At 64.3% G+C, this 57,208-nt stretch carries 50 protein-coding genes and 1 tRNA gene (2 of these 51 running past the window's edge); 21 read left to right on the top strand and 30 right to left on the bottom strand.

Features of this window, described 5'->3' with window-relative positions:
- Positions 1-536, top strand: partial view of an aminoglycoside 3-N-acetyltransferase gene (aac(3), locus tag BSY18_RS06975; protein ID WP_069050104.1) — the 3' portion only. 280 nt of this gene lie to the left of the window's left edge; only the last 536 of its 816 coding nucleotides appear in the window; its start codon lies off the left edge, out of view; it ends in the stop codon at positions 534-536.
- Between the two features lie 48 nt (positions 537-584).
- On the opposite strand, the gene BSY18_RS06970 is transcribed toward aac(3), so the two are convergent.
- The 6 genes from BSY18_RS06970 to BSY18_RS06945 form a co-directional block, all read right to left on the bottom strand.
- Positions 585-2,486: a PhoX family protein gene (locus BSY18_RS06970; protein ID WP_069050103.1), complete on the bottom strand. Its 1,902-nt coding sequence runs from the start codon at positions 2,484-2,486 to the stop codon at positions 585-587.
- 133 nt (positions 2,487-2,619) lie between these two features.
- A complete protein-coding gene (locus BSY18_RS06965) occupies positions 2,620-3,501 on the bottom strand; it encodes a hypothetical protein (protein WP_150126228.1) in 882 nt (293 codons plus the stop codon).
- Between the two features lie 5 nt (positions 3,502-3,506).
- Complete coding sequence (gene pth / locus BSY18_RS06960; RefSeq protein WP_069050101.1) at positions 3,507-4,076, bottom strand: aminoacyl-tRNA hydrolase; 570 nt, start codon at positions 4,074-4,076, stop codon at positions 3,507-3,509.
- Positions 4,077-4,197: 121 nt separating this feature from the next.
- Positions 4,198-4,809, bottom strand: a complete 612-nt coding sequence (locus BSY18_RS06955) for a 50S ribosomal protein L25/general stress protein Ctc (RefSeq protein ID WP_150126227.1) — start codon at positions 4,807-4,809, stop codon at positions 4,198-4,200.
- A 140-nt stretch (positions 4,810-4,949) separates the two neighbouring features.
- Positions 4,950-5,855 (bottom strand): TraB/GumN family protein, encoded by a 906-nt coding sequence (locus BSY18_RS06950; RefSeq protein ID WP_083231353.1) that lies wholly within the window; start codon positions 5,853-5,855, stop codon positions 4,950-4,952.
- Between the two features lie 50 nt (positions 5,856-5,905).
- Positions 5,906-8,242, bottom strand: a complete 2,337-nt coding sequence (locus tag BSY18_RS06945) for a patatin-like protein (RefSeq protein ID WP_069050099.1) — start codon at positions 8,240-8,242, stop codon at positions 5,906-5,908.
- 132 nt (positions 8,243-8,374) lie between these two features.
- Here BSY18_RS06945 and radA point away from each other — a divergent pair, with 132 nt between their 5' ends.
- The 6 genes from radA to secA all read left to right on the top strand — a co-directional run bounded on the left by radA (position 8,375) and on the right by secA (position 15,760).
- A complete protein-coding gene (gene radA, locus BSY18_RS06940) occupies positions 8,375-9,754 on the top strand; it encodes a DNA repair protein RadA (protein ID WP_069051763.1) in 1,380 nt (459 codons plus the stop codon).
- Positions 9,755-9,765: 11 nt separating this feature from the next.
- Positions 9,766-10,269: a CvpA family protein gene (locus BSY18_RS06935; RefSeq protein ID WP_069050098.1), complete on the top strand. Its 504-nt coding sequence runs from the start codon at positions 9,766-9,768 to the stop codon at positions 10,267-10,269.
- Between the two features lie 20 nt (positions 10,270-10,289).
- Complete coding sequence (locus BSY18_RS06930; RefSeq protein ID WP_069050097.1) at positions 10,290-10,742, top strand: iron-sulfur cluster assembly scaffold protein; 453 nt, start codon at positions 10,290-10,292, stop codon at positions 10,740-10,742.
- On the top strand, positions 10,742-12,511 hold the full coding sequence (locus BSY18_RS06925) for a monovalent cation:proton antiporter-2 (CPA2) family protein (RefSeq protein ID WP_054135386.1): 1,770 nt from the start codon (positions 10,742-10,744) through the stop codon (positions 12,509-12,511). The genes BSY18_RS06930 and BSY18_RS06925 overlap by 1 nt, the downstream gene beginning before the upstream one ends.
- Positions 12,512-12,601: 90 nt before the next feature.
- Positions 12,602-12,880, top strand: a complete 279-nt coding sequence (locus BSY18_RS06920) for a hypothetical protein (protein WP_069050096.1) — start codon at positions 12,602-12,604, stop codon at positions 12,878-12,880.
- Between the two features lie 156 nt (positions 12,881-13,036).
- Positions 13,037-15,760 (top strand): preprotein translocase subunit SecA, encoded by a 2,724-nt coding sequence (gene secA, locus BSY18_RS06915; RefSeq protein ID WP_069050095.1) that lies wholly within the window; start codon positions 13,037-13,039, stop codon positions 15,758-15,760.
- 282 nt (positions 15,761-16,042) lie between these two features.
- On the opposite strand, the gene BSY18_RS06910 is transcribed toward secA, so the two are convergent.
- Both BSY18_RS06910 and BSY18_RS06905 read right to left on the bottom strand, forming a co-directional pair.
- Positions 16,043-16,117, bottom strand: a tRNA-Asn gene (locus BSY18_RS06910).
- A gap of 93 nt (positions 16,118-16,210) precedes the next feature.
- Positions 16,211-17,014: an NAD kinase gene (locus BSY18_RS06905; RefSeq protein ID WP_236823467.1), complete on the bottom strand. Its 804-nt coding sequence runs from the start codon at positions 17,012-17,014 to the stop codon at positions 16,211-16,213.
- 172 nt (positions 17,015-17,186) lie between these two features.
- Between BSY18_RS06905 and BSY18_RS06900 the strand changes: the two genes are divergently transcribed.
- Positions 17,187-18,761, top strand: coding sequence for a GGDEF domain-containing phosphodiesterase (locus BSY18_RS06900; RefSeq protein ID WP_083231351.1), 1,575 nt, complete (start codon positions 17,187-17,189; stop codon positions 18,759-18,761).
- Positions 18,762-18,869: 108 nt separating this feature from the next.
- Here the strand turns inward: BSY18_RS06900 and mfd are convergent, their stop codons facing one another.
- Together mfd and BSY18_RS06890 are read right to left on the bottom strand one after the other, a co-directional pair.
- A complete protein-coding gene (gene mfd / locus BSY18_RS06895; RefSeq protein ID WP_069050094.1) occupies positions 18,870-22,367 on the bottom strand; it encodes a transcription-repair coupling factor in 3,498 nt (1,165 codons plus the stop codon).
- 27 nt (positions 22,368-22,394) lie between these two features.
- Positions 22,395-22,661 (bottom strand): FAD assembly factor SdhE, encoded by a 267-nt coding sequence (locus BSY18_RS06890; protein WP_054135381.1) that lies wholly within the window; start codon positions 22,659-22,661, stop codon positions 22,395-22,397.
- 113 nt (positions 22,662-22,774) lie between these two features.
- On the opposite strand from BSY18_RS06890, the gene recG reads away from it, so the two are divergent.
- Complete coding sequence (gene recG / locus BSY18_RS06885) at positions 22,775-24,832, top strand: ATP-dependent DNA helicase RecG (protein WP_069051761.1); 2,058 nt, start codon at positions 22,775-22,777, stop codon at positions 24,830-24,832.
- 44 nt (positions 24,833-24,876) lie between these two features.
- Here recG and BSY18_RS06880 read toward each other — a convergent pair whose 3' ends face one another.
- The 4 genes from BSY18_RS06880 to BSY18_RS06865 form a co-directional block, all read right to left on the bottom strand.
- Complete coding sequence (locus BSY18_RS06880; protein WP_054135379.1) at positions 24,877-25,215, bottom strand: PilZ domain-containing protein; 339 nt, start codon at positions 25,213-25,215, stop codon at positions 24,877-24,879.
- 107 nt (positions 25,216-25,322) lie between these two features.
- The gene (tyrS, locus tag BSY18_RS06875) at positions 25,323-26,546 is read right to left on the bottom strand and encodes a tyrosine--tRNA ligase (RefSeq protein WP_069050093.1); all 1,224 of its coding nucleotides are present in this window, start codon (positions 26,544-26,546) and stop codon (positions 25,323-25,325) included.
- Between the two features lie 68 nt (positions 26,547-26,614).
- Entirely contained in the window at positions 26,615-27,583 is a 969-nt protein-coding gene (gene dmeF, locus BSY18_RS06870; protein WP_069050092.1) for a CDF family Co(II)/Ni(II) efflux transporter DmeF, read from the bottom strand.
- 112 nt (positions 27,584-27,695) lie between these two features.
- Positions 27,696-28,613, bottom strand: coding sequence for a hypothetical protein (locus BSY18_RS06865; protein WP_069050091.1), 918 nt, complete (start codon positions 28,611-28,613; stop codon positions 27,696-27,698).
- Between the two features lie 88 nt (positions 28,614-28,701).
- On the opposite strand from BSY18_RS06865, the gene BSY18_RS06860 reads away from it, so the two are divergent.
- Positions 28,702-29,391: a histidine phosphatase family protein gene (locus BSY18_RS06860; protein WP_054135375.1), complete on the top strand. Its 690-nt coding sequence runs from the start codon at positions 28,702-28,704 to the stop codon at positions 29,389-29,391.
- Between the two features lie 3 nt (positions 29,392-29,394).
- On the opposite strand, the gene BSY18_RS06855 is transcribed toward BSY18_RS06860, so the two are convergent.
- The 4 genes from BSY18_RS06855 to BSY18_RS06840 all read right to left on the bottom strand — a co-directional run bounded on the left by BSY18_RS06855 (position 29,395) and on the right by BSY18_RS06840 (position 33,132).
- Entirely contained in the window at positions 29,395-30,207 is an 813-nt protein-coding gene (locus BSY18_RS06855) for a DUF1295 domain-containing protein (protein ID WP_335617682.1), read from the bottom strand.
- The gene (locus BSY18_RS06850; RefSeq protein WP_069050090.1) at positions 30,204-30,836 is read right to left on the bottom strand and encodes a lysophospholipid acyltransferase family protein; all 633 of its coding nucleotides are present in this window, start codon (positions 30,834-30,836) and stop codon (positions 30,204-30,206) included. Before BSY18_RS06850 ends, BSY18_RS06855 begins: the two co-directional genes overlap by 4 nt.
- 124 nt (positions 30,837-30,960) lie before the next feature.
- Positions 30,961-31,305, bottom strand: a complete 345-nt coding sequence (locus BSY18_RS06845; RefSeq protein WP_069050089.1) for a DUF167 domain-containing protein — start codon at positions 31,303-31,305, stop codon at positions 30,961-30,963.
- A gap of 6 nt (positions 31,306-31,311) precedes the next feature.
- Positions 31,312-33,132 (bottom strand): DUF885 domain-containing protein, encoded by a 1,821-nt coding sequence (locus tag BSY18_RS06840; RefSeq protein ID WP_069050088.1) that lies wholly within the window; start codon positions 33,130-33,132, stop codon positions 31,312-31,314.
- Positions 33,133-33,422: 290 nt separating this feature from the next.
- Here BSY18_RS06840 and BSY18_RS06835 point away from each other — a divergent pair, with 290 nt between their 5' ends.
- A complete protein-coding gene (locus BSY18_RS06835; RefSeq protein ID WP_054135371.1) occupies positions 33,423-33,830 on the top strand; it encodes a response regulator in 408 nt (135 codons plus the stop codon).
- A gap of 18 nt (positions 33,831-33,848) precedes the next feature.
- Here the strand turns inward: BSY18_RS06835 and BSY18_RS06830 are convergent, their stop codons facing one another.
- Both BSY18_RS06830 and BSY18_RS06825 read right to left on the bottom strand, forming a co-directional pair.
- A complete protein-coding gene (locus BSY18_RS06830) occupies positions 33,849-34,952 on the bottom strand; it encodes a sensor histidine kinase (RefSeq protein WP_069050087.1) in 1,104 nt (367 codons plus the stop codon).
- 54 nt (positions 34,953-35,006) lie between these two features.
- Complete coding sequence (locus BSY18_RS06825; protein WP_171900187.1) at positions 35,007-35,744, bottom strand: Crp/Fnr family transcriptional regulator; 738 nt, start codon at positions 35,742-35,744, stop codon at positions 35,007-35,009.
- A gap of 273 nt (positions 35,745-36,017) precedes the next feature.
- Between BSY18_RS06825 and BSY18_RS06820 the strand changes: the two genes are divergently transcribed.
- Positions 36,018-37,781, top strand: a complete 1,764-nt coding sequence (locus BSY18_RS06820; protein ID WP_069050086.1) for a class I adenylate-forming enzyme family protein — start codon at positions 36,018-36,020, stop codon at positions 37,779-37,781.
- Between the two features lie 82 nt (positions 37,782-37,863).
- Here BSY18_RS06820 and BSY18_RS06815 read toward each other — a convergent pair whose 3' ends face one another.
- Both BSY18_RS06815 and BSY18_RS06810 read right to left on the bottom strand, forming a co-directional pair.
- Entirely contained in the window at positions 37,864-38,649 is a 786-nt protein-coding gene (locus BSY18_RS06815) for a SapC family protein (protein ID WP_054135367.1), read from the bottom strand.
- Between the two features lie 90 nt (positions 38,650-38,739).
- The gene (locus tag BSY18_RS06810) at positions 38,740-40,176 is read right to left on the bottom strand and encodes an FAD-binding oxidoreductase (RefSeq protein WP_069050085.1); all 1,437 of its coding nucleotides are present in this window, start codon (positions 40,174-40,176) and stop codon (positions 38,740-38,742) included.
- A gap of 210 nt (positions 40,177-40,386) precedes the next feature.
- Here BSY18_RS06810 and BSY18_RS06805 point away from each other — a divergent pair, with 210 nt between their 5' ends.
- Together BSY18_RS06805 and BSY18_RS06800 are read left to right on the top strand one after the other, a co-directional pair.
- Positions 40,387-40,920: a hypothetical protein gene (locus tag BSY18_RS06805; protein ID WP_069050084.1), complete on the top strand. Its 534-nt coding sequence runs from the start codon at positions 40,387-40,389 to the stop codon at positions 40,918-40,920.
- Positions 40,921-41,053: 133 nt separating this feature from the next.
- A complete protein-coding gene (locus BSY18_RS06800; RefSeq protein WP_069050083.1) occupies positions 41,054-42,541 on the top strand; it encodes a DEAD/DEAH box helicase in 1,488 nt (495 codons plus the stop codon).
- A gap of 216 nt (positions 42,542-42,757) precedes the next feature.
- On the opposite strand, the gene BSY18_RS06795 is transcribed toward BSY18_RS06800, so the two are convergent.
- A complete protein-coding gene (locus BSY18_RS06795; protein WP_069050082.1) occupies positions 42,758-44,908 on the bottom strand; it encodes a TonB-dependent receptor in 2,151 nt (716 codons plus the stop codon).
- A gap of 260 nt (positions 44,909-45,168) precedes the next feature.
- On the opposite strand from BSY18_RS06795, the gene acs reads away from it, so the two are divergent.
- Both acs and BSY18_RS06785 read left to right on the top strand, forming a co-directional pair.
- Positions 45,169-47,127, top strand: a complete 1,959-nt coding sequence (acs, locus tag BSY18_RS06790; protein ID WP_069050081.1) for an acetate--CoA ligase — start codon at positions 45,169-45,171, stop codon at positions 47,125-47,127.
- 104 nt (positions 47,128-47,231) lie between these two features.
- Positions 47,232-47,453: a hypothetical protein gene (locus BSY18_RS06785; RefSeq protein ID WP_054135361.1), complete on the top strand. Its 222-nt coding sequence runs from the start codon at positions 47,232-47,234 to the stop codon at positions 47,451-47,453.
- 9 nt (positions 47,454-47,462) lie between these two features.
- Here the strand turns inward: BSY18_RS06785 and BSY18_RS06780 are convergent, their stop codons facing one another.
- Positions 47,463-48,221 (bottom strand): prepilin peptidase, encoded by a 759-nt coding sequence (locus BSY18_RS06780; RefSeq protein WP_171900186.1) that lies wholly within the window; start codon positions 48,219-48,221, stop codon positions 47,463-47,465.
- 164 nt (positions 48,222-48,385) lie between these two features.
- On the opposite strand from BSY18_RS06780, the gene BSY18_RS06775 reads away from it, so the two are divergent.
- Positions 48,386-49,582, top strand: coding sequence for an acetyl-CoA C-acyltransferase (locus BSY18_RS06775; RefSeq protein WP_069050080.1), 1,197 nt, complete (start codon positions 48,386-48,388; stop codon positions 49,580-49,582).
- Between the two features lie 122 nt (positions 49,583-49,704).
- On the opposite strand, the gene panB is transcribed toward BSY18_RS06775, so the two are convergent.
- Entirely contained in the window at positions 49,705-50,577 is an 873-nt protein-coding gene (panB, locus tag BSY18_RS06770; protein ID WP_069050079.1) for a 3-methyl-2-oxobutanoate hydroxymethyltransferase, read from the bottom strand.
- 132 nt (positions 50,578-50,709) lie between these two features.
- Here panB and BSY18_RS06765 point away from each other — a divergent pair, with 132 nt between their 5' ends.
- Positions 50,710-51,804 carry an endonuclease/exonuclease/phosphatase family protein gene (locus BSY18_RS06765; protein ID WP_083231348.1) on the top strand — a complete coding sequence of 365 codons (1,095 nt, stop codon included), beginning with the start codon at positions 50,710-50,712 and terminating at the stop codon, positions 51,802-51,804.
- Between the two features lie 12 nt (positions 51,805-51,816).
- On the opposite strand, the gene BSY18_RS06760 is transcribed toward BSY18_RS06765, so the two are convergent.
- The 3 genes from BSY18_RS06760 to BSY18_RS06750 all read right to left on the bottom strand — a co-directional run bounded on the left by BSY18_RS06760 (position 51,817) and on the right by BSY18_RS06750 (position 53,563).
- A complete protein-coding gene (locus tag BSY18_RS06760) occupies positions 51,817-52,809 on the bottom strand; it encodes a glycerophosphodiester phosphodiesterase (protein ID WP_216094728.1) in 993 nt (330 codons plus the stop codon).
- A gap of 17 nt (positions 52,810-52,826) precedes the next feature.
- Positions 52,827-53,111, bottom strand: coding sequence for a DUF427 domain-containing protein (locus tag BSY18_RS06755; RefSeq protein ID WP_069050077.1), 285 nt, complete (start codon positions 53,109-53,111; stop codon positions 52,827-52,829).
- A gap of 101 nt (positions 53,112-53,212) precedes the next feature.
- Positions 53,213-53,563: an ArsC family reductase gene (locus BSY18_RS06750; RefSeq protein ID WP_069050076.1), complete on the bottom strand. Its 351-nt coding sequence runs from the start codon at positions 53,561-53,563 to the stop codon at positions 53,213-53,215.
- Between the two features lie 205 nt (positions 53,564-53,768).
- Between BSY18_RS06750 and BSY18_RS06745 the strand changes: the two genes are divergently transcribed.
- The 3 genes from BSY18_RS06745 (at position 53,769) to BSY18_RS06735 (ending at position 55,578) form a co-directional block, all read left to right on the top strand.
- Complete coding sequence (locus BSY18_RS06745; protein WP_069050075.1) at positions 53,769-54,005, top strand: hypothetical protein; 237 nt, start codon at positions 53,769-53,771, stop codon at positions 54,003-54,005.
- Between the two features lie 26 nt (positions 54,006-54,031).
- Positions 54,032-54,382 (top strand): hypothetical protein, encoded by a 351-nt coding sequence (locus BSY18_RS06740; protein ID WP_150126226.1) that lies wholly within the window; start codon positions 54,032-54,034, stop codon positions 54,380-54,382.
- A 254-nt stretch (positions 54,383-54,636) separates the two neighbouring features.
- Entirely contained in the window at positions 54,637-55,578 is a 942-nt protein-coding gene (locus tag BSY18_RS06735) for a hypothetical protein (RefSeq protein ID WP_069050074.1), read from the top strand.
- A gap of 146 nt (positions 55,579-55,724) precedes the next feature.
- Here BSY18_RS06735 and BSY18_RS06730 read toward each other — a convergent pair whose 3' ends face one another.
- Together BSY18_RS06730 and BSY18_RS06725 are read right to left on the bottom strand one after the other, a co-directional pair.
- Positions 55,725-56,801 carry an energy transducer TonB gene (locus BSY18_RS06730; RefSeq protein WP_069050073.1) on the bottom strand — a complete coding sequence of 359 codons (1,077 nt, stop codon included), beginning with the start codon at positions 56,799-56,801 and terminating at the stop codon, positions 55,725-55,727.
- 66 nt (positions 56,802-56,867) lie between these two features.
- Positions 56,868-57,208, bottom strand: partial view of a S10 family peptidase gene (locus tag BSY18_RS06725; RefSeq protein ID WP_069051757.1) — the end only. It continues 1,183 nt past the right edge of the window; 341 of the gene's 1,524 nt are visible here — the last part of the coding sequence; the start codon falls outside the window, past its right edge — the gene reads right to left on this strand; the stop codon is at positions 56,868-56,870.

The raw sequence follows: 57,208 nt of genomic DNA, 5'->3' as shown, positions 1-57,208 counted from the left end.
CGCGCGCGATCCGCGACAATGGCGCATTTCCAGAATTCCTGCGCACCACGCCCGGCGCGCTTCGTAGCGCCAGTCCCGGCCCGTCGATGACCGCGCTGGGGGCGAAGGCGCGCTGGCTGATCGATCCGCACCCGATCGATTATGGCTATGGCTCCGGCACCCCGCTTGCCAGGCTAGTCGAAGCGCGCGGCAAGGTGATGATGATCGGCGCGCCCTGGGAGACAATGACGCTGCTCCACCATGCCGAGCATCTGGCCAGCATTCCGGGCAAGCGAATTGTGCGCTGGGATGTGCCCTTTGCCAATCCCGATGGCGGGACGATCTGGCGCAGAGTCGAGGAGTTCGACACCGGAAATCCCGTGGTGGATGGGCTCGATGACGACTATTTCGAGGAAGTTGTCCGCGACTTTGTCGCTGCGGGCGGCGGATGGCAGGGACAAATCGGTGCCGCGGCCGCCTTGCTGGTCGATGCTCCAGCCATACTGGGTTTTGCGGTAGGCTGGCTTGAATCGCGATTTGGCAGGACGACGCGTTAGCGCCGCGATCCCGCCGCCGAACGATGCCGGCGACGGGATCTGCATGCTTCAATTGCCCACGGGCTGCTTGTCCGTGCGCGTCACAACAATGGTCGAGGACCGCGGCTTTTCACCATTGACCGGCCAGTTACCGGTAGGGTGCTGGATGTTGATGAAGAAGTCGGTGAGGCCGGGCGTATAGGCAATCCCGGTGATTTCGCAGCCGAGCGGCCCAACCAGGAACCGTTTCGACTGTTTCGTTTTCTGATCGACATGGAACATCGCGTTATGACCGAAGGCCTGGTCGATGGTCACGCCCGTGACCCCCGACGTCCCCGGGACCGAGTGATCGGTCTGCACCCACATGCGACCCTGCGGGTCGATGCGGATGCCATCTGGGCTGGAGAAGGTGTCGCCGTTGATGTTGCCGGTGAGGTTCGCGCCGCCAGAGGCCAGCGCGGGATCCCCTGCGAGCAGGAACAGCTCCCAGGTGAACGACCCAGCCAGCGGCGAGTCGCCCGATTCGCGCATCTTCAGAATGTGCCCGTGGCGGTTGGTGACGCGCGGATTGGTGGCATCGGTGACCCGGCGACCCGAGTTGTTTGTCAGCGCAACGAAAATGGCGGTGTTGTCGGGGGCGACGGTGATCCATTCGGGTCGATCCATCACCGTTCCACCGGCAACACGCGCCGCCGACTTTGTGTTGATCAGGACATCGGCCTGGTTACGGAAATCGACGACGGTGGGCGTGGGCGGGGTCGTGCTCTGGCTGATGTTGCCCGGATCACGCGCGCCGACAACGAGGCCATTCTGGCCCTGCTGGAGCAGGCGCCATTCGCCGGTGCCGTCTGCATTGAATCGCGCGACAAAGAGCTGACCGACATCGAGCATATCGATGTTCGCTGCGCGGCTGGTCGCGCTGAACGCCCGATCGCAGACGAACTTGTAGATGCAGCCCGGCGTCGCATCATCGCCCATGTAGAAGGCGACGCGGCGATCGGCGTTGGCCATGAACGCGGTGTTCTCGTGGTCGAATCGGCCCATTGCGGTGCGCTTGGTCGGCGGCGCAAGCTCCAGGAACGGGTCGATCTCGACCACCCAACCATAATTTTCCGCAGGCTGGCTGGGGTCGATGTAGTTGTCGGTGGTTTCCTCGCAGGTGAGGTAGGTGTTCCACGGGGTCCGACCACTGGCGCAGTTGTTCAGCGTTCCCTTGATATTGGTGCTGAGCAGACCGGCAGCAGGACCGCCCGCGCGATAGTTGGAATTGCCACTGTAGCGCTTGTTGAACCGCGAATTGGCCACCACGGACCATTTGCCGTCTGCTCCGCGCTGGATTTCCACCACACCCACGCCGACCGCTGACAGCGCGAGCTGGCGCTGCGTGGCTGTGGCCGCTGCCGGATTCGCCTGGACCGCGGTAGCTTCGGCATCGCTCATTAGGATGTTGAAATCAGGATATTCGAAGTTCACCGCGAGCAAGCCTGCGGTGTTGGGATCGACACTGGGAATTGCGAACAGCTCCATGCCGTCATGGTTGCCGCCTGCCCAGTTTTCCGCCTGGCCCGGTGTCGGGAAGGATCCGTTGAAGGCCGCCCCTCCGGGCACGATCAGATCACCGGCCTTGAGCAGGACGTTGACCTCATAGCGGGTGGGGACGGTCACCCGGTCGTTCTGGTTGGCCGGCACCGAATTGAAGCTGATCGAGAAGCTGGGGGCCGGGGCCGGGGTGGGAGCAGGCGTCGGCGCCGGACCGGCGGTGGGCGGCAGCGTTACCGGGTTCCCCGCAGCGCCATTGTCGCCGCCGCAATTGGCCACCATCGGTGCGAGGACAAGACCCATCAGGCCGTTGGTGAGGATCCGGCGGCGCGAGGGATTGGCAGCGACGATCGCTTCCAGGCTGTTCGATGGATCGAAACCAAGGGTGTCGGTGCGATAAGGCGCGCGCGCGGCGTCGGTCAGGTGTGACAAGGCAATTCCCCCGAGAATCAGTCAGATGCTGCCGCGATCAACCCCGTGCTGTCCCGGCGCTCGGCGGTGATGCCTGTTTCTCAAGCGATCATGATGGCAGATCGATGACGGATTGGCGCGCACTAGATGACAGTTACGCGTCACGGTCCCTGAACAACCCGTCTGGCCCGGGAGAAACGCTCCCGCCGCCTTGCGCCAACAGTGCAACGCCAATCCACAAACCGAGCGGAAAGCTCATGCCGGCGCCCACCAATGGCACGGGGAACCAGCCAAATGCAGGGGCGATGCTGATTGCTGCACCATAAAGCGCAAGCGCGCGGGACGCACGACCACCCGAGCCAAGCCTCCAGAGGATCACGGGCAGCGTCGACAGCGCAGCAACGGCCAGTGCCGCGAGCGCCGGGTGCACGGACAGCGCCAACGACACGATCTGCTCGACCTCGAGTACTGGCATCAGCGGATCGGGGCTCAAGGTCGCAATGATAGCAAGCGCAATCAAGACCACGGCCTGAACCGCTATGCTGGGCGCGCGATCAGGCAGCAACCAGGCGAGGCAAGCGAAGGCAAATCCGCAGGCCTGTGACGCATCGGGCTGAAGCGCCAGAATGGCCGCGACACCCAGGGCGACCGCCTGGGCCAGCCGGGCGCTCTGTCCCATCCGCGCGAGCGCGACGATCACTGCGGGCAGAGCCACGGCTGCGGCATTGACGAACACCGGCCCGATGGCGAGCCAGCGATGGACACCCAGCTGATCGGGCCCCGCAAGGGTCGCAGCGACCGTCACCGCGCCGCCGATGGCAATCACCGGCCATGCCATGCCGCGCGGTCTTGCCTTGACGATACCATATGCCAGCAGCGCGCCGACACCCCAGGCTGCAAGCGTCAGCGACCAGCGGATGGCTGGTATTCCATTGAAGACCATCGTTGCTGCACCGCTGAGCACGGCGACAAGCGATGCGATGGCATAGGCGAGCAGCAGCCAGGTGCCGGAGTTGTTCGAGCGACGATTCGCCATCGCGGTCATTCCTGCAGCCGCAGCGCCACGTCGTTCATGAAGCGTGCGTCGTCGTCCTTCGCCAGCCATGCAGCTTCGGCGGCGATGGCGCCGAGCATGTCGGTGAGATCGTCGAGTTCGGTCTTGTGATAGTTGCCCAGCACGTGGCGGGTGACCCGGTCCTTGTTGCCGGGATGGCCGATGCCGATGCGCACGCGGCGGAATTCGGGGCCGATATGCTGTTCGGTCGAGCGCAGGCCGTTGTGCCCGGCGGTGCCTCCGCCGCGCTTGACCTTCACCTTGAACGGCGCGAGGTCGAGCTCGTCGTGAAAAACGGTGACGGCTTCAGGCTCGAGCTTGAAGAAGCGCATCGCCTCTCCCACAGCCTGGCCGGACTTGTTCATGAAGGTTGCGGGCTTGAGCAGCAGCAGCTTTTCGCTGCCCAGCCTGCCTTCCATGGCCCAGCCCTGGAAGCGGCGCTTGGGGGGCTCGAAGCCGTGGACATCGGCAATGGTATCGAGCGCCATGAAGCCGACATTGTGCCGGTGCATCGCATATTCCGCGCCGGGATTGCCAAGGCCGACCCAGATTTGCATGCTGAAAAACTCTCTCTTCCCTTAAGGGGAGAGGGTCGGGGAGAGGGGCCTATGCGCCACCCTCCCCACACTCCCCTCTCCCAACCCTCTCCCACGAGGGGGAGAGGGCCAGCAAGAAGAATTACTCGCCAGCTTCGTCGGCAGCTTCGCCGTCGCTCGACTTGAGCGCCGAGGGAGCGACGATCGTAGCGATGGTGAAGTCGCGGTCGGTGATCGCCGATTCGCTGCCCTTGGGCAGGGTCACGGCCGAGATGTGGATCGAATCGCCGATTTCGGTTCCGGTCACGTCGACTTCGATCTCATCGGGGATCTTGGTTGCATCGCAGACCAGTTCCAGCTCGTGACGCACGACGTTGAGAACGCCGCCACGCTTCAGACCGGGCGAAGCTTCTTCGTTGACGAAAACGACAGGGACCGAGACCTCGACGGTCGAGCCCTTGGCGATACGCAGGAAATCGACGTGAAGCGGACGATCCGACACGGGGTGGAAAGCCACGTCCTTGGGAAGCGTGACAACCGACTTGCCGTCGATTTCGACTTCAACGATCGAGTTCATGAAATGGCCGGTGCCGAGCAGCTTGTTCAGCTCGCGCTCTGCGATATGAATCGCTTCCGGTTCTTTCTTGTCGCCATAAATAACGGCGGGTACACGGCCTTCGCGGCGGAGTGCACGGGAGGCTCCCTTGCCTGCCCGATCACGCAGCTGGGCCGACAGGGTAAGCGTATCGCTCATAAACTGTCTCCAGAGTTTTTGGTGGTCGTTCAATCCCCGCGCCACGCCTCCAGGGATGACCATGGCGTCGGAGAAGGCGGGCCTATAGGGGGACAAGGCCCGAAAAGCAAGCGTCGTGGCGGCCAGCGCAGGTCGGGCGGCTATTGCAGCCGGGTGACGGTGTAGCCGCGCGCTTCCAGCAGCGTCTGCACGCTGTCTTCGCCCGCCAGATGCGCAGCCCCGACCGCGACGAACGGTCGCGCGCCAAGCTTGAGCATGTCGGTGATCTGGTTCGCCCAGTCGCGGTTACGGCGGACAAGAATCTGCTCGCGGACTTGCGGGCGCTGCAGCAGACCGCGGTTGGCGGCCTGCTCAAGCCTCGCGACATCGCCGGTCAGCCATCCGGTCACCATGTCGCGATAGGCTGCAGGCGCATTGTCGGCATCGGCGATGACGCTGGCCAGCATCGCGCGCTGGTCGGCCTCGGGCAGCTGGTCGAAATAGGTGAACTGGCGCGCGGCGGTCTCCAGCCCGATCACCGCCTTGTCGCGGTTGCGATAGCGTTTGGCGAGCACCCGCTCGACCCCGGCTTCGCGCACCATGTCCAGATTGGCGGTGGCAGCGCCTGCCAGCGTGATCGCGGCGGCCCAGCTTTCCAGCGTCTCGAACTTGGCGGGATTGACCCGGCCCTTGTCACGCAGCTTTTCCCCCGCTGCGCGCAGATCGACCGGCAACCGCTCGGCGAGTGGCGGTTGGTTGGGACTGTTGCCCAATGCCTGGAAGGTCCTGGTGATCTCAGCCGAATCTTCCAGTCCCACGACTTCGAGTACCAACCTGTCGCTGGCGTCCATCGCGGTCTTCATCTTCGGGGTGATCCATTTGATGTTCGCAGGGAGCGCATGGATGCCGCCGAACAGCCAGGCTTCTCCGCCAGGCCCCTTGACGTGCCACAGCGCGGGCGCGCCCTTTTTGGGGCCATCCCATGCGGCCATCGAGGGAAAGGCGCTGCACGCCTGGGCCAGCAGCAGCAACGGCAGGATCAGCCAGCGCGATACGATACGGTTCATCGCCCCTAATTAGGGATGGCAGTCGGCAAAGGGAACAGGCCGCGCGCGCATCAACCAGCGAACCGCGCTTCGATCTCGCTGCGGATGCCCGGTACCAGCCCGGGATCGGTGGTGAGCAGTGTCGCTTCCTCGTCGCAGATCGCCAGAAACGCGCGGCGCTTGAAATCTGCAAGAACGGCATCGGGCAGGGCGCTGCCGGGCGGAAGCGCGGATGCAATGATGTCGATCAGCCGCTCGGCCCCGTGCAGCCGTCCCCACAGATAGTCGTTCTCACGATAGGCGCGGCTGAAGAAGGCGCCAAAGCTGTTGAACTGGATGCCCTTGAGCGTGGCATCCGCGCCGCCGTCGCGGATCGACTGGGCATCATCGGGGGAGATGCGATCGACCTTGATCGGGTCGTACTCGTTCTGCCCTTCGCCCTGCAGCAGCGGAAGCGTTGCAATATCGTAGAAGGGGAAGCCCAGATAGGCGAGCAGCATCGATCTGCGGCTGACCTTGGGGAGCATCGCCAGCGCGCTGGCGAGCTGCTCGTCGACGATCGCATCGGCAGCGCGCAGATCGCGGCGGTTGGCGAGTTCGGAAATCGCCAGCGCCGGGTTGTCGATCGCGGATGCCGCGATATCGGCAAATCCCTGGCCCAGCATGTCGGTCGTTTCGCGCTCGAGATAATGCGACAGGCAGGTGTACAGCGTGTCGTGCATCGCCACCACCGCCTCGGGCGGGGTGCGGCCCGATTGCGCGATATCCTCGCCCAGCCGCCGCGCCAGAAAACGCAAGCGGCGGATGCGGAAACCCAGGTCCTGGGTGCGGAAGAAGATTATCGCCTCCTCGCTCGCACCGCCGCCCTTGCCCGAGAGGTGATCGAGCCCGCTGCGCCGAAGCTCCGCGCCGATCGCCTCGCGCAGCCGCTCGGCATAAAGCGCCTTGGGGCCCTGATAGGCGCGGCGCAGCGTGTCGACGATATCCTCGACGATCGAGGCGAGCTTGAGTTGGCCATAGGAGGCATATGCAAAGCCCGCCATGTGCGCGGCGCGGTCCTGCGCCTTGTTGCGCCAGTTAGTCAGCCGCCGCGGGGTGGGGCTGTCGAGGAACAGGGTATAGCCGAACAGCTTGCTCACCGTGGCCTCCACCTCGGTGCGCAGCGAATCGGTGATCATCCGCATCTGCAGCACGCGGCTGGTGCGTCGCTCTATCCCTTCCAGATTGTCGCGGATCGGCTGTTCGCGCGGGATATCGGATATTGCGCCGAAGATGGTCGAGAAGAAGCCGGGTAGCCTCTGGCCCATCGCATCGCGCTGGTGCGCCTGGTCCATGCCGCGAACGATATCGGGCTTGGGATCGATGTAGACGAAGCGCCGGTCGATCTCGCGGTGCGCGGGGCGGTTCTTCAGCGCGTCGATCGCCTGCGCAAATGGCGCGTTCGCGAGCACCGATCCGTCGATCAGCACCGCGCTCTCACCATGTCCGTCCTCGTGATGCTGCGGGAAGACACGGCGCAGGAAGTTTTCGCGGCCCGGCCACAGCTTCTCGCGCCGCTTCAGCATCCGGTCCATTTCGGCGACGTTGAACGGCGGGAAGGCGCCCGGGAAGCTGGCCGTCGCGCGCGCGGCGAAGACCAGTTCGGCAGGATCCGCCAGCGCGTCGTGGCGCCCGCGCAGATAACGAAAGCCGATCGACAGCCTGTGCTCGGTCTCGACCACCTCTGCAGGGCTGTTCAGTCGCAACCGCTCGAGATGTCCCTTGAAGTCGGTCACGGTGACGAACAGGTCGAGCGGCTGGCCGATCGGGATCAACCTTGGACCTGCCGGGGTCGCCGCCATCGCCTCGAACGCATCATACAGCAACGCCGAAAAGCCGGTGCCGCTGAACGGCGGCGCGAACCAGCGCGCACGCACCAGCCGCGACAGCTTGGTGCGCACCTCGCTTCGCGCCTCGGGTGCAACGCTGCGATCGAGCGCGCCGCCGGGTCTGCGCAACAGCAGCCACACCAGAGGTTGCGCCCAGAACTTGGTGAACCTCGACCAGGGCCGTGCATCGGGATCGAGCAACTGATCGATATCCGCGCATTCGAGCCACAGCCGGGTCAGCGGTTCGAGCGACTGGCCGCTGGTCAAAGCCTGCGCCAGAAACACGCCGTTGATCCCACCCGCGCTCGCCCCGGAGATGATGTCTGGAAGCAGCCTCAGCCGGATCTGCGCATGCGAAGCCATCGTCTCGAACAGATCGCGGTACACCCCCTGGCTGCCGCTGGCGGGGGGCTCGCCGGCATGGAAATTGCGGCTGGCGCGGGTGGCGCGCCAGATTTCCTTGGTGATGCCGTGCATGTACACCGCAAGGCTGATGCCGCCATAGCAGACCAGGGCAATGCGGAGTTCCTTCTGGCGCATAGGCTGGGACAGGGACCTTTCTGGGTGCGATGGCCGCACGCGGATATTCGTGCAAACGCTATCTATGTTACGGTCGATGGCAAGCGCAAAGCGGCAATTGCGTTCCAGTTTTGTTCAAGCTATGCCGCAGCCATGGCAAAGCCCCGCAAAACCTATGTCTGCCAGGCCTGTGGCAGCGTCGCCACCCGCTGGCAGGGCCAGTGCGCCGATTGCGGCGAATGGAACACGCTGGTCGAGCAATCGGCTCCAACCGCCTTTTCGGCACGCCACGATCTGCAGACCGGCGGACACCGCATCGCGCTCTCGCGGCTCGACAGCGCGGTCGCCTTGCCACCGCGCATCCCCACCGGAATTGCCGAGTTTGACCGCGCGCTGGGTGGCGGGCTGGTGGCAGGCTCAGCGGTGCTGATGGGCGGCGACCCGGGTATCGGCAAATCGACTTTGCTGCTGCAGGCGTCTGCCAACATGGCCAAGGCGGGCAATCACATCGTCTATATCAGCGGCGAGGAGGCGGCCGATCAGGTCCGCCTGCGCGCGCTGCGGCTGGGCCTCGCCGATGCGCCGATCGACCTCGCCTCGGCGACATCGGTCCGCGATATCCTGACCACGCTGCGCGCGATGCCGACGCCGGTGATGCTGGTGATCGATTCGATCCAGACGATGCACTCTGACCTCATCGAGGGTGCGCCGGGAACCGTCAGCCAGGTACGCGCATCGGCGCAGGAGCTGATCCGTTTTGCCAAGGACACCGGCTGCGCGGTGATCCTGGTCGGCCACGTCACCAAGGACGGCAGCATCGCGGGCCCGCGCGTGCTTGAGCACATGGTCGATACCGTGATGAGCTTTGAGGGCGAACGCAGCCACCAGTACCGCATCCTGCGCTCGATCAAGAACCGCTTCGGCGCGACCGACGAGATCGGCGTGTTCGCGATGGAGGAGGAGGGGCTGTCCGAGGTCGGCAACCCCTCCAGCCTGTTCCTGAGCGATCGCGATGCGCAGATGCCCGGCACATCGGTGTTCCCCGCGCTGGAAGGCACCCGGCCCGTGCTGGTCGAGATCCAAGCGCTGACCGTGCGGTTGTCGAGCGGTGCGACCCCTCGCCGCGCGGTCGTGGGATGGGATTCGGGCCGCCTCGCCATGGTGCTCGCGGTGCTGGAGGCGCGCTGCGGCCTCAGCTTCTCGACCGCGGAAGTCTATCTCAACATCGCCGGCGGCTATCGATTGTCCGATCCTGCCGCCGATCTCGCCGTGGCCGCTGCGCTGATCTCGGCCCTGTCGGAGCGTCCCATCGGTGCCGGCACGATCGTGTTCGGCGAGCTTTCGCTTTCGGGCGAACTGCGCCCGGTCGCGCATGCTGGCTTGCGTCTGCGCGAGGCGGCCAAGCTGGGCTTCGAAAAGGCGCTGGTGCCAGCCAGCGTGACGGCAAAGGGGGCAGGCGAAAGCAGCGGAATGCGGCTGACATCCTATGCCCGGCTGGCAAATCTCGTTGACCAACTGCTTGGGCGAAACTAGCGGTTCGCTTCATGACCGCATTCGATATCATCGTGCTGACGCTGCTCGCGGGCGGCGCGATTCTGGGTTTCAAGAACGGCTTTGTCCACGCGGCGGTCTCGCTGATCGCGTGGGTGGCGGGCATCTTCGCTTTGCGGCTGTTCCACTCGCCTGTGACCGCGATGCTCAAGGAACCGGTCGGCAACGACAGCGGCGCTGCGGCGCTGGCGCTGGTCGGGCTGTATCTGGGCGTCTATCTGCTGGGCAAGCTCATCGCACACGGCCTGCGCGCGCGCACCCGCAAATCGGTGCTGGGCCCGATCGACCGGGTGCTGGGCTTCGGTTTCGGCGCGCTCAAGGGGCTGATCCTGGCAACGCTCGCCTATCTGCTGATCACCATGGTGCACGACATTATCTGGCCCGGCGAGGGGCAGCCCGAATGGATCACCGAAAGCCGCACATTCCCGCTGCTCAACGCCAGCGGCACCGCGCTCGTCGACCTCTACGACTACCAGCAGTTGCTGGGCGATGAATAACCCGCACGGCCAGAGCCGTAGTGGCTAAGGCCCTCTACACGCCCGAAATCCTGGCGCTGGCGGTGTCGCTCGGCGACTGGCCGCTTAGCGAGGATCTTACACGACAGGCCGAACTGCGCTCGCAAAGCTGCGGGTCAGTGGTGCGGGTCGGGCTCGAGCCGGATGCCGCCGGCAAGATCGCGCGCTTCGGAATCGATGCACGCGCTTGCGCGCTGGGACAGGCCTCGGCTGCGGTGCTTGCGAGCCATGTCATCGGTCGCGACCGCGCAGAATTGGTCGTGGTGCGAGACGCGCTGACCGCGTTTTTCGGCGGAGCCAGCATGGCGATGCCGGACTGGCCGGGAATCGAGCATCTGGAGACCGCCTTGCCTTATCCCGCTCGGCATGGTTCCATCCTGCTCCCCTGGCGCGCGGTGGTCGCGGCGCTGGATTCGCCTGCAGCAACGGACACCCACCAGATGGAAAATCGCTGATGGAGCATGGCGGCGATATCTTCCTGTCGGGCACGGTTCTGCTCGCAGCAGCGCTGTTCTTCGTCCTGCTGTTCCGCAGGCTCGGGCTGGGTGCGGTGCTGGGCTATCTGGTCGGCGGGATCATCATCGGGCCGCAGGTTCTGCAGCTCGTGGCTGATCCCGAGCTGATCGTCGGATTTGCCGAGATCGGCATCGTGCTGCTGCTGTTCCTGGTCGGGCTGGAGCTCGCGCCCTCGCGGCTCTGGCAGCTCAAGCGCGACATTTTCGGGCTGGGGCTGTCGCAGGTGGCGCTGTGCGGCGTCGTGCTTGCGGCGTTCGTCTATGCCGTCACCGGTTCCAGCTGGGGCGCGGCGCTGGGGCTTGGCCTTCCGCTGGCACTTTCATCGACCGCGCAGGTGCTGCCGCTGCTGCAATCGCAGGGGCGCTTGAACACCCCGACCGGCGAGCGTGCATTCTCGATCCTACTGTTCCAGGACCTGTCGATCGTTCCGCTGCTGACCATCATCGCGGCGATGTCGCGCGCGCCGCAGACCGGACCGCAGACGCCGGGATGGCTGACCGCGATCTATGCGCTGGCGGCGATCGCCGGGCTGGTCGCCGCCGGGCGCTACGGCCTTGCACCGCTGCTCAAGCTAATCGGCAAGGTCGCCGAGCGCGAACTGTTCATCGTCGCCGGGCTGTTTGCGGTATTCGGCAGCGCCGCGCTGATGCACTCGATCGGCATTTCCGCAGCTTTGGGGGCGTTCGTCGCCGGCGTGATGCTCGCCGACTCGCCCTTCCGGCACGAGCTGGAGGCGGACATCGATCCGTTTCGGTCGATCCTGCTCGGGTTGTTCTTCCTGGGCGTCGGCATGATGCTCGACATCGGCGTGATCATGGCCAACCCGCTGTTCATCGTTGCGATGGCGCTGGCGCTGGTGGGCATCAAGGTCGCGATCATCTTCGGGCTCGCCAAGGCGTTCGGCATGGAGACGCGCGCGGCGCTGGTGCTGGGCCTGCTGCTCAGCCAGGGCGGCGAATTCGCCTTCGTGCTGTTCGCCGAAGCGCAGGCCGCGCTGCTGATCGCGCCCGAGGCCGCGAGCAGGTTTGGGGCGATCGTCACGCTGTCGATGGCCACTACACCGTTCCTGATGCTGCTCACGCGCTTTTTCGGCGGCGTTCGCGGGTCGGGAACCGATGACATGGTTGATCCCGAGCAGGCGCGGCAATCGAGCGCCATCGTTGTCGGGCACGGGCGCTTTGGCCAGGCGGTCGCGCAGATCTTTGCCGGGGCAAACGTGTCGGTCACCCTGATCGACATCAACCCGGACCAGATCAGGCTGAGCGGCGAATTTGGTCGCAAGGTCTTTTACGGGGACGGCACGCGGATCGACCTGCTGCGGCGCGCGGGCGCCGAGCATGCCGACGCGCTGCTTTTCTGCATGGACGACAAGGAGTTCGGGCCCGACCAGGTCGAGCCCATCGCGCATGCCTTTCCCGATGCCAAGATTTTCGTGCGCGCGGTTGATCGGCGCCAGCTGCTGGCACTCAAGCACGCGCCGATTGCAGCAGCCCAGCGCGAACTGTTTGAATCCTCGGTCAAGCTTGCGCACACCGCGCTGCTGCGCACCGGCATCGATCCGGTGATGGCCGATCGGGTGGTCGAGGAGTTCCGCAGGCGCGATTGCGAGCGGCTCGAGCTGCAGATGGAACAGGGCAACCTGCACGCCGGCAAGCACCTGAGCTTTGGCGCCTTCGATTCCCAGGCCTTCGATCCGGAGGTCGGGTGAGGGCGGCCTGCAGCGACCGCGCAGCAAAACATTGGACGAAGCTGCCACCAATGCCTATGTACCGGGCTCGTCAGGGATAATCATCGTACCGTGAAGCTGCTTCTTGCCTTGCTGGCCATCCTAACCGGGTTTTCGGTCACGGACGGCGTGCGTGTGGCAGAACCTGCGATTGCGGAAGGCGACGGCGCGCTGCGCGGTGCCTGGAATTCCGATGATGTCAGGCCGAATGTGGCCATCGCCGCCGTTCTGCTCGTTGCCGTCGCGCTGCCGCTGGTGCTTGCCAGCATGCCTGCGATGCGCTGGGCGCCCAAGCCGACCCGGCGCGCTCTGGCGTTGACCGTTCACCGGTCCGACAGGCTGTTGCAATAGACCGCTGACGGGTTTTGCGGCTGCATTGTCGGCCTGCCACCCATGCGCGCACTGCGGTGCGCCGCCCCCATCCTGCCTTGTCCAAAGGCTCGCCGTACCGCCAATTTTCGCGCGTGTCGGCAAATCCCCATCGCTTCGTATTTAAGGAATTCCGCCATGCTCGGCGCCATTGCCAAATCGCTTTTCGGGTCCGCCAACGACCGCTACGTCAAGGGCCTGCTCAAGGTCGTCGACAAGATCAACGCCTTCGAGCCCCAGATCTCGCCGATGTCCGACGATGAACTTCGCGGCCAGACGCAGAAGTTCCGGGACCGTCTCGCCGCGGGCGAGACACTTGACGACATCCTGCCCGAGGCGTTTGCGACGGTGCGCGAAGCATCGATCCGCACGCTGGGCATGCGCCATTTCGACGTGCAGATGGTCGGCGGTATCGTGCTGCACAAGGGCGAGATCGCCGAGATGCGCACCGGCGAGGGCAAGACCTTGGTCGCGACGCTCGCCTGCTATCTCAATGCCATCGAGGGCAAGGGCGTACACGTCGTCACCGTCAATGATTACCTCGCCGCGCGCGACGCCGAGTGGATGGGCCAGGTCTATCGCTTCCTGGGTCTGACCACCGGCGTGATCGTCCCCAATCTGGGCGAAACGGCGCGGCGCGAGGCCTATGCCGCCGACATCACCTACGCGACCAACAACGAGCTTGGCTTCGATTACCTGCGCGACAATATGAAGCACGAGCGCAGCCAGATGGTGCAGCGCCCGTACAATTTCGCGGTGGTCGACGAGGTCGATTCGATCCTGATCGACGAAGCGCGCACCCCGCTGATCATCTCCGGGCCCACCGACGACAAGTCCGAGATGTACATCGCGGTCGATGCGATCGTGCTCAAGCTCGACGAAAAGGATTACGAGAAGGACGAAAAGGCCCGCTCGGTAATCCTCACCGAGGACGGCACCGAGAAGGCCGAGCGCCTTCTCGAGGAAGCCGGCTTGCTCGAAGGCAGCAACCTCTACGACGTCGAGAACACCCAGATCGTCCATCACCTTGACCAGGCGCTCAAGGCCAATGTGATGTTCAAGCGCGACATCGATTACATCGTCAAGGACGACCAGATCGTCATCATCGACGAGTTCACCGGACGCATGATGGATGGCCGTCGCTGGTCGAACGGCCTGCACCAGGCGGTCGAGGCGAAGGAACGCGTCCAGATCAAGCCCGAGAACCAGACTTTGGCCTCGATCACTTTCCAGAACTATTTCCGCATGTACCCCAAATTGTCGGGCATGACCGGCACCGCGGCGACCGAAGCGGCCGAGTTCTTCGACATCTACAAGATGAACGTGGTCACCATCCCGACCAACAACCCGATCCGCCGCATCGACGAGGAAGACGAGTTCTACAAGAACACCGCCGACAAGTTCCAGGCGATCGCCAAGGGCATCCGCGAGAAGAACCAGATCGGTCAGCCGGTGCTGGTGGGCACGGTGTCGATCGAGAAGTCCGAGCTTTTGTCCGAATATCTCAACAAGGAAGGCGTGCCGCACAGCGTGCTCAACGCCCGCTTCCACGAGCAGGAAGCGCGGATCGTCGCGCAGGCCGGACGCATGGGCGCGGTGACCATCGCCACCAACATGGCGGGCCGCGGCACCGACATCCAGCTGGGCGGCAATGTCGAATACCGCGTCGATGACGAACTGCGCGACATGCCCGAAGGTCCCGAGCGCGATGCCGCGATCGCGGCGATCAAGGCAGAGGTTGCCGCCGAGAAGGCCAAGGTGCTGGAAGCCGGCGGGCTGTTCGTGCTGGGCACCGAGCGGCACGAAAGCCGCCGCATCGACAACCAGTTGCGCGGACGTTCGGGTCGTCAGGGTGACCCCGGCCTGTCGCGCTTCTATCTGTGCCTCGAGGACGATCTGCTGCGCATCTTCGGCCCCGATACCCTGTTCTCGCGCATGATGAAGAACAACCTCGCCGATGGCGAGGCGATCGGATCGAAGTGGTTGTCGAAGGCGATCGAGACCGCGCAGAAGAAGGTCGAGGCCCGCAACTACGACATCCGCAAGCAGGTCGTCGAATATGATGACGTGATGAACGACCAGCGCAAGGTGATCTACGAGCAGCGCGCCGAGATCATGGATGCCGACGCAGTCGATGATGTCGTGCTCGACATGCGCAACGACACGGTCAATGCGATCGTCGGCGAAGCGTGTCCTCCGGGAACCTATCCCGAACAGTGGAACGTGCCCGGCCTGAAGGCGCGCGTGTCCGAGGTGCTGGGAATCGAGCCCGATATCGATGCCTGGCTGCAGGAAGACGTGATCGAACCCGACATGATCGAGGAACGCATCCGCGAGATGGCCGAGGCCAAGGTCAACGAAAAGGCCACCCAGGTCGAAGAGGGCATGTGGCGTTCGATCGAGAAGTCGGTTCTGCTGCAGAGCCTGGACCACCACTGGAAGGAGCATCTGGCGACGCTCGACGCGCTGCGTCAGGTCGTGTTTCTGCGCGCCTACGCCCAGAAGACGCCGATCAACGAGTACAAGCGCGAGGCGTTCGGCCTGTTCGAACGCATGCTCGAGGTGATCCGCGAGGACGTTACCGGCACGATCATGAGCCTGGAAATCCGCGAGCCCGAAGTGCCCTCGCTGCCCGAATTGCCCGACTTCCTGACCACGCACTTCGATCCGTTCACCGGTGAGGACAACAGCGCGGACATCGACGGCGGCACGCTGGGCACGGTCGCAGCCACGCTGCCCCCGCGCCAGTCCCCGATGCCCGAGGCGTCGGAAGAGCTGTTCTCGGGCGAAATCAGCCGCAACGCCCCGTGCCCATGCGGATCGGGCCGCAAGTACAAGCACTGCCACGGCAAAGCGGCTTGAGCTTTCTATGATGGATGCGCCCTGGCGTCGGAATAACCCCGGCGTCAGGGTGCCTTGCAAGCGCGCCAGGTGGCACCATCAGTCATCTGACGAACACTGTCGGCATGAACGCCGGAACACGCTCGTCGAAAAGTGGCATAGCAGCCGGTATGATATCAGAGATTTTTGCAGTGAGGTGCGCTTGCTGGCAATGCCAGTGACCCCTGCAGGGATCGGATGCTGTTCGCACTGTGCCTTGCTACACCCGGGGCAATTGCTGCCGGGGCAAGGACTTAGAAAGGCTGGCTCCCCGAGTAGGATTCGAACCTACGGCCAAGTGATTAACAGTCACCTACTCTACCGCTGAGCTATCGGGGAATGCCCTCTATCCCTCTAAAGACGCTGTGTTCTCCAGAAGAAGCGCGCCTATAGCACCGGGTTTTTTGGTTTGGCAAGCGTCTGCGTGCCACATCACACGATAAATTGTTCCGCCGATATCCGGTCGTCCAGGCTGTGGCCCGGATCGAACATCAGCGACAGGCGGCGGTTGGGGTCGATGGCGATCTGGATGTCGCGAATGTCGCGCACCTCGCGCTGGTCTGCGACCGCGCTGACCGGGCGTTTGGAGGGCTCGAGCACGCGCAGCGATATCCTGGAGGAATCAGGCAGCAACGCTCCCTTCCAGCGGCGCGGGCGGAACGGGCTGATCGGGGTCAGCGCCAGCATGCCGCAGCCCAGCGGCAGGATCGGGCCGTTGGCGGACAGGTTGTACGCGGTCGATCCGGCAGGCGTTGCCACCAGCACGCCATCGCAGACCAGCTCGCTGATTCGGACGGCATTGTTGACGCTGACCTCGATCTTGGCGGTCTGGCGCGTTTCGCGCAGCAGCGAGACCTCGTTGATCGCAGGATAGGTGACCCGCTCGCCCGCCATGGTGGTCGCGGTCATCGACAGCGGCAGCACCTCATAGGATTGCGCCTGTTCCAGTCTGCGCACGATGCTGTCGCCGCTGCGCCACAGGTTCATCAGAAAGCCCACCGTGCCAAGGTTCAGGCCATAGACGGGTACGATCTTGCCGCGTTCGAGCATCTGGTGGAGCGTCTGCAGCATGAATCCGTCGCCGCCCATGACGACGACGATGTCGGCTTCGTCGAGCGCGACCCATTCGTGCGCAGCCTGCACCTCGCGCGCGGCCTTGCGGGCGCGTTCGGTGGGGGAGACGGCCAGCGCGATTTTGCGTTCGAGAACCGAGGTCGGCATACAGGGCGCCTTCATGGGTGAATGCACCGGGTCTTAACTGATCCGTGCTAATGCGCCAATCATTCTTGACGCGGCCCCGAGCGCCCCACAAAGGCACATCAGGCCGGGGGCGAGGGGCCTTTCCTGCGCATTGGGGGTTCGAATTCTGAGCAGCATCGCCGAACAGCGACACCGGCCAAGCTGGTGCATGACCGGATCGGCCGCCGCCGATCCGCAGCTGGCGGCTGCGCTGGAGGCTGCGGGATTCGAGCCATCGGGCACGGCAGAGGCCGACCTGATCATCATCGATATTCGCGGGCAGGGCGAGGCGCGGCTGCCGGATGCCGTGGCAGCGCCGGGCGGGCTGGCGATGCTGTTGTGCGATGCCGGTCACGCAGGCGTGCTGGCTCAGGCCGCACCCGGCATCACCCATAGCCTGGTCACCCCGTTTGCGCCCGCAGCATTGGCACTGCAGCTGGCGCTGATCCGCTCGCAATTGATCGGTGGCGCTGACATGCAGCGCGATCTGCATGGACAGCTGGCAGCGCTGGCTCGGACAGCCGATGGCAGGCTGCACGCGATGTTGATCGGCCTGCGGCGGATGTCGGCGATCAATGCGACCTATGGAGCGGCGGTGGGCGATGCAGCGCTGGAGACCATCGGCCAGCGCCTCACCCGGCAGAACGCCCGCCTGTCGGGCGGGGCTGCGCTTACCATGCGGCTGTCTGGCGGCGACTATCTGCTGGCGCATGTGATGCCCGAGGAACGGGTCGGCTGGCAGGTGATGGCCGAGCGGCTGCTGCGGGTGATCTCCGAGCCGCTGGATGCCGGGGGGCACCGCTTGCGGTTGACTGCGCGCGCTGCGCTGGCGCTGGGCCGGGCCGATGAAAGCCCGCTTTCGCTGCTGGACCGGCTGTCTGCAGGGCTGGCAGCGGCGCGCGAAAGCGCCGCCGAGCCTGTGCGTTGGGCCGACCGCCAGTCCGATAATGCACCACAAAGCGGATACCGGCTCGAGCAGGACATCGTCCGCGCCATTGAGCAGGACGAGATCACGGTTCTGTTCCAGCCTCAATTTGCGGTCGAGGACGGGGCTATCACCGGCGCCGAGGCGCTGGCACGCTGGCAGCATCCGCTGCATGGCGAGATTGGCGCAGGCACGCTGTTTGCCATTGCGGACAAGGCCGATTTCACCCGGGCGCTCTCGCGGCATATCCGGAAACGCGCAATGGAACAGGCAGCGGGCTGGACCGGGCCGCTGGCAAACCTGCGCATCTCCCTCAACGTCACCGCAGAAGATCTCGGCGAGAAAGGCTTTGCCCAGCGCGAACTCAAGATGATCGCCGCATCAGGTTTCGACACGCAGCGGCTGACGCTGGAGATGACCGAATCCGCGCTGATCCCCGATCTCAAGCGCGCGGCCGCGCGCTTTGCCACCTTGCGCGAGGCAGGGGTAAGGATCGCGGTCGACGATTTCGGCACCGGCTATTCCAGCCTGCTGTACCTCAAGCGGCTGCCGCTCGATTATCTCAAGCTCGATCATGCGATGACCCGCGACATCGGCGGCGCGGAAGCCGACCGGATCATCGTGCGCTCTATCGTCGCCATGGCCAAGGCGCTCGACCTCAAGGTCATCGCAGAAGGGGTCGAGAGCGAGGCGCAGCTTGAAGCGCTGCGCGAGGAAGGCTGCGACTATTTCCAGGGGTTCCTGCGCGGCAAGGCGATGGAGGCGGAAGTTTTCGCGGAATTTGCTACTGCTGCTCTCTCCCCTTCAGGGGAGAGATAGTGAGACTTGCGAGCTTGCTCGCTAGTCGCAGCAGAGAGGGGGCGGAGTAGAATCGTAGTGTTGCACCCATACCCCTCACCCAACCCTCTCCCCTGAAGGGGAGAGGACTTAGCCCGCCTTAGCCTTCTTCTTCACGATCCCCGCCAGCCCCTTGGAAAGCTGCACCAATCCGTTGATTCTCGTCGCCGGATCGCCCCATACCCGTTGGATCATCAATTTCTGGTCCGGCCGCAGCTTGGCGACGCCGTTCAGCCGTTCCACATAGGCCAACAGCCCCGGTACGTCGGGGAAGCTGTCGTTGTGGAAGCTGACCAGCGCGCCGCGCGCGCCGACATCGATCTTGGAGACACAGGCGGTGATGCAGTTCTGCTTGATCTCAATCAGCTTGATCAGATTGGTCGTCGCCTCGGGCAGCGCGCCGAAGCGATCGATCATCTCGGCGGCGAAGGATTCGATCTCGGCGCCGCTGCTGAGGTCGTTCATCCGTCGATATAGCGCCATGCGCACCGCCAGATCGGGGACATAATCCTCCGGGATTAGAATTGGGGCGTCGACGGTGATCTGCGGCGAAAACTTCTGGCGCGGCAGGTCGAGCGCAAAGCCGCCCGCCTTGGCCTCGAGGATCGCCTCTTCGAGCATCGACTGATAAAGCTCGAACCCGACCTCGCGTATATGCCCCGACTGCTCGTCGCCGACCAGATTGCCCGCGCCGCGGATGTCGAGGTCATGGCTGGCGAGCTGGAAGCCCGCTCCCAGAGTATCGAGATCGCCGAGCACCTTGAGCCGCTTTTCCGCGGTCTCGGTGAGCACCCGGTTCTCCGGCGTTGTCATGTAGGCATATGCGCGTGTCTTCGACCGGCCCACGCGCCCGCGCAGCTGGTAGAGCTGGGCGAGGCCAAAGGTGTCGGCGCGGTGAATGATCAGCGTGTTGGCGCTGGGGATATCGAGCCCGGATTCGACGATCGTGGTCGACAGAAGCACATCGTACTTGCGGTCGTAGAACGCGCTCATCCGCTCCTCGACCTCAGACGGTGCCATCTGACCATGCGCCATGATGTGGCGGATTTCGGGGACCTGCTCGCGGATGAACTCGCCCAGTTTGTCGAGATCGCTGATCCGGGGAGCGACGAAATAGGATTGCCCGCCGCGATAATGTTCGCGCAGCAGTGCCTCGCGGATCACCACCGGGTCCCAGGGCATCACGTAAGTGCGCACCGCGAGGCGGTCGACCGGCGGGGTCTGGATCACCGAGAGCTCGCGCAGGCCGCTCATCGCCATCTGCAGCGTGCGCGGGATCGGCGTGGCGGTGAGCGTCAGCACATGAACATTGGCCTTCAACGACTTCAGCCGCTCCTTGTGGACCACGCCAAAGCGCTGTTCCTCATCGATGATCACCAGCCCCAGCCGCTTGAACTCGACCGACTTGGCGAGCAGCGCATGCGTGCCGATGACGATGTCGGTTGTGCCAGCAGCCAGCCCTTCGCGCGTCGTCTTGGCCTCGCCCGCGGTCACCAGCCGCGACAGGCGGCCGATGATCAGCGGGAAATTTTGAAAGCGCTCCACAAAGTTGGTGTAGTGCTGGCGGGCAAGCAAAGTGGTGGGAGCGATGATCGCGACCTGCATCCCCGCCATCGCCGCAGCAAACGCGGCGCGCATCGCGACCTCGGTCTTGCCGAACCCGACATCGCCGCACACCAGCCGGTCCATCGGCTTGCCCGAGGCCAGATCCTCGAGCACCTCGGCGATGACTCGCTCCTGGTCCTCGGTCTCCTCGTACGGGAAACGGTCGACGAAGCTGGCATAGGTCCCCGGATCGATCTCGGCGACATCGGCGGTGCGCAGCGCGCGCTCCGCTGCGGTCTTCATCAGCTCACCGGCGATCGCCTGGATGCGTTCCTTGAGCTTGGCCCGCCTGCGCTGCCAGGCCTCGCCGCCCAATCTGTCGAGTGGAACGCCGTCGCTCTCCGAGCCATAGCGGGTGAGCACGTCGATGTTCTCGACCGGCACATAGAGCTTGTCGCCACCCGAATAGGTCAGCCAGACGCAGTCGTGCGGGCTCTTGCCGACGGGGATCGAGACCAAGCCCTCATAGCGGCCGATGCCGTGATCGATATGCACGACCAGATCGCCTGCCGACAGCGACTGCAGCTCGGCGAGGAAAGCGTCGGCGGACTTGCGCTTCTTGCGCCGCCGCACCAGCCGGTCGCCGAGCAGGTCCTGTTCGGACAGGAGCTCGTAGCGATCGGTGGCAAAGCCGTGATCCTGCGGCAGCACGACCATCGCGGCCATGCCGGTTGCAGCCTGGCCCAGCGCCTCCTGCCAGCTGCCAGCCAGCGCCATGCGCGCGAGCCCGTGGTCCTTGAGCAACCCGAGCAGACGGCTGCGCGAGCCTTCCGAATAGCTCGCGATGATCGCGCCCTTGTCGGCCGCGCGCAGCGAATCGATATGCGCGGCAGCCGCGGTGTAGACATTGTCGCCGCGTGCGCGTTCAGCGCCGAAATCGCGCGCCGCGCGATAACCGAGGCCCAGTACGCTCGCCGATTCCGGCTCGTCATGGCCGCTGACGAGGTGCACCGGCGTGTCTGCCTGCAGCGCGCGCCACTCCTTGGGGATCAGATAGAGTGCAGAGGGCTTGAGCGGGCGATAGCTGCCGGTCTTGTCCTCGTTCCCGCGGGTGCGGTTGGCGTGGTAGTCGGTGATGCTCTCGAAACGCTGGTCGGCGGCGGCATCGGCGCCGGCATCGCGCAGCACGAGGTCATTGTCTTCGAGATGATCGAACAGCGTATCGAGCCGCTCCTCGATCATCGGCAGCCAGTGCTCCATCCCCGCGAGGCGCCTGCCGTCGCTGATCGCCTGATACAGTGGATCGCCGGTGGCACCCGCGCCGAACGTCTCGCGATAGGCGCTGCGGAAGCGCTTGATGCTGTCGGCATCCAGCAGCACTTCGGAGGCCGGGAGCAGGATGTGCCGCTCGACCCGCTCGGTCGAGCGCTGGGTGCCCGGATCGAAGGCGCGCATCGAATCGAGCTCGTCGCCGAAGAAATCGAGCCTCAGGCCGCTGTCCATCCCGGCGGGGAAGATATCGATGAGGTTGCCGCGCACCGCGAACTCGCCGGAATCGGCAACGGTGTCGGTGCGCGCGTAACCCTGGCGGACAAGCTTGGCGATCAGCGCCTCGCGCTCGACTACCATGCCGGGCTTGAGTTCGGCACCGATCTGGCGGATCCGAAAACGCGTCAGAGTGCGCTGGGCAACGGCGTTGACCGTGGTCACCAGCAGCTGCGGGCCGCCTGCGGGCTGCTGCAGCGTCCACAGCGCCTTCAGCCGCCGCGCCGTGATCGCCAGCGAGGGCGACGCGCGGTCATAGGGCAGACAGTCCCAGGCGGGGAACTCGATTGTCTCGAGATCGGGCGCATAGAAGGGGGCGGTTTCGGCAACTGCGTGCATCATCGCATCGTCGGGGGCGATGAAGACCACGCGGCCACCCGACTTTCGGCCAGCGGTGGCGCGCGCCAGATCGGCGAGCAGCAGCGGCAGCGCGCCGGGTGCCACGCCCGCCAGCGTCAGCGGGCCTGCCGCAGCCAAAATCCTGCTGATGCTGTCCATAAATCGGGTGTTGCCTGTAATCCGGGGTCAGCGCGGGATGTTGATGAAATCGAGCTGGCGCATGGCGTCCATCTGCGGCCCGGCGAACTGCGCAGGGACAGGCAGTGTGCCGATCGCCCAGGCCATGATGTCGACGTCCTGTTCCTCGATCAGCGCCTCGAACCAGGCGAGCTCTTCGTCCGACCAGCTCTGGCCATAGCGATCGAAGAAACCTCCGATCATGAAATCGGCCTCACGCGTGCCGCGATGCCAGGCGCGGAAGGCCAGGCGGCGCAGTCGGGTATCGCGGTCCATCGCATTGGCTCCTTCGCTTGGGGTTGCCTTGCAGGGCAGGCCATGTCTGCCTAAGACGGGCGGCAAGACTTCAGCCAGCGGCACCAGATGTGACCGCGTTTTTTGCGATAGCCATGCGCCCCGATATACTCAACCCCGCATTCGCCGAGATCGAGACCCTCAAGGGCGTTGGCGTATCCCTTCAAAAGCCGTTCGCGCGGCTGGGAATCGCGCGGGTCAAGGACATGGCCTATCACCTGCCCACCGGCTTCATCCGCAGGCGGGCTGTCGCGACGGCGGACGATGCCGCGACCGGCGAGCAGATCATTATCGCGCTGACCGCTACGGGCTATCGCAGCAGCCCCGGACGTGGGCCGACCCGGGTGATCGCCGAGGACAGCATCGGCAACCATATCAGCCTTGTCTATTTCGGCGGCAACCCCGGCTGGGCGCGCAAATTGTGGCCGCTGGGCGAGACCCGGCTGGCCGCGGGCAAGCTCGAGATCTGGGGCGAGGCGTGGCAGATCGTTCACCCCGATCATGTCGTGGCGCCCGAGGAGGCTGACCAGATCGGCGAGGCCGAACCGGTCTATCCGCTTGCCGAAGGCCTGGGGCAGAAGCGCGTCGCCTCGCTCGCGGCGCAGGCGCTGTCGCTGATGCCGCTGCTGCCCGAGTGGATCGAGCCGACGCTCAAGGCCAAGCAGGACTGGCCCGACTGGCACGAGGCGCTGGCGACCGCGCATCAGGGGATGGACGAGCTTCCCCGCGAGAGGCTGGCCTATGACGAGATTTTCGCCAACCAGCTCGCCTTTGCGCTGATCCGGCAAAGCAACCGCAAGCGCAAGGGGCTGGCACTGCAGGGCGACGGGCATCTGCGCGATGCGTTGCGGTTGCCGTTCGCGCTGACCGGCGCGCAGCAGCGCACGATCGGCGAGATCAACGGCGACATGGCACAGCCGGTGCCGATGCTGCGGCTGCTGCAGGGCGATGTCGGCGCGGGCAAGACCTTGGTCGCGGTGATGGCGATGCTCAATGCGGTCGAGTGCGGCGGGCAGGCGGCCCTGCTCGCGCCGACCGAAATTCTCGCGCGGCAGCATTTCGACACCATCTCGCGGATGCTCTCGGGGCTTCCTGTGAGCATCGCGGTGCTGACCGGACGCGACAAGGGCCGCGCGCGCGATGCGACGCTGATGGGGATGGCGGATGGATCGATCCAGATCATCATCGGCACGCACGCGCTGTTCCAGGACGCGGTGCGCTACAGGAATCTCGCGCTGGCGGTGATCGACGAGCAGCACAAGTTCGGGGTGTCGCAGCGGCTGATGCTGCAGGAAAAGGGCCGGGCGACCCCGCATCTGCTGGCGATGACCGCAACCCCGATCCCGCGCACGCTGACGCTCAGCCATTATGGCGAGATGGATGTCTCGCGGCTCGACGAGCTGCCGCCGGGGCGCCAGCCGATCGAGACCCGGGTGATCGCCGACGAGCGGTTGTCCGAGATCGTCGATGGGCTTGGCCGGCATATCGAGCGCGGCGGGCAGGCGTACTGGGTGTGTCCTTTGGTGATGGACAGCGAGACCAGCGACCTGGCGGCTGCCGAGACGCGCGCGGCGCAACTCTCGGAGCGCTTCCCGGGCAAGGTCTCATTGGTTCACGGCCAGATGCCCGCCGAGCGCAAGGATGCGATGATGGCGGACTTTGCCAGTGGCAAGACGTCGCTGCTGGTCGCCACCACGGTGATCGAAGTCGGGGTCGATGTGCCTAACGCAACGCTGATGGTGATCGAGGCGGCCGAGCGCTTCGGCCTGGCGCAGCTGCACCAGCTGCGCGGTCGGGTCGGGCGGGGTGATCAGAAATCGGTGTGCGTGCTGCTGCGTGGCAATGCGCTGAGCGAGACCGCGCGCGCCAGGCTGGCGCTGATGCGATCGAGCCAGGACGGGTTTCACATCGCAGAGGAGGATCTGCGGCTGCGCGGGGGTGGCGAACTGCTCGGCACCCGCCAGTCCGGCGACGGCGCGTTTCGCATCGCGACGCCAGAGCAGGTCCAGCGGCTGATCGCGACCGCGACCGACGATGCGCGCCTCCTCATGGATCGCGATGGCGGTCTGGACAGCGAACGCGGCCAGGCCGCGCGGGTGGCGCTGTATCTGTTCGAGCGGGATTATGGCGCGAAGCTGCTGAGGGGAGGGTAGTCAAACAAGATCCTCCCCTGAAGGGCGAGGATTTTAGAAGGCGCTCAACGCCGCCCGTTGGGCCCCGTCGTCGCGCCAAGCACGTCGATCATCTCGTTGAATTCGTTGAGCCGGATCACGCGCTCCAGCTGGAACCCGCTGCGCCCGCCGATCGACCAGATCAGATGTGCCTCGATTCGGCCGATTACCGGTAGGCGCACGGTGATGCGTTCGCCCTTGGCGAGCGGCATTTCGCCTTCGGTCATGAAGCCGTTGGCGGAAATGTTGACGATATGCGTCTTGATGTCACCCAGATGGCGATGCTCGGCAATGGTCGCATGATTGACCGCGTGGCGCGCGGCTTGTCGCTTTTCCACCACTGCGAGTCTGGCTCCTCTGGACATGTATCGACCACCCGTTTTGGCATTGCTTGCTGGAAGCTACCATCACTCAAAAGTGCGAACAAAGTGTAAATTCTAACGGAAAGTATACGTCCGTCCGAGAATTGCAATCAGTCCTCGCCGAGGACTAGCCCGTGCTTTTTCTGACCCAGGCTCAGCGTATCGCCGGGCTTTACCAGATAATCGAAGCCTTGCACCTTCTCGCCGTTGACGCGCACCGCGCCTTCCTCGATCTTGCGCTTGGCCTCCTTGTTCGAGGCCGTGAAGCCAAGGCCCGTGGTCGCCTGAACGATCGACATGCCCTCTGCGGGCACCTGGATGCTGGGCAGATCGCCGCCAGCATGGCCCTGCTCGAAGGTCGCGCGCGCGGTCTCGGCGGCGGACCGTGCGGCATCGGCGCCGCGACACATGGTCGTCGCAGCATCGGCAAGCACCTTCTTGGCCTCGTTGATCTCCGATCCCTGCAGGTTCTCAAGCCGCGCGATCTCGTCGAGCGGGATATCGGTGAACAGCCGCATGAACTTGCCGACATCGGCATCCTGGGTGTTGCGCCAGAATTGCCAGTAGTCGTACGCGGGCAGCGAATCCTCGTTGAGCCAGACAGCGCCCTTCTCGGTTTTGCCCATCTTGCCGCCGTCCGCGAGCGTGATCAGCGGGGTGGTGACGCCATAGACCTCGGTCCCGTCGACACGGCGGGCAAGCTCGATCCCGTTGACGATATTGCCCCACTGGTCCGACCCGCCCATCTGCAACCTGCAACCGACGCGGCGCGACAGCTCCAGGAAGTCATACGCCTGTAGAATCATGTAGTTGAACTCGAGGAAGCTCAGCGACTGTTCGCGGTCGAGCCGCAGCTTGACCGAGTCGAAGCTGAGCATCCGGTTTATCGAGAAATGCTGGCCGATATCGCGCAGGAACGGCACATATTCGAGCCTGTCGAGCCATTCGGCATTGTCGACCATGATAGCATCGGTAGGCCCATCGCCGAAGGTGAGGAAGCGTTCGAACACACGCTTGATCGAGGCGACATTGGACGCGATCGTCTCTGGCGTGAGCAGTCGGCGGGCCTCGTCCTTGAAGCTGGGGTCACCGATCTTGCCGGTGCCACCGCCCATCACGACGATCGGCTTGTGGCCGCTCTGCTGCAGGCGGCGCAACAGCATGATCTGCACCAGCGACCCGACATGCAGCGACGGCGCGGTCGGATCGAACCCGATATATCCGGGCACGATCTGCTTGGCGGCGAGCGCATCGAGCGCGGCTGCATCGGTCAGCTGGTGGATATAGCCGCGCGCATCGAGCAGCGCCAAAAGATCGGATGTGTACTGGGTCATGATGGCGGGCCGCTTAGCATTGATGGGCGCGGGCGGGAAGATCGCTTGTGGCAGGCGGGCGTGGGCGATCAGTCGGCGGGCGGGCAGCGGGCGTCGTCGCAGGGGATCACCTCGAAGGTGCAGTGCGACAGCTTGCCGATGCCCCGGAGCAGCGCACGATAATGTTGCGGAGGGCGAGGGTTGTGCGTGGCAAGCGAGACGATCAGTGCAAGATGCCCGGTGCCGACCTGCCACAGGTGCAGATCGACGACACGGTTGTCCGCGTCCCCCTCGATCCGCTTGCGGATGGTTTCGGCCCTGGCCGGGTCCGCCTCCATGTCGAGCAGCACGCGCGCGCATTCGCGCAGCAGGCCACGCGCCCACCACAGGATCACGACTGCACCGACAATCCCCATAAGCGGGTCTAGCCAGTCCAGCCCCAGCATCAGGCCGCCGGTCAACGCGACCAGCGCCAGCACCGATGTCAGCGCGTCGGTGAGCACATGGATATAGGCCGCGCGCAGATTGTGGTCGTGATGATGGCCATGGTGGTGATTGTGATGATCGCCGTCGTGGTCGTGATGATGGTGGTGATGGCCACCCGAGCTCAGCATGAAGGCGCTGGCGACATTGACCGCCAGCCCGATCAGCGTGACGACGATGGCGGCGGTGTAATCGATGGCGACGGGATCGGCGAGGCGGTCCGCCGATTCCCAGATCATCAGCAGCGCGATCACGCCCAGCAGCAACGCGCTACTGAACCCGGTCAGCGATCCGACCTTGCCGGTGCCCATCGAGAAACGGCGGTCATGTGCATGAGTGCGGGCAAAGCGATAGGCGAAGGCGGCGAGCCCCAGGGCTGCAACATGGCTGCCCATGTGCCAGCCGTCGGCGAGCAGCGCCATCGATCCGGTCCACCAGCCGCCGAGGATTTCGGCGATCATGGTGACCGCGGTCAGCGCGACCACCCAGAGCGTGCGCTGTTCGCTGCGCGCCTCACCATCGGCGGCGAAGCGGTGATCATGGGTGAATTGCTCGAGCGCGGCATCGTGGTGCATGGCGGTTCCGGATGACAGGGGGGTGTCCGGGCTGTTTGTCCCGGTCCATGCCTGCAATCCTGTCAGCCCCGGCCCTCGAACGCAATCCCCACGGGACCTCGCCGCGATATAGTCAGGCTTCGGCCAGCGCCTTGAGGAGGGCGCGTTCGAGCGGATCGAGCTTGCCGTCACCGCCCACCATGGCCTGCAGCCAATCCTGTTCGCTCGCGGTCAGGCCGTCTTCGGGTGCAGGCTCGGGTTCGGCAGCGGGGCTGGAGGCTGCGCCCAGCGGAGTCCTGTCGGCCAGTGACCCGGCCATCCGTCCGAAAAAGCTGCCGATTCCTGCAGAGGTATCCGCCATGAAGGCATGCAGTCGCTGCGCATCCTGGCGGGTCAGCGCGCGGAAGCGCTGGTTGGTCATCAGATGCAGGCTCAGCGCCTGAACGAACAGCGTCTGCCATTCGGGCGCGTTCTGCCCGGCGAGCGTCGCGTCCTTTATCTCGAACAGCAGTTCGGCCTCGGCTCGGTTGATGTGCGCAGGCGCAGCGCCACCGGCGGCATAGAGCACACGGCGCAGAAGCCGCACCTCGGTGGTGCCGATGCTGCCGGGCTGCAGCCCGCCGCCACAGCGGGTCGGCCCCTCGCCATGCAGCACGGCATGCCTGAACTGCTCGAGCGCATAGGCCTTCAGGCTGTCGGGAACATTCTCGGCGCGCTCGATAACCTTCACCACCAGTTCGAGCTCGGCGAGGGTATCGACCTTGCCGTCCTGATCGATCGCCTGCATCAGCCATGCGGCATTTTCGTCGCTGACATAGCCACGCGGATCGGCCTGCTCGACCAGATAGGCGGTAATCGCCTCGACGAAGAAATCGACCCATTCGCGGCTGGGGGCGCTGCTGACTCGGTTGAGCGCGAACAATATCCCGGCTTCCTGCGCGCTGATCTTGCCATCGGGCCAAACAGCGCGGCGCAGGGCGAGCGTCTCATCCGGTCCCAGGCTGCGGGCCTGGGCGATCATGGCTGTTACATCGTCAAGGGGTCTGGTCATCGGGCTTCGCCTGCAGTGGAAGGTGTGCGATAACTACCAGCGATTGCTTAATGCCGGGTTAGGCCGGCCAGGCCGAGAAGGGGACGGGATGCGTAAACGATTCGATGTCGCAAAGCTTGGGTTGCTGGTGGCTGCAGCCGGAATGCTGGGCCTGATGTCTCCAGAGCTCTCCGCTCAGGCTCAGGCGCAGCACACCGCCGGACACGGCAACAGCCTCGATGCCGGAGCGCTCGTACCGCTGTTGCAGAAAGGCGGGTACATCCTGCTCATCCGCCACGAACGCACCGAAGTACCCGCACGGGCGGACGATTACAGCAAGCCGACCACCGACTGCATGGCGCAGCGCAATCTGTCTGTCGCAGGCTATGCCGGATCACAGGAAACCGGCAAGGCGCTTTCGGCACTGGACATTCCGGTGGGAATAGTACTGGCGAGCCCGATGTGCAGAAGCATGGACACCGCGCGCTTCATGTTCGGCCGCACCAAGGCGGATTCCCGGTTGATGCATCATGACCCGGCTGGCGCGCGCACGCTTGATGTGGCTGCTGCCGACATGAAGGCACTGGTCGCCACGCTCGATCCTGGCGCGAGCAACATCGCGCTGGTCAGCCACGTTGCCAACATCTGGCGGGCCTACAGCATCGGTCTGGCAGAAGGCGAAATTGCGGTCCTGCAGAAACAGGCCGATGGATCGGTCAAGGTGATAGGTCAGGCGATGGGGAGCGACTTTGGGCCGTTCGCTCGGATCAAGCTGGGTCCGGTGCCGCCGGTGGAGTGACCATTACCCGCGCTTGGGCGGCAGCGGGAAGAACGACGAGGTGCGCGCGATGTAATCGGCGTATTCGGGCCGCGTCTTCTTGAGGCCGCGCTCCAGCATCGCAGCCCCGCTCCACTTGACCAGCGTGAAATTGAGGAACAGCGGGCCGATCAGGCTGGCAAGGCCGATATCCCACCCGGTCGACAGCGCCACCAGCCAGATTCCCCACCAGGTGCAAGCATCGCCGAAATAATTGGGGTGGCGGGTATAGCGCCACAGGCCGGTGTCGAGCACCTTGCCCTTGTTTGCAGAATTGGCGCGGAAGGCTTCAAGCTGCAAGTCGCCGATCGTTTCGAACGCGATGCCGATGATCGCGATGACCGCCCCTGCAATCGCCAGAGCTCCGGTTTCGCCGCCACGCCAGATGCCCAGTTGCGCGGGCAGGCAGACCATGAACAGCAGCGGCCCCTGGAGCAGGAACACCTGCAGCAGTGCGGTCTTGGCAAAGCTCCAGCCCTTTTTCTGCTCGGCCGAGGCGATGATCTTGGCATAACGCGGGTCGATCCCGTTGCGCCGCCAGCGGACGAACAGGTGGATGCCCAGGCGCAGCCCCCAGATTGCCGTCAGCATCAGCAGCAGCACCGATGCAGGCGAGGCAGCGTTGGCCAGCCAGAAGGTCGCTGCGGCGAGCAGTACCATCCCCATCGGCCAGACCGCATCGATGAACGAGACGTCCTTGATCGCAACGGCCACACCCCACAACACGATCATGACGCCAAAGATCAGCGCCAGATTGTGTAGCAGCAAAGGGATGGCGTCGGTCAGGGGAAGGCTCACAGCCGGCTGTCCTTGATGATGTCCGTGCCCGCGCGATCGGGATGGCGCGGCGTCACGCTCTTGTAGAAATCCATGATCTTCTTCATGTCCTCGGCATAGTCGCCCGTGGGCATGATCGCAGGGCCGAGCCCGCCGACCTTGCGGCCATAATCCATCAGCCCGCAGACCAGCGGCACCCTTGCGGCCAGCGCGATCTGGTAGAATCCGGTGCGCCAGTGGCGGACATTGCCGCGCGTGCCCTCGGGCGCGATGGTGAGCATGAACTCGTCGCGCCGGGCGAATTCCTCGACCATCTGCTGCACCTGGCCGCGGTTGTAGCTGCGTTCCACCGGCACCCCGCCCATGTCGCGCATGAAGCGCCCCAGCGGCCAGCGGAACAGCGAGGTCTTGGCCATGAAGTGCGCCTTGACGCCAAGGTCCGTGGTCAGCCCGAGAAAATAGAGAAAATCCCAGTTGCTGGTGTGCGGGGCTGCGATGATGACGAAGCGGCGCGGTTCGGGAACGACCCCTTCCGCGCGCCAGCCATGCCGTCTGTAGAGCAGCAGCAGCAATCGCCGGACCAGCCGGGAGAGCAATGTGGGCGGACGGTCGTCGGTCCTGGGCGGCCAGCCCTCCTGCTGAAAGTCCATGATTGGTAAACCGCCCCCCGTTCTGCGCCTTGCTGCGAGATACGGGGCCAAGAGTGCATAAGATGCAGCCCACTGGCAAATGTTATTGACGCAAAGCCAGTTGGCCATGCGGGCCGGGGAGGGATCAGCCGCCGTTCAGCGCCTCGAGCCGGGCGATCAGGGCCCTGGCGTCACCTGCCACGTGAACCTGCTTGTTGCGTCCGGTTTCGCCCCTGTGGATCACCACATCGCGCTTGCGGATGCCCAGCTCGGCGGCGAGCAGATCGGTCAGGGCGGCGTTGGCGGCGCCTTCGGATGGGGGTGCTGCGATGCGCACTGCCAGCACGCTGCGCCCGTCCGCATCAAGGCCGATCCCTGCGATCTGGCTGCGGCTGGCGCGCGGCGTTGCCCGCACGATAATGACAACCCCGCCCGGCGCAGCGCGCCAGGGCGGGGTCGGTTTGGCAGCGGGGGCAGGCTGATCAGCCAGCGCCCGTCATCCCTTGCTGGCGACGATCCAGCGGTTGATCTTCTCTTCCAGCACGCTCATCGGCAGCGCGCCGGTGTTGAGAACCTGATCGTGGAACTCGCGCGGATCGAACTTGCTGCCCAGTTCCTTTTCGGCCTTGGCCTTGAGCCGCTGGATCGTCAGCGCACCGATCTTGTAGGCCAGCGCCTGGCTGGGGATCGCGATGTAACGCTCGACCTCGGCAGTGGCGTCGGTCTCGCCCATCGACGAGTTGTCGAGCATGTACTTGATCGCCTGTTCGCGGGTCCAGCCCTTGGAATGGATCCCGGTATCGACCACCAGCCGCATGGCGCGCAGCATCTCGTCATCGAGATGGCCGAAGCGCTGATAGGGATCTGTGAACAGACCCATCGGATAGCCCAATTTCTCCGAATACAGCGCCCAACCCTCGACATAGGCGGTGTTGCCGCCAAAGCGCATGAACGCGGGCAGGGCCTGGTTTTCCTGCGCCAGGCTGATCTGGAAGTGATGCCCCGGCGCGCCTTCGTGCAGATACAATGTCGTCATGCCCGGCGTGGTGCGGCTGGGAAGGTCATAGGCGTTGAAGTAGAAGATGCCGGGGCGCGAGCCATCGGGATTGCCCGACTGATAGCTGCCACCTGCTTCGAACTTCTCGCGGAACTCCTCATAGGGGCGGATTTCCAGCGGGGTCTTGGGCAGGATCTTGAACTGGGTCGAGATGACCGCGTCGACCTTCTTGCCGATGTCGTAATAGCCCTGGGTCAGCGCCTCGCGGCTCGCCATCTTGAACTTGGGGTCAGTGCGGATGTGGTTGAAGAATTCGCCCAGCGTTCCCTTGAAGGCGACCTCGGTCTTGATCGTGTCCATCTCGGTGAGGATGCGCTTGACCTCGCTGAGCCCCAGATTGTGCACTTCATCGGCGGTTAGCGGCAGCGTCGTGGTCTGCTCGATCATATAGGCGTAAAGCTTGTCGCCGCCCTTCATGTACTTGAGGCCGACCCCTTCGCGCGCATCCTTGAGATACTCATTGGCGAGGTAGTCGCGCAGCCGCTGATAGGCGGGATAGATCTCGTTGGTGATGACGTTGCGATACTCGGCGGTGAAGCGCGCCTTGTCGGCTTCGCTGAAATCTGCCGGGAAGGTCTTGATCGGGCCGTAGTACGGCGATTCTTCGGGGGTCTGCTTGAGCTGAGTTTCAAGCTGCTCGATGACGTTGCGGATGGTCAGCTTGGTTTCGAAGACACCGGAGGCCTGACCTTCCTTGAAGCGGCCAATCGAACGATCAAGCAGGACGACGAATTCCTTGTGGCGCTTCAGGTTGTTCTCGTAATCCACCACGGTCTTGAACGGCGCGGTGCCGGTGCCCGAGGCGAAGTTGGGATAGAAGGTGTGGAAGCCGAAAAAGTGGTTGAGCGGACGCACCGCAGTCAGCGGCAGGAATTCGGGCGAAAGGCCCTTGATCGCGTCCTTCTGGTTGCGGCGGAAGATGTCATAGGCGATCTGGTTGGTTGCGGTCAGCTTGTTGCGGTCGATCTTGGCAAGCTCGACCAGATTGGCTTCGGCCGCCTTGCGTTCGCCGTCGTAGTAGGCGTCCGAAATATAGTCGCCGAGCTGATCGGCATAGCGCAGATCGCCGCGGAACAGGCCACCGATCGGGTTGCGCTTCAGCTGCGCTTCGTCGTCTGCCGCAAACAGGGCAGTCAGCCGCGCGTCTTCGGACTGCGGGGCGGCCTGGGTCGCTGGCTGCGCGGCTGCGGGGGCAAGCGCGAGCGGCGCTGCCAGCGCCGCGCTGGCGAGTAGCAGGATGGTTTGACGGAATGACGGCATAGGACTGAAACCTTCCAGGTCGCAAAGAGGAACGCGCCTGGGCCTGAAGGCCATCAGGCTGCGGATGCTACGCGCTAACACGCGGTTAATCCTACAGCAATCCAGCCGTTAAACATCTTGTCGAAGCCGGGCGTGCGTTGGTGGAAACTCGCGGCTCGAAATCGGATGAATCGAGCGTTTCGATTAACATGCATCAACTAATCGATGAAACTTTATGGCGCACCGGTGGTTTGATGTTGCGAAGGCCGTTCATTGGGAATGGCGCAGGAAAGATTTGAAGCCCCAGTATCATGACCGCCCGCATCCTCATCATTGAAGACGAATTTCTCGTCGCGCTCGACATGCAGGTCGGGCTGGAAGATGCCGGGCACGAAGTTGTCGGGGTCGGCGATGACTGGACATCGGCAATGCGTCTGGCCGAACGCCAGCCGAGCATTGCGCTTGTCGATATCAACCTGTGCGATGGCGCGACCGGTCCTTCGATCGGCGCCTGGCTTGGCCAGGAAATCGGCTGCACGGTGATCTTCGTGACAGCCAATCCGCGGCAGATCGATATTCCGATCCCCGGCGCGCTTGGCGTCATGATCAAGCCTGTCGACAGCCGTCAGGTGATTGAGGCAGTGGATTTTGCGGTGGCAGCCCGCAGCGGCATGCCTACGCCCACCCCGCCGCCGGGGCTGATGCTGCTGTCTTCCTGATCGCGGATTGCCGCCCGGTTAAACGGGCGCGCCCTCGGGTCTGCGCAGGCGACTTGCCGACATCCGCATGTCGACACGCAGCCCTTCCGGCAGCCAATGCCGCTGGATGTCGCCGGCCAACTGCTGGTTAATGGCAAGCTGCACAAGCCGTGTACCGAACCCTGTTTCCTGCGGCTCCCCGACGATGGCCGGGCCGTCGCGCTCGGTCCAGTTCACCTTCACGTCATTGCCGTCCTGCACGATGTCGATATCCACCCTGCCTTGCTCGGCGGACAGCGCGCCGTATTTTGCGGAGTTGGTTGCGAGCTCGTGAAACACCAGGGCGATCGGCGTAGCACTGCGATCATCGATCTCGGGATCATCGCCGGCGATGACCAAGCGGCCTTCGCCGAGCGCCGGATAGGCGACGAGGATCTCGGTCAGCAATCCGCGCAAGGTCGAAGCGATAGAGACCGGTCGCGACTGCTCGCTATGAGGGCGTGCGAACTCGTGCGCGCGGCCCAGCGCCGCGATCCGGTCCTGGAGTTCGGCAGCGAGCGGCTTGAGCTCGGGGCTCTGCCGCGCCGACATGCCGATCAGCCCGTTGATCACCGCGAAAATGTTCTTGATCCGGTGGCTGAGCTCACGGCTGAGAACCTCGTTTTCCTCGGCCATCATCTTGGCTTGGTGAATATCGGTGCAAGTGCCGATCCAGCGCACGATCTTGCCCTGTTCGTTGCGCAGCGGCAGCGCGCGGCCGAGCGTCCAGCGGTATTCGCCGCTGTGGTGCCGCAGGCGATAGGTGATTTCGTAGGGTTCGCCGGTTTCCAGCGAATGGCGCCACACACCCCAGGCATGATCCTGGTCAGCCGGATGGAACACGCCGTTCCACCCTTCGCCATCGGTCGAGCCTGAGGGCACGCCGGTGAATTCGTACCAGCGCGCATTGTAATAATCGTGGAAGCCATCGGGCAGGGTCGACCAGACCATCTGCGGCATCGCATCGGTGAGGATGCGGAATGCCGAATTCATCCGCAGCAGGGCATCGCGTGCGGCGAGCAAAGACCCGGAATCATCGTCTTTGGCCGATGGTGCTTCAGGGCCGAATCCGAAAGCGCGCGACAGGAAATCAAGGTCAGACATTAGGAACGCTTTCTAGCCGACGCCATCGCCGGACGACAGATACTGGCAGGGCGGTCATCCCGCCGCAGGGGGGAACCAGCTTGAATCGACAGAGCTGAAACGATCGACGAAGCGGGAGAGGGCAACCAGCCCCTGCTCATCAAGCAGCGTCACCGTGCTGCGGTTGCGGGTGATCAGTTTTTCTTCGGTCATCTGGCGGATCAGCCGGTTGACGTGAACCTGGGTAAGGCCAACCGCATCACCCAGATCGCTCTGGGTCAGCGGAATTCGCACCACCGGATTGTGCTCGCCGGTCACCGCGCGCATACGCGCGGCGATCGAGAGGAACAGGTTGGCGAGCCGCGCCTTGCCCTCGCTGCGCCCCATGGCGCGCAGGCGGTCGGACAGATCGATGCTTTCCATCTGGCTGATGGAAAAGAACAACGCCGCCAGCCGGGGGTGGGCGATAAACGTCTCGCCCAGGGCCATGCGCGGGAATCGGCAGACGACCATGTCGGTGGCCGCCACGATGCTGGCGGGCGCGTCGCGAAACGCGATCCCGGATGCTCCGATCAGATCGCCCGAAAAATGAAAGCGCAGGATCTGGCGCTTGCCGCCGGTCAGCCGCGTTTCAGACAGTGCCCAGCCCTGGTGCACGATCAGAAGTTCGGAAACGTCATCCCCCTCGGTCCACAGCGTCGTGCCGGCAGCGTAATTCTTCGGGTCGCGCTCGAGCTGCGTGATCGCATCCCTTTCGGACGGCGTCAGATCGAGATAGCGGTTCAGACGTGCCACGAAACAGCTGTCGAACAAGGTTGGCCTCCTGTATTGTGGACGTTGCGGCGGCACACCGCAAAATCCTCGGCTTTGATCTCAAACCCATGCCCGGCGCGCCCAATTTAGGTGCTTGAGATTAATTATCCAGTAAAATCAGTAAATTAACCTATGTTATAAAGAGTACCCGGTTGCTAGGGATGCCTACGCACGCCTGCCTGAATCGATCCTGCAATTCAGTGATTGCGCCGCGCATCCATTTGCATAGTGTTGTCGCAACACAGAAAAATGATGTGAGAGGATCGCCAAGCCATGACGATAACGGAAACCACGCTCGCGCCCCAAGGCTACGCCGCGTCATCCTGGGCGCCGCCTTCGGGATGGCCTGCGATGTCGATCAAGCAGATCGAGGCGATCTTGTGCGCGCCGGGTCAGCCGTTCGATATCGAGACGGTCGAGGTGGAAGGCGTTGCTACCCGGTGCTGGAAGAATGCGCCGCCAAGCCTCGCCGCGCTTGCGCTTGCGGCGCGGGCGCATGGGGAGCGGACTTTCATCGTCTATGAGGACGAACGGGTCAGCTATGAAGCTTGGTTCCGTGCGACCGCGACACTGGCGCATGCGTTGCAGGCGGCAGGCATCGGCAAGGGCGACCGGGTGGCGCTGGCGATGCGCAATCTGCCCGAATGGCCGGTGGCGTTTTTCGCGATAGTCAGCCTGGGTGCGATCGCGGTGCCGCTCAACGCCTGGTGGACCGGGGGCGAGCTGGCCTATGGCATTTCCGATTCCGGCGCCCGGTTGCTGATTGCCGATGGGGAACGCCTCGACCGGATCAGCCCGTATCTTTCCGAACTGGGAGACCTTGAGAGCATCCTCGTCACCCGCAGCACGGGCGACCTGCCGCACAAGGCGAAACCATTGGAGGACCTGATAGGTTCGCCGCACGGCTATACGGCGCTCGATGCGGCGACCTTGCCGGATGTCGCGCTGGCGCCTGAGGATGCTGCGACCATCTTCTACACCAGCGGCACCACCGGCAACCCCAAAGGCGCGCTGGGCAGCCATCGCAACATGACAACCAACATCCTCACCACGGCCTATGCCGGGGTCCGCAGTGCATTGAGGCGCGGCGAGGCGCCGCCCTCGCCCGAACCCGCCGTGATGCTGACGGTCATCCCGTTGTTCCATGTCACCGCCTGCAGCGCGGGGATGACCGGGATCATGTTCGGCGGGTCGACCATGGTGTTCATGCACCGCTGGGATACGGTGAAGGCGCTCGAAATTATCGAGCGCGAGCGCGTTACCGCCACCGGCGGGGTCCCGACCATTGCCTGGCAGCTGATCGAGCATCCCGATCGCGACAAATATGATCTGAGCTCGCTCAAGTCGATTTCCTATGGCGGTGCGCCATCTGCACCCGAGCTGGTGCGCAAGATCCGCGACGTCTTCGGCGCGTTGCCCGGCAATGGCTGGGGCATGACCGAAACCATGGCGACGGTGACCAGCCACTCGGCCGAGGACTATCTCAACCGCCCCGACAGCTGCGGCCCTGCCGTGCCGGTCAGCGACCTCAAGATCATGGATGCCGATGGCGTGACCGAGCTTGGGGTCGGCGAGGTTGGCGAGCTGTGGGCGAGGGGGCCGCAGATCGTCAAAGGCTATTGGAACAAGCCCGAGGCCAGCGCCGCCACCTTTGTCGATGGCTGGGTGCGCACCGGCGATCTGGCGCGCCTCGACGAGGAGGGCTTTTGCTACATCGTCGACCGCGCCAAGGACATGATCATCCGCGGCGGCGAGAACATCTATTCGTCAGAGGTGGAGAACGTGCTCTACGATCACCCCGCGGTCACCGATGCCGCGTTGATCGGCCTGCCGCATCGCACATTGGGAGAAGAACCGGCGGCGGTGGTGCACCTGGCTCCCGGAACCCATGCCAGCGAGGCGGAACTGCAGGCCTGGGTGCGCGAGCGTCTCGCCGCGTTCAAGGTGCCGGTGCGGATCGTGTTCTGCACGGATACGCTTCCGCGCAACGCCAATGGCAAGATCCTGAAAAAGGATCTCGCCGGACTTTTTGGCTGACAGCAAACGCACATCGGCTGCTGCGCTGCCCGGAGATGCCGGGGGCGCAGCAGCCGATGAATGCAATCACCTGATCTGGTGATTACTTGGTCTGGGTGGCTTCTGCCGGAAGGTTGGGCACCTTGCCGTCCGCAGCCTGCTGGGCGAACAGGTCGCGCATCACCTGCAGCGAGAACAGATGCGCGTGGATCAGCGGCAGGGCGCCGTTCTGGCTCAGCTTGCGCAGTTCGTCGCCGCGCATGTCGCGCAGCTTCTCTTCGTTGACCATCTGGAAGCCCTGATAGACGAAGGGCTGGGCGAGCGACTGGTGCTCGATCTTGAGCTCGCCGTCCATCAGCAGGTCGTGCTTCTTGAGCTCTTCCATGAAGAAGGCGGTACCCTGAACCGCGCGCTCGAAATCCTCGCAGAACTGCAGGATGTTCTTGGTGGTTTCGCTGGGCTGGTCGCCGTCGAACAGCGCATCGCCTTCCTCGAACTCGCCCAGAGCCTCGCAGGTCGGGTCGAAGCACAGCGACAGCTCGTCGGCATCTGGACGCAAACGTGCAAGCATGAAGGGATAACGACGGACATAGGCCGGCACATAGGCAGGCTGACGATACTTGCCGTTGTCGTCGAGGAAGACGTTGACGCCTTCGTTCATGCCCATCAGCGCCAGCGGCACGGGATCGGGACCGGCGGAGAAGATGATCGGGTAATGGCGCTGGGCTGCGGGAAACTCTTCCACGGTCAGCGGGATGGCGTGCTGGTTCTTGAGGAAGTGCGCGCCGTCCAGGGTCCGCGACCGAAACTTGGCGTGGTCGTTGGAATTGAGCGGCACCAGGTCGTTGAAAAGGACCGGCAGACGGTTGGCTTGCGGCGCACTGGCCATGAACTATTCTCCGCTGAAACTGTTGACTTGATGGTTAGTCGGAGTTCGCGCCTTAAGTTGCCCGCAGGCCCGGCGCAAGAGGGACTGCGTTCAGCCCGCGACCAGCTTGCCCGGATTCATGATGCCTTGCGGATCGAGCGCGCGCTTGATCGCGTGCATCGCGCCCATCCGCGCAGGATCGCTGAGCCGCGCCAGCTCGTCGCGCTTCATCTGGCCGATGCCATGTTCGGCAGAGATCGAACCGCCCGCTGCCACCACCAGATCGTGGACGAAAGCACTGATTTCCTTGCCGGGATCGTTGGGCCACCGGGCTGGATCGGCGCCGCGCGGGGCTGCTACGTGAAAGTGGACATTGCCATCGCCCATATGCCCGAAGGCCGCGACCTCGGTGCCGTCAAACCGTGCCTCGACCGCGGTACCGGCATCGATGATGAACTGCGCCATCGCCGCAACGGGCACGCTGATGTCGTGCTGCATTGCTGGTCCTTCGGCGCGTTCGGCCTCGGAGATGGAATCGCGCAGCTTCCAGAACGCCTCGGCCTGCGATTCGCTGGCCGAGATCGCAGCATCAAGCACGAGGCCGCGCTCGAACGCTTCGGCCATCAGGGCTTGCGCAAACGCCTCGGGCGCGGGCGCATCCGCCGCGTCGCGGGCAAATTCGACGAGCACATGCCAGGGGCAGGGCGCGCCGAGCGGCGCGCGGGTTCCGGGGATATGCCGCAGCACATTGGAGAGGCAGCGCTGGGGGACGATCTCGAAGCCTTCCATCTCGCGGCCCGCGCGCGCCTCCAGCATCAGCAGCAACTGCCGCGCGGCAAGCGGCGATTCCACGCCAGCCCAGACCACTGCCCTGTCGATCAGCGCCGGCACCAGCTTCAGCGTTGCGGCGGTCACGATCCCCAGCGTCCCTTCCGCGCCGATCAGCAGATGCTTCAGATCATAGCCGCGGTTGTCCTTCTTGAGCGTCACCAGACCCTCGTAGAGCGACCCATCCGGCAGCACCGCCTCGATCCCCTCGACCAGCGCGCGCATCGTGCCGTGGCGCAGCACCTGGGTGCCGCCGGCATTGGTCGAGACCAGCCCGCCGACCGTGGCCGAGCCCTTGCCACCAAGGGTGAGCGGAAAGCGCAAGCCCTGCGCCGCCACCGCCTCGTGCAGCGTCTGAAGAACTACGCCAGCCTCTGCCACCACCGTCCGCGCCTGGGGGTCGATGGCCCGGATCGCGTTCATTCGCCGGGTGCTGAGCAACAAAGCGGTGCCGGTGGCGTCGGGGGTCGCGCCGCCGACCATGCCGCTGTTGCCGCCCTGCGGCACGATCGGGGTGCGAGTGGTCGCGGCCAGGCTGACGACAGCGCTCAGTTCCGCCGCGTTTGCGGGGGCAACCATGGCGATGGCCGCGCCATGATAACGCCCGCGCCAATCGGTCAGCCACGGGGCAAGATCGGTGGGGTCGGTGGTAAGGCCTTTGGCGCCGACGATGGCAGCGATCTGGTCCAGCAGGGCGGGGCGAACGGGTGCTTCGATCATGGCCAGTCTGTTACACCTGTCGCGGGCTGCAAACAACGGCGCTGCTTTGGCAAAAGACCGTGGCGCGAAAGCAACAGGCGATGGGGTAAATCGTGGCTTGCAGGACGAACTGGCGCAGCGTTAATGCACGGTTCAATCGCCCGGCTTAACCCGGGGCATGGGGTGGCTGCAGCTGCAGTCTGAGGGTCCGGAGGGTAGCCGTACGCGGCCATGGCTTATGTTGACGTCCTGTTTGCGCTGTTGATGCTGGGCGCGTGGCCCGCATCGGACGAACGCGCCGTCGACAGCCAGCCTGTCGAAACTGGATTGCCACAGTCGGTGACACGCGCGCTCACGCCGATACCGCCGAGCCTGGGCCAGGTGCGGATCGAGCAGCGGCTGATCATCCGCGTGCCGCGCCAGTCGATTTCGCGGTCCTCACTGCTTCCCATGCCAGCCCCGCGCCAGGCACCCCCGCTCGAACCGCCACGCTTCGAGCGGCGCAAGGTCGGCAAATGCCTGGCGATGCGCGACGTCTCCGGGGTGCGGGTAATCAACGACGACATGCTGGTACTGTTCATGCGCGACCAGCGGATGATCGAGGCGCAGCTCGAACGCACCTGCAGCGCGCGCGAATTCTATCAGGGCTTTTACATGGAGCGCAGCGGCGATGGCCGGTTGTGCGTCGACCGCGATCTGCTTCAGGCGCGGTCGGGGAGCAAATGCGAAGTCGAAAAACTGCGTCAATTGGTCCCGGAAGATTGATCGGGCATTTGCATGTCAACGCACAATGGTTGACTTTTGACCGATGTTTGCGCAGAGCACCCGCGTGGCCCATGGCCCTGCATCGATAGCGCGACGAACTGTGTGTGCGCTGCTGCCTTAATCTGGATACTCTATGATATTTGCCGATCTCGGCCTTTCCGAAAAATTGATCCAGGCGGTCACTGATTCCGGCTATACGACCCCGACCGCGATCCAGGCGCAGGCCATCCCGTCGGTCCTGATGGGCAAGGACATCATCGGCATTGCGCAGACCGGCACCGGCAAGACCGCCGCATTCGTTCTGCCGATGATCGACGTGCTGGGCGAAGGCCGCAGCCGCGCGCGCATGCCGCGCTCGCTGATCCTCGAGCCCACCCGCGAGCTCGCCGCCCAGGTGGCAGAGAATTTCGACAAATACGGCAAGTATCACAAGCTTTCGATGGCGCTGCTGATCGGCGGCGTATCGATGGGCGACCAGATCAAGGCGCTCGAAAAGGGCGTCGATGTGCTCATCGCGACCCCGGGCCGCCTTATGGACCTCTACGATCGCGGCAACATCCTGCTGACCGGTTGCGGGCTGCTGGTGATCGACGAGGCCGACCGCATGCTCGACATGGGCTTCATTCCCGACATCGAAACGATCTGCACCCGGCTGCCCGCAACGCGCCAGACGCTGCTGTTTTCGGCGACCATGCCGCCGCCGATCAAGAAGCTGTCCGACCGCTTCCTGACCAGCCCGAAGTACATCGAGGTCGCCAGGCCTGCGAGCGCCAACGCCTCGATCGAGCAGGGCAAGGTCCGCGTCCAGTCGCGGCGTAAGCGTGATACGCTGTTTGCGATGCTCGATGCCGGCGTCCACACCGCGATCATCTTCTGCAACCGCAAGACTACGGTGCGCGACCTTAACAAGGCGCTGCGCCAGGGTGGCTTCGATTCGGGCGAGATCCATGGCGACATGGAGCAGCGCGACCGCATCGCCGAGCTCGACAAGTTCAAGGACGGCACGATCAACATCCTGGTGGCGTCAGACGTCGCCGCGCGCGGGCTGGACATCAAGGGCGTCAGCCATGTGTTCAACTATGACGCGCCGTGGCATCCCGATGACTATGTCCACCGCATCGGCCGTACGGGCCGGGCAGGGGCGACCGGCAAGGCCTATACCTTCATCACCGAGGAAGACGCCGAGGCGCTCGCCAACATCGAAAAGCTGATCGGCACGACGATCCCCGAGATCACCGTGGCCGATCCTGGTGGTTCGAGCGCGGAAGCCAAGCCCACCAAGGCGCGTGAACCCGAAGAGCGTGCGCCCCGGCGCAGGACCGCTCGCGGCGAAGCCAAGGCGCGCGCTCCTCGCGAGGATCGCGCACCGGCAGACGTCGGTGGAGAGGAAATCCGCGAGGAAAAGCCACGGCGCGAACCGCGCGAGGCAAAGCCCCGCGAAGACAGGCCGCGTGAAGACAGGTCCCGCGACAGCAAGCCCCGCGAGGATCGCCCGCGCTCGGCCGACCGTCGCCCGGCTACTTCCAAGCCACGGCGTTCGAACGATCGCGACGATGGTCCCGATGATGGCTGGAACGGTCCGATGCCGGACTTCCTGTCGGTGGGCTTCGGCGAGAGCTGAACCTGCTACGGGGCAGTTCGTAGCCCTTACATCTCATTGCTCAATTTCCCTCGTCACCCCCGCGAAGGCGGGGGTCCCGCTTCTACGCCTATTGCGCGAAGAAGAGCGGAATTCCCGCGTTCGCGGGAATGACGTGGCTACGAGGGATCTCTCAACACAGCCAGGGCCCCTGTTCTGCGACGCTGGCCGAAGAACAGGGGCGCGTGAGTCAATGCGTCAGAAGCTGAACTTCGCCGAGATGCGGAAGTCGCGGCCCGCGAGCGGAGCGAAGTCCTTGGTGAAGCTGGCTGCGCGGCGACCGACGACATCGAAGATGTTGTTGGCGGACGCGATCAGCGTTACCCCGCGCGAGGCACCGAACGGCTTCCACGAAGCGCTGGCATTGACCAGCGTGAAGCCATCGGTTTCGGTCTCGAAATTGGCATTGCGCTGCTGATCGTCGAACCACTCGACCTCGGCGCGCAGCGATACCGTATCGCTCTGCGCTTCGAGGCCGCCCAACAGGCGCAGCGGGGGGATGCGCGGTACAGGACCCAGACCGTCGAGCGAGGCATGGACGTAATCGGCCACGCCATCCGCGCTGAAGCGGAAGCCGCCGGCGCGCGCAAAGATCACCGAAGCCTCGGCCTCGAGACCATAATATTTGGCGTCGTTCTGGATGAACTGGAACACCGGAAGATCATCTTCTTCCAGCCCCGTGGGCACGTCGATGATGAAGTCGTCGAAGCTATTGTAGAAGCCGGTGAGCGCAAGTCTGACATCGGGCGTGGACCAGCGGATATAGGCCTCGCCGCCCCAGCTCTTTTCGGTGGTGAAATCGGGGTTGCCGATCTCGAAAGCCTGGGTCGCGATGTGCGGGCCGTTGGAGAACAGTTCCTCGGCCGCCGGGGCGCGCTGGGCGCGGTTGAGGTTGACGCCGATCCGCAGCTGGTCGTTGGCGATATAGGCAGCGCCCAGTGCGAACGAATAGGAATTGAAGTCACGCTCCACGCCCAGCACTTGCGACTTGACGTTGACCTTGTCGTAGCGCGCGGCGCCCTCGACCTCGAAACTGCCCGAGCGGATTTCCTGCAGCGTGAAGAAGCCGATCTGGTCGGTCACGTTGGGCGGCACGAACGCTTCGGCGCCGACTGCGCTGAAGTCGCGGTGGACATACTGCACGCCGCTGGCACCGCGCCAGCCACCGCGTTCGCGCTGCACCAGCTCGAGCCGCGATTCGATGCCCTCGTTGGTGAACACGGTGCCCACCTCGTCACCTTCGAACTCGGTCTGCTTGAAATCGGCATAGGATGCACGCAGGCGCAGCGCTTCGAAAAAGCCGGGCAGGAACACTTCGCCGCGGAAGTCGACCTTGATCTGGTCGAGACCGATGGTCACCGGACCTTCCTCTTCCTCGCCGCCGGCTTCCTCTTCGCCTTCCTCGCCATGGTGATGGCCCGCGCCGGGACGTTCCGGAACGCCGTAGAGGCTGTTGTAATAGCTGCCCGAGACACCGAAGCTGCCTCCCTCGCCGATATAGGCCAGGCCGCCGCCAAAGCTGTAGGTCTCGGTCCCGGTGTTCGGGATGCGACCGCGCAGGCCGGCGAGTTCCTCTGCCTCTTGCGCTTCCTCGATATTGCCTTCTGCGCGCTCTTCAGCCGCTTCTTCCAGCTGCTCGGCGCGCAGTCCGGGTGAGAGCACGAAGCCTCCGACGCGCATGTCGTTGGACTTGCGATAGCTTCCATCGAGATGCAGCACGAGCTTGGAGGTCAGCGGAACATCGAGGCTGGCGCCGAAGCTGCGCTCGTCCGCGGCGCTGCCATAAGTGGCCAGCGCATCAAGGTGGAACGGCTCTTCGGGCACTTCGCGCGGGATGCGCTTGTCGATCGCGTTGACCGCGCCGCCCACAGCCTGGCCGCCGAACAGCAGCACGGCGGGGCCGCGCAGCACTTCGATGCGGTCTAGGATGATGGGTTCGACCGTCACGCCATGGTCGGGCGAGGTGTTGGACACGTCGATCGTGCCGATGCCATCAGTCAGCACGCGGATGCGTTCGCCCTGAAAACCGCGCAGCACGGGGCGCGAGGCGCCGGGCGAGAAGCTGGTCGCCGAAACGCCGGGAAGCTTGGTCAGCGAATCGCCGATCTGCGAGCGGGCTTCGCGCGACAGATCGTCGCCCGAAAGCTCGGATGTGCCGGCAAGGATGCTGAGGTCGCGCACGAACGGCGCGGTGACGATGATGCCGCGATTGCGATGGAAATCATCGCCCTCGTCCTCGTCTCCGGCTTCCACCGGGGAAGCGGTCTGCTGCGCCAGCGCGGGCAGGGGGGCCAGCAAGGCTGTGCCGAGGCTGAGCGAGGAGGAAACGAGCAAAAGCGTGCTGCGCATGGTCAAAGAATGCTCCCGTTATTTGTTTTTTCAGGTTGCAGCCGCCAGTTGCCTTGTGGTGTGTGGGTCACGCGGGCGGATGACCCGGATGCCACCCAGGCGGCTGTTCGCGTGTCCGCTAGCACTGGTGTAATGTTATATCAATATCAATATAGCCACCATGCGCCGGTTTGCGACGGGTTGCCGATGGGGGGCGGTTGCTGCAAAACCACGGCACGCCCAGGCCGATGCGGCCCCCCATCCTGCCAAGGACATTGCTCATGACCAGCCCCACCCCCCAGGACGCCACGGCAGAGGCGCTGATCGCGCCTCCAGTTGACCCCGAAACATGGTGCACAACTGCACAATATGGCGAGCTTTATGCGGCATCGCTGCGCGATCCGGATGGCTTCTGGGCGCTGCAGGCGGACCGGATCGACTGGAGCGCCAAGCCGACGCGGATCAATCGATCGTCGTTCGATCCGGTCGACATCCGCTGGTACGAGGATGGCGAACTCAACCTGTGCTTCAACTGCGTCGATCGACATGTCTTCGCAGGGCATGGCGGCGACACCGCGCTGATCTGGGAAGGTGACACCCCGGGTGATGTGCGCTCGCTGACCTATGACGACCTGCTGCGCGAGGTTCAGGCGATGGCGGGCGCGCTCAAGACGCTTGGCGCACAGAAGGGCGACCGGGTCACCATCTACATGCCGATGGTGCTCGAAGGCGCGATCGCGATGCTTGCCTGCGCGCGGATCGGCGCGGTGCATTCGGTGGTGTTCGGCGGGTTCTCGCCCGAGGCGCTGGCCGGGCGGATCGAGGATTGCGCGAGCCGCTTCATCGTCACCGCCGATGCCGGGATGCGCGGCGGCAAGACGGTGCCGCTCAAGGCCAATGTCGATGCCGCGCTGGAGCAGCACGGCATCGATGTCGACGCGGTGCTGGTCGTTCGCCACACCGCCTCAGATGTCGCGATGACCGAAGGGCGCGACCACTGGTATCACGACGTTGCCGCGACCGTCCCTGCGACGTGCCCCTGCGAGCCGATGGGGGCGGAGGACCCTCTATTCATTCTCTACACCTCTGGATCGACCGGCAAGCCCAAGGGCGTTCTCCACACCACCGGCGGCTATGCCGTCTGGGTCGCGACGACGTTCCACTACGCCTTCGATTACCGCCCCGGCGAGGTCTATTGGTGCACCGCCGATATCGGCTGGGTCACCGGGCACAGCTATTCGGTCTACGGCCCGCTGCTCAACCGCGCGACCAGCCTGCTGTTCGAGGGCGTTCCCAATTACCCCGACCACAGCCGGTTCTGGGACATGTGCGAACGCCACGGCGTCAACATCTTCTACACCGCGCCCACCGCGATCCGCGCGCTGATGCGCGAGGGCGACGCGCCGGTCGAGAAGCATGACCTGTCCGCGCTGCGGCTGATCGGTTCGGTGGGTGAGCCGATCAACCCCGAGGCGTGGCGCTGGTATCACCGCGTCGTGGGCAAGGAGCAGACGCCGGTGATCGACACCTGGTGGCAGACCGAAACCGGCGGGATCATGATCACCACCTTGCCTTATGCGCATGCGATGCGTCCGGGCAGCGCAGGGCTGCCGTTCTTCGGAATCGATCCCGAGCTGGTTGATGCCGATGGCAACATCCTGGATGGCGCGACCGAGGGCAACCTGTGCATCGCCGCTTCGTGGCCGGGACAGGCGCGCACGGTCTATGGCGACCATGACCGCTTCGTGCAGACCTATTTCAGCACCTACAAGGGCAAGTATTTCACCGGAGACGGCTGCAAGCGCGACGAGGACGGCTATTACCGGATCACGGGCCGGGTGGACGATGTCATCAACGTGTCCGGCCACCGCATGGGAACCGCCGAAGTCGAAAGCGCGCTGGTGCTGCATCCGCGCGTCGCCGAGGCTGCGGTCGTCGGTTTCCCGCACGACATCAAGGGGCAGGGCATCTACTGCTATGTCACGCTCAATGTCGGTGAGGAGGCAGACGATGCGCTGACCGCAGAGCTGAAGGCGCTGGTCCGCAAGGAGATCGGCCCGATCGCGACAGCCGACCACCTCCACTTCACCCCCGCGCTGCCCAAGACCCGCAGCGGCAAGATCATGCGGCGGATCTTGCGCAAGATCGCCGAAAATGACGTCGGGGCATTGGGGGATACCAGCACATTGGCCGATCCGGCGGTCGTCGATGCGCTGATCGCGGGGCGCAGGGTGGTGTAAAATCGCTGGCCAGCGCGCCGCGACTTTGGCATGATGGGGCATCGGCTTGGCTATTTTGTCGTTCGATTTCTGCGTCTTCGCAGCTTTGCCGGAAATTCCCCACCATGTTTGATACACTGCAATCCACGCTCGTCGTCGCGGGCCTGTTCGGTCTGATGGCTGCACCTTTTGTCGGCGTGATGCTGATCCTGCTCGCCATCGGAGCCTCGTCCGGGCTGATCATCGGTCTCGGCTTTCTGGCATTGCTCGCCAGCGGCACGTTTGCCGTATCGCAGCGCGGCCAGACCTTTTTGAGCAACGGCCTGCGCAAGGCGACGCGTCGCTAAGACCAGACTCTAAAAGCTGAGCAAAGCCACCGGCCAGGCCGCCGCTGCCATCAATGTGCCCAATGGAAAGCGGGTCGCGTTGTCGAGTACGGTGCCGCGCGCCTGCAGGACGAGCGCGATGGCAAGGCCTGCGCCGCTCGCGATCAGCAGCACGAGCGGCAGCGCCTGCCAGCCCAGCCACAGCCCGATCGCGCCCAGCAGCAGCGGGTCGCCGCCGCCCAGTCCGTCGCGCCCGCGCAGCGTGCGATAGGCCAGCGCGATGCCCCACAGCATCGCCAGACCCGCGCCTGCGCCTATCAGCCGGCTGGTCACATCGGGGGGGAGGCCTGCATAACCCGCGATCAATCCGCCGATGGCCAGCGCCAGGGTGAGCGGGTGCGGCAACCAATAGTGCCGCAAATCGAGCCAGGCGAGCGGCAGCAGCAGCCAACCAAAGGCGGCGATGCCCAGCCCCGCCCAGCCCGGGTGCAGCGCGAACGCGAGCGCGCCGATCGCGGCGGCAAAAAGCTCGATGACCAGCGTGTCGCGTCCGATCGCCGCGTTGCAGGTGGCGCACCGCCCACGAAGTGCCAGCCAGGAGATGACCGGTACGAGGTGCCAGGGGCGCAGCGCCGTATCGCACGATTCGCAGTGCGAACGACCGGACAGCACCGATCGTCCCTGTGGCCAGCGGCTGGCCAGTGCGGCGATGAAGCTGCCGAGGATTGCCCCCGTTATCGCTGCGGCGATCGGTGCGATCACGGGGTGCTGCAGCAGGGGCGCAAACATCGTTTCAATAGCCTTGCACCGGGAAGAGGGGACGCGTCCTGAGCCTTAGCGGGCTTGGGTCGCGCGTGAAAAGCGCTTTTGCATGACGCGTGCGGCATTTGAAATGCACCGCAGCTTGCTCTAGGGGAAACCGCATCATTGAACCTGCCAGAGGACCGAATGTCATGACCGCATTTTCCGCCGCCGATCCCGTCGTCATCCTGTCCTATGCGCGCACCCCGATGGGCAGCTTTCAAGGCAGCCTGTCCGGCGCGAGCGCGACCGATCTGGGCGCCACGGCAGTCAAGGCAGCGGTCGAGCGCGCCGGAGTATCGGGCGGCGATGTCGAGCGGATCTACATGGGCTGCGTTCTGCCCGCAGGCCTCGGCCAGGCTCCCGCGCGCCAGGCTGCGCTCAAGGCTGGATTGCCGACATCCGTCGAGGCCACCACGGTCAACAAGATGTGCGGAAGCGGAATGCAGGCCACGATCATGGGCGCCGAGGCGCTGGCATCGGGCTCGGTCGACCTGCTGGTGGCTGGCGGCATGGAAAGCATGACCAACGCGCCGTATTTGCTGACCAAGCATCGCGGAGGGGCGCGGATCGGGCATGACCGGGTGATGGACCACATGTTCCTCGATGGCCTCGAAGATGCCTATGAACCGGGTCGCGCTATGGGCAGCTTTGCCGAGGAGACCGCAGGCGAATATCAGTTCACCCGCGAGGCGCAGGACGATTATGCGGTGACTTCGCTGACCCGTGCGCAGCACGCGCAGACCTCGGGCGCGTTCGACCGTGAGATCGTTGCGGTGGAGATAACGGGCCGCAAGGGCACCGAGACGGTCGACAAGGACGAGCAGCCGCTCAAGGGCGACGCCAGCAAAATCCCGACGCTCAAGCCCGCCTTCGCCAAGGATGGCACGATCACCGCCGCCAACGCCTCGTCGATCTCCGATGGCGCAGCAGCGCTGGTGCTGACGCGGCAGAGCGTCGCCGATCGCCTCGGTCTCAAGCCGGTCGCGCGGATCGTCAGTCACGCGGCGCACGCGCATGCCCCGGCAAAGTTCACCACCGCGCCGGTCGATGCGAGCCGCAAGGCGATGGAAAAGGCCGGCTGGAGCGTCGGTGACGTCGATCTGTTCGAGGTCAACGAGGCATTTGCCTGCGTCTCGATGATTGCGATGCGCGACCTCGGCATCCCTCACGACAAGGTCAATGTCCATGGCGGTGCGACCGCGCTTGGCCACCCGATCGGCGCCAGCGGTGCGCGGATCATCGCGACGCTGATCTCCGCGTTGCAGACGCGCGGCGGCACGCGCGGCGTTGCGTCGCTGTGCATCGGTGGCGGCGAGGCGACCGCGGTGGCGCTTGAGCTGATCTGAGGCGACTGCGGCTCTGCCACCGGGAGAACAATTTGAACGTCACCCCCCGCAAAGGCGGGGGTGACGCTTCTGCGCCAAGGTCAGAGAAAGCGGGAGCCCCGCGTGCGCGGGAATGACGAAGGTCAGTCCTTCGGCGCGTAGGTCTGGTCGGCGCTGGGGAAGCTGCGCGCGGTGACTTCGGCGGAATAGCTCTTCACCGCGGTTTCGATCACGCCTGCAAGGTTCTCGTACTTCTTCACGAAGCGCGCGGTCCGTTCGAACAGGCCCAGCATGTCTTCGGTGACCAGCACCTGGCCATCGCATTGTGCAGACGCGCCGATACCGATGACGATCGCGGCCACAGCCTCTGTCACCGCGATGGCAATCGGTTCGACCACGCCTTCGACGACGATGGCAAAGGCGCCTGCCTTGTCGAGCGCGACTGCATCGCTGACGATCTTGTCGGCTTCTGCATCCGAACGCCCGCGCGCAGCATAGCTGCCCAGGATGTTGATCGCCTGTGGGGTCAGCCCGACATGGCCGACCACGGGGATGCCGCGCTCGGTGAGGAAACGCACGGTCGGCGCCATCGCCGCGCCGCCCTCGAGCTTGACCGCCGCCGCGCCGGTTTCCTTTAGCAGCCGCGCCGCGCTGGCAAAGGCCTGTTCGGGCGAGGCTTCATAGCTGCCGAACGGCATGTCGATGACGACGATGCTGTGATAGCTGCCACGCACCACCGCAGCGCCATGCGCGGCCATCATCTCGAGCGTGACGGGCACCGTGCTGGGCAGGCCATATATCACCTGGCCCAGCGAATCGCCGACCAGCAGCATGTCGCAATGCGGATCGAGCAACTGCGCCATGCGCGCAGTGTAGGCGGTGAGCATCACCACCGGCATATCGGTGACGCCACCTGCCTTGCGCCGCTGGATCGCGGGCACGGTCAGGCGCTTCATGGGCGCGGGCGTCGGATTGGCGCGGCTGGTCGATGTATCGAGCGTGTAGGTCGTGGACATAGAGGCAGGTGTAGCGGCGCACACGGCGCTCTGCAAACACAACGGCGCAGGAAAGGACGCCACGCTTGCCTAATGCCGCGCAGCACGCGACAAGGGTCCTCTCTTTTCCTTCCACAACGGATATGATTCAGGATGCTGCGAATCCTTGTTTTTGTGCTGGCCGCCATTGCCGCAACCGGCACGACGCTCAGCCTGCTGACCAGCTATCGCTGGTACATCCGCATGTGGGACTTTCCGCGTGTCGCGCTGATGGTGCTTGCCGCGATCGCTCTGGTCGCAGCGGTCCCGGTGCTGACCGGATGGGTCCGCGCCGCGGTTGTGGTGGCGATGCTGCTGGTAATCGGCTGGCAGGGCTTTCGCATCTATCCGTATACCCCCTTCGCCAAGACCGAGGTCGCAAAGGCGGTTATCAACCGTGAAAACTGCATCTCCGCTTTCTCGTTCAACGTGCTGCAGACCAACCGCGATTACGCGCGCACGATCCAGCTGATCGACCGTGAAGACCCTGACATCGTGCTGCTGCTGGAAACCGACAAGCTGTGGGAAGATGCCCTCAAGCCTGTCATCGACCGTTATCCCCACCGCTCGTCCGCGCCGCTCGACAATCTCTACGGGCTGATCCTGCTGTCGCGGCTGCCGGTGGAGGATGCCGAGATCACCTGGCTGATCGACAAGGAAACCCCATCGGTGTTCGCGACCATGCAGACCAAGGCCGGTGCGCAGTTCCGCTATATCGGCCTGCACCCGCGTCCGCCCCAGCCGGGCGAGGACACCGAAAAGCGCGATGGAGAGATCGCGATCGCCGCGCGCCACGCCAAGGAAACGAAGCTGCCCGTGCTTGCAATGGGCGATTTCAACGATGTCGCCTGGTCGCGCACCTCGCAGATGTTCAAGCGGATCGGGGGCTATCTCGATCCGCGCATCGGCCGCGGGCTGTACGCGACCTTCCCGGCCAATCTGCCCGGGCTGCGCTGGCCGCTCGACCATCTGTTCATGTCGCCAGATTTTACCTTGGTGGACATGAAGGTGCTGGAAAATGTGGGGTCGGACCATCTCCCGGTGCTCGCCAAGGTCTGCCTGGCGCCGCGTGCCGCCAAGGTGCTCAACGACGAGCCCGCAACCCCCGATGCCGCCGATCACAAGGACATGCGCGAGGCGATCCGGGACGGCAAGCAGGCAGCGCGGGAGGAAGGGACCGCCTCGGGCGGATCGCCGCCTCCGCCCTGATCGCGCGTCTCGTCACCGGGCGGCGGCGACGCCTTCTGCGACATTGTCGGTGAAATAGCCGTCGATCCCCGTGGCGAGAAAGGTGCGGATTTCGGCGGTGAGATTGCCGGTTGCGGCAGGGTCGGCGCCGATGCGCAAATCTTGCGGCAGGAAATAATTCTCGCGGCGGAACGTCCAGACATGGACCTTCAGGCCCGCCGCATGCGCGTCACGCACCAGCGCCGTCGGCTGGGCCAGATCGCCGCTGGCATCGCGCGGGATGACCATCGCCTTTTCTAGTCCGATCGCATTGGCGTATCGCGCGATATCGGCAAGGCCCTGCTGCGTGCTCATTTCGGCATACGTTATACCGGGCAGATCGGGTGGGCCGAAGGCGCCCGCCATCAGCTGCACCAGCGGCAGCTTGGTCATGCCGCGCAGGCGTTTGAGGTTCTCGACCTCGAAGCTCTGGATGAAGACAGGGTCGTCCGCTCCGTCATAGCCGGCATCGCCCAGCATCGTGACCAGCTTCTCCTCGATCGGGAGCCCGATCGAGCGGAAATAGCTGGGGTGCTTGGTTTCGGGATACAGCCCGATCGTCCGCCCCGTCTCGCTTTGCCGCTTGCGCACCAGCGCGATGATTTCAGCGAGCGTCGGCACTTCGTAGCGCCCATCGAACGCGGTGTTCGCCTTGCGCAGCTGCGGGAGACGCTCCTTCGCGCGCAGCGTCTTCAATTCGGCGAGCGTGAAATCCTCGGTGAACCAGCCCGTGAGCGTCTGGCCGTCGATCAGCTTGCTGGTCTCGCGGCTGGCAAACTCAGGTCGCGCAGCGACGTCGGTGGTCTCGGAAATCTCGTTCTCGTGCCGCGCCACCAGCACGCCGTCGCGGGTGCTGACAAGGTCGGGCTCGATAAAATCTGCCCCCTGATCGATCGCCAGAGCATAGGCCTCGAGCGTATGCTCGGGCCGCTCCCCGCTCGCCCCGCGATGCGCGATGACGAGGGGGTTGGCGCTGCTCGCGAGCATCATGAAGGCGCTCAGGATCACGCGGTGACCTCGACGCCCTTCCAGAACGCGAGCCGGTCGGTGATCTCCTTGGCCGCATCCTTGGGCTCAGGGTAATACCATACGGCGTCGGCATTGGTCTTGCCGTCGACCTCGAGCGAATAATAAGAGGCGGTGCCCTTCCAGCCGCACACACTGGTGGTGGCGCTGGGTTTGAGCAGATCGGCGCGAACGCTGTCGCGCGGGAAATAGTGGTTGCGCTCGACTACGACGGTATCGTCGCTCTCGGCGATGACGATACCGTTCCAGATGGCCTTGGGCATGACTGCATTCTCCTGTCAGTGATCCCTCGTAGATGGGGACGGAGACAGCGATATGACAGCGGCGCAGCCCAAATCTTCAGGCCAAATCTTCAGGCCGAATTTCAGCCGAGTGCGCTCGCATAGACATCCGGCTTGAAGCCGACCAGCACGCCGCCGGGATGCTCCAGCACCGGCCGCTTGATCAGCGAAGGCTGCTCGACCATCAGCGCGATCGCCTTGTCACGGGTGATGTCCGCCTTGTCCGCGTCGGGGAGCTTGCGGAAGGTCGTGCCCGCCTTGTTGAGCAGCACCTCCCATCCTACGACATCCGCCCAGGCGTTCAGCTTGCCGGAGGTTATCCCGTCTTTCTTGTAGTCGTGGAAATCATAGGCCAGTCCCTGCGCCTCGAGCCAGACGCGCGCCTTCTTCATCGTGTCGCAATTGGGGATGCCGTGGAGAGTGATCTTGGTCATCGATGTCCTTGCGCATTCTTGCCGTGCCCGGTGGGCGTGGGATTTTTTCGGAGGCAATCGAGATGCCAGCTTTTCGTACCGCCGTCAAAAAAGGCGTCGTTCAGCAAACGCCCCCCCAAGCCGACTTCCCACCGTCAGTCTCAGCCTTTGAACTTTTGACCGTACGGTCGGTTGCGAATTCCCCTCGTGTATGCGAGCGTTACCTATGGCAGTTTTTAGTAACCTCGATGAAAACGTCGTTGTCACCAGAGGCCATCTCCTGATGTGGCGAGCGCTAGCTACGATCTTCGCGGGCAATTCGCTGATTTTCGCGGGAATGCAGTTTGATGGCTGGCTCGAGCTTGTGACAGTTGTTTCAGGCGGTCTTTTCAACGTAATCGGTTTGGTCATGCTTCTTGCAACCTTCCGTCACGCTTCAATAAAGTCCAAGCGGCAAGCCTGAAATTCTTCGAAAACGCCCTGCGAAGCATGACTGAAAAAAGCCGCCATTTGGCAAACGAGCCCTTTTCGAGGATTGCCGGACGGGTTAAAAAGAAGGGGCAGTTTCCTGTAAGAGGAGAATGGTTTCCCATGACGCGATCTCGGACCATGGCCCTGGCATTTGCCCTATTGTGCGGCACCTTCATGATCCTGGCGGCCTTCTGGCTTCATGCCGGGCTGTTGAAGGGCGCAGAATTGTTGGCTGACACCGTCAAGACCAGCTGGTCTGGCGAACAGATTGCAACGTTCATGCAATATGCCGCGCCGCTTTCGCTGATCATGGTCGGGCTCGGTCTCGCCTTGATGTTCTGGTCAACGGAACGCGCCAAGAAGCAATGAGGGCTCCATCAGACTGTTTTGCAATAAAGCCAACCTGTCGTTGCGAATTCGACCAATAAACAGCAGTTACTCGGAGGCGATGCACCTCCAAACCGGGGAGGGCGACTTTCCTTCCGGTATTGCTGCAACCTGAAATTCATTTGTCGATCCGAAGGCGGAAAACAGGCAAGCCATTTCGAGCTATGCTACGCGTTTATTGCTGGTTCGGCACAGGCCGGTTCTTGGGTCGTTGGTGGTTATCTGGGAGTTCGTTTATGCAGGGGCGTGCATCAATCCTCACGGTCGCGCTTGCGCTGTGCGCCGGGCAAGCGGCAGCACAGCCCTCAAACACGCCGCCCGCCGATCTGAGTGTGCGAATGGGCGACACGGTCGCGATGTTCATCAACAATCAACCCGTGCGCTTTCGCCTGGCACCGGATGCCGTCTCGGTGCCGACCGTGAATGCCGATGTGGCAGAGAAGGTCGGGCTGAAGCCCAGCATGATCGGGTATGTGTATTTGATCGGACCGGTGAAGATCGCCCTGCGAACCGACAATGTAAAGTATCGTGCAGGAACCACGTCCTTCAAGAGCCGCACGGCTTTCAGTGACCGGAAAGTGGCGGACGGCGCCGATGGCGTTGCCGGCCCTGCCACATTCCCGTTCCGGCGCACCATATTTGTCTTGCGGGACCTGCAGGCGGGCGATCAGGCGATGACCTTCCCCCTCGACAAGGATATGGGCCTCAGCCAGACAGGCATGAAGATCGACGTTGGCGGCAAGCCGGTCTACGTCGCGTTCTCCCTGGCTCGTGCAGAAAGTGTGGTGACTGCAACCGGCGGGCGATGGATCGCCGATGTGCATGGCGGGCGGTTCAACGGGGATGCCCGCGAGGCACCGATCCTGTATGAAATACCGCGTCCCATCCGCCGCCTAGAGCTCGATCGGCCCCTGATGCTCGGCGATCTGGAGATACGCAATCTTGCAGTCCGCGTTTCGGACATGGGCAACTCCCAAGGCATCCCCGACGGCGCTGCTCCCGACCAGGATCTCGACGAGATTGTGGTCACGGGCGACAGCAAGCGCAAGGTCCCGACCCAGCGGCTGTACATCGGCTTGGATACGATCGGCCACTGCGCGTCGCTCACCTATGACTTCAAGGCTGGCACAGTCACCTTGATGTGCCCGAAACAGCCATCTGCTGCGGCCACAGGCTGAAGCGCGGGGATCTCGGGAAAAAACCTTCGTTCGGCAAACGACTCTTTTGTGGTCATTCCTCCTCGAGACGGTGGATGTGACCAGGTCACCATCATGTGTGATCCGAGCAAGCGTCGCCAAGCCTGGATGCGGCCACGGCAAGGTGCTTACGGATCTTCGCGCTGGTCTGATCCCATCATGAACTTCACCCGCTCGGTGCATCCGACATAGCCCCGGTTCGTCGCTGCCTTGCCGCCGCGAACGACGATGGCAGCCTGTGCGCCGAAGTCTTCGCTGGGCTCGCTCGCGACGACCTGGATGTTCGAGACTTCGCCCCATGGTGCGACATCATAGGTGACGACGGCCCACCCCTCGATCGCGCGGCGGCGATAGGGCTCCGGGAAGCGCAGCGCAGGCTGCACGGCCCAGTCGTGGCGGGCAGGGCAGGTCGCGCCGGCGGGGCGGAACTGCTGCTCGTCGGGTAATGCCGGGGCCGGTAGCGGAGCAGGGCTGAGCCAATAGGGGAACCGGCAGCCCTGGCGTCCGCCCTTGTAATAGCGCGTCCTTGCCACGGCATCCCTGCTCGCGGCGTCAAGTGCGGCATTCCGGCTTCCCGCGACGGTTGCGATGTTGGTGGTCGCTCCGTTTTCCTCGATGTCATAGCCGACCATCGACCACTCGCGCACGCCGGGGGTTGCCGCAATCGCCTTAAAATCGGGAAAGGCGCGGGTTTCGATCCCCAGCGCGCGCTCGTCGCGGCAGTTGCTGTCGCCGTTGATGCGCTCCCAGCCCGGCCTGGGCAGGGGGCCGGATATCGCGTTCACCGAATAGGCGATGAGATCGGCAACCGGCGCCCCATTCAGGCTCATCTGCTCTGGAGCGTAGTTGATCGTGCAGTCGGAACGCGGCTGGCCTGCTGCAAACCGGCTCGCCGCAAGCGAGGGCGCGATGTCTTCCGAGCCATTGGCCCGTGCTTCCTTCGAGACCCGGCGTATCGCCATCGTCCGACCGCTCGGATCGATGGCGAACGTATAGGTCACCGTGTTGCCTGCAACCTGACTCGCCCATGACAGGGTCGCCAGCGGGCGCTCGAGGGACCTGGGTCTGACGACAGTCCCAGCGCAGCGGACCTCCCCCGGAACCCAGGCGAGCAGCGTCCGCTCGGTGTTCGGTGGGGCAGGTGGCGCGGGCGGAACGGTGATCGTCGAAGGTGCCACAAGGGCAAGCAGAAGAGCTTTGATCATACCATCATGCCCCGGAATCATTACGGCCATAAGGCTGACAACGTTCGTCGGCGATTTTGTTCCCGCTCAGCGCCTGCGCATGAAGTTCCGGATATCGCGCGACAATTTCGTCAGGTCCGTCTCGTTGACATACATCATGTGGCCGGCGTCGTAGCTGGTGTACTCGATCCGGTCGGTGGGAATGCCGGTGCGGGTCAGCGAATATTCGGCGCCGAAGAACGGGGTGGCGAAATCGTACCAGCCCTGCGCCACCAGCACGCGAAGCCCGCTGTTCTCGCGCAGCGCGCGACCGATATAGGGCGCCACGTTCTTGTAGTAGCGCGCTTCGCCGCCATTGCCGGGCAGGTCCCAGTCCCAGTCGCGGATGCCGCCGATCGTGACATACTGCCGCTCCGGGCTGAACTTCA

It is taken from the genome of Blastomonas sp. RAC04 (assembly GCF_001713435.1).
GTDB lineage: Bacteria > Pseudomonadota > Alphaproteobacteria > Sphingomonadales > Sphingomonadaceae > Blastomonas > Blastomonas fulva.
Note: the sequence above shows the minus strand (reverse complement) of the source record. Positions and strands in the feature narration are given on the sequence as shown.

Bases quoted from the DNA above. Each gene is read 5' to 3' on its own strand.
- BSY18_RS06755 (WP_069050077.1), bottom strand. From the start codon at position 53,111: ATGCCCAAGGCCATCTGGAACGGTATCGTCATCGCCGAGAGCGACGAT.
- BSY18_RS06795 (WP_069050082.1), bottom strand. From the start codon at position 44,908: ATGCGCAGCACGCTTTTGCTCGTTTCCTCCTCGCTCAGCCTCGGCACA.
- BSY18_RS06830 (WP_069050087.1), bottom strand. From the start codon at position 34,952: ATGTCTGACCTTGATTTCCTGTCGCGCGCTTTCGGATTCGGCCCTGAA.
- BSY18_RS06950 (WP_083231353.1), bottom strand. From the start codon at position 5,855: ATGAACCGTATCGTATCGCGCTGGCTGATCCTGCCGTTGCTGCTGCTG.
- radA (WP_069051763.1), top strand. From the start codon at position 8,375: ATGGCAAAGCCCCGCAAAACCTATGTCTGCCAGGCCTGTGGCAGCGTC.
- BSY18_RS06745 (WP_069050075.1), top strand. From the start codon at position 53,769: ATGGCAGTTTTTAGTAACCTCGATGAAAACGTCGTTGTCACCAGAGGC.
- BSY18_RS06955 (WP_150126227.1), bottom strand. From the start codon at position 4,809: ATGAGCGATACGCTTACCCTGTCGGCCCAGCTGCGTGATCGGGCAGGC.
- panB (WP_069050079.1), bottom strand. From the start codon at position 50,577: ATGTCCACGACCTACACGCTCGATACATCGACCAGCCGCGCCAATCCG.
- BSY18_RS06800 (WP_069050083.1), top strand. From the start codon at position 41,054: ATGATATTTGCCGATCTCGGCCTTTCCGAAAAATTGATCCAGGCGGTC.
- BSY18_RS06810 (WP_069050085.1), bottom strand. From the start codon at position 40,176: ATGATCGAAGCACCCGTTCGCCCCGCCCTGCTGGACCAGATCGCTGCC.
- recG (WP_069051761.1), top strand. From the start codon at position 22,775: ATGCGCCCCGATATACTCAACCCCGCATTCGCCGAGATCGAGACCCTC.
- BSY18_RS06840 (WP_069050088.1), bottom strand. From the start codon at position 33,132: ATGCCGTCATTCCGTCAAACCATCCTGCTACTCGCCAGCGCGGCGCTG.
- BSY18_RS06760 (WP_216094728.1), bottom strand. From the start codon at position 52,809: ATGCTCGCGAGCAGCGCCAACCCCCTCGTCATCGCGCATCGCGGGGCG.
- BSY18_RS06945 (WP_069050099.1), bottom strand. From the start codon at position 8,242: ATGCGCCAGAAGGAACTCCGCATTGCCCTGGTCTGCTATGGCGGCATC.
- BSY18_RS06890 (WP_054135381.1), bottom strand. From the start codon at position 22,661: ATGGACCGCGATACCCGACTGCGCCGCCTGGCCTTCCGCGCCTGGCAT.
- dmeF (WP_069050092.1), bottom strand. From the start codon at position 27,583: ATGCACCACGATGCCGCGCTCGAGCAATTCACCCATGATCACCGCTTC.
- BSY18_RS06765 (WP_083231348.1), top strand. From the start codon at position 50,710: ATGCTGCGAATCCTTGTTTTTGTGCTGGCCGCCATTGCCGCAACCGGC.
- BSY18_RS06815 (WP_054135367.1), bottom strand. From the start codon at position 38,649: ATGGCCAGTGCGCCGCAAGCCAACCGTCTGCCGGTCCTTTTCAACGAC.
- tyrS (WP_069050093.1), bottom strand. From the start codon at position 26,546: ATGACCCAGTACACATCCGATCTTTTGGCGCTGCTCGATGCGCGCGGC.
- BSY18_RS06785 (WP_054135361.1), top strand. From the start codon at position 47,232: ATGTTTGATACACTGCAATCCACGCTCGTCGTCGCGGGCCTGTTCGGT.
- pth (WP_069050101.1), bottom strand. From the start codon at position 4,076: ATGCAAATCTGGGTCGGCCTTGGCAATCCCGGCGCGGAATATGCGATG.
- BSY18_RS06780 (WP_171900186.1), bottom strand. From the start codon at position 48,221: ATGTTTGCGCCCCTGCTGCAGCACCCCGTGATCGCACCGATCGCCGCA.
- BSY18_RS06905 (WP_236823467.1), bottom strand. From the start codon at position 17,014: ATGAAGGCGCCCTGTATGCCGACCTCGGTTCTCGAACGCAAAATCGCG.
- BSY18_RS06850 (WP_069050090.1), bottom strand. From the start codon at position 30,836: ATGGACTTTCAGCAGGAGGGCTGGCCGCCCAGGACCGACGACCGTCCG.
- BSY18_RS06805 (WP_069050084.1), top strand. From the start codon at position 40,387: ATGGCTTATGTTGACGTCCTGTTTGCGCTGTTGATGCTGGGCGCGTGG.
- BSY18_RS06820 (WP_069050086.1), top strand. From the start codon at position 36,018: ATGACGATAACGGAAACCACGCTCGCGCCCCAAGGCTACGCCGCGTCA.
- BSY18_RS06835 (WP_054135371.1), top strand. From the start codon at position 33,423: ATGACCGCCCGCATCCTCATCATTGAAGACGAATTTCTCGTCGCGCTC.
- secA (WP_069050095.1), top strand. From the start codon at position 13,037: ATGCTCGGCGCCATTGCCAAATCGCTTTTCGGGTCCGCCAACGACCGC.
- BSY18_RS06775 (WP_069050080.1), top strand. From the start codon at position 48,386: ATGACCGCATTTTCCGCCGCCGATCCCGTCGTCATCCTGTCCTATGCG.
- BSY18_RS06900 (WP_083231351.1), top strand. From the start codon at position 17,187: ATGACCGGATCGGCCGCCGCCGATCCGCAGCTGGCGGCTGCGCTGGAG.
- BSY18_RS06925 (WP_054135386.1), top strand. From the start codon at position 10,742: ATGGAGCATGGCGGCGATATCTTCCTGTCGGGCACGGTTCTGCTCGCA.
- BSY18_RS06750 (WP_069050076.1), bottom strand. From the start codon at position 53,563: ATGACCAAGATCACTCTCCACGGCATCCCCAATTGCGACACGATGAAG.
- BSY18_RS06740 (WP_150126226.1), top strand. From the start codon at position 54,032: ATGACTGAAAAAAGCCGCCATTTGGCAAACGAGCCCTTTTCGAGGATT.
- BSY18_RS06860 (WP_054135375.1), top strand. From the start codon at position 28,702: ATGCGTAAACGATTCGATGTCGCAAAGCTTGGGTTGCTGGTGGCTGCA.
- BSY18_RS06865 (WP_069050091.1), bottom strand. From the start codon at position 28,613: ATGACCAGACCCCTTGACGATGTAACAGCCATGATCGCCCAGGCCCGC.
- BSY18_RS06735 (WP_069050074.1), top strand. From the start codon at position 54,637: ATGCAGGGGCGTGCATCAATCCTCACGGTCGCGCTTGCGCTGTGCGCC.
- BSY18_RS06880 (WP_054135379.1), bottom strand. From the start codon at position 25,215: ATGTCCAGAGGAGCCAGACTCGCAGTGGTGGAAAAGCGACAAGCCGCG.
- BSY18_RS06730 (WP_069050073.1), bottom strand. From the start codon at position 56,801: ATGATCAAAGCTCTTCTGCTTGCCCTTGTGGCACCTTCGACGATCACC.
- BSY18_RS06965 (WP_150126228.1), bottom strand. From the start codon at position 3,501: ATGGCGAATCGTCGCTCGAACAACTCCGGCACCTGGCTGCTGCTCGCC.
- acs (WP_069050081.1), top strand. From the start codon at position 45,169: ATGACCAGCCCCACCCCCCAGGACGCCACGGCAGAGGCGCTGATCGCG.
- BSY18_RS06935 (WP_069050098.1), top strand. From the start codon at position 9,766: ATGACCGCATTCGATATCATCGTGCTGACGCTGCTCGCGGGCGGCGCG.
- mfd (WP_069050094.1), bottom strand. From the start codon at position 22,367: ATGGACAGCATCAGCAGGATTTTGGCTGCGGCAGGCCCGCTGACGCTG.